The organism is Nocardiopsis sp. NPDC006938 (assembly GCF_042869555.1).
Taxonomy (GTDB): domain Bacteria; phylum Actinomycetota; class Actinomycetes; order Streptosporangiales; family Streptosporangiaceae; genus Nocardiopsis.
Window position 1 is genome coordinate 171162 of sequence record NZ_JBIAGA010000011.1, and the last position, 54865, is coordinate 226026.

Sequence of the window (54865 nt, forward strand, 5' to 3'; positions counted from 1 at the left end):
CCCGGCCTGGGAGAAGTGGACGGGTGAGTTCGCGCAGACCTTCGCCGAGGTGGTCTACCCGAGCCAGCTCGTGGAGGAGGCGACCCTGGAGCGCACCGACGCCTACATCGCGGAGCACTCCCCCGCTCCGGCGCTGTACCGCCTGCTGATCGAGGGGCGGGCCGGTGTGGAGCGCGCCCTGCGCGCCCGCGCCAGGGACGCCGCCGCCGGTGAGGAAGGCTGACCGGCACCACCGTGACGAGCGGGACGGCCCCGTGCGCGTGTGCGCCCGGGGGCCGTCCCGTGTGCGGACCCGGTCCGTCTGCGGCTACAGACCGTGTCCCCGGTGGCCCAGGGGCCCCAGCGCCCTGCGTACGCGGGCGACCATCCGGGGGTCGGCGAGCAGTTCGTCCACCAGGACCGGTTCGCCCTCGCCGCTGGTGAGCGGTATCCGCCAGTTCGGGTACTCGGTGCTGGTGCCCGGCTGGTTCTGCATGCGGCGCTCCCCCACCAGGTCGGTGAGCGCGACGCCCAGCATCCGCGACGGGGTGGCCGCCAGGTAGGCGTGCATCGCCGCGACCACGGACGCGGGGTCGCCGACCGGGTCGGCGTCCTCCTCCAACAACCCCAGGTACACCAGGAGCGCGCACCACTGGGCCACCCGCGCCTCGGAGGCCGCCCGCTCCTCGGCCACCGGCCGGTCCAGCAGTCCGAGGCGGGCGCGCAGCTCCACGTGCTCGGCGGACAGGTAGGAGGAGACCGGCGGCAGGTCGTGCGTGGCCACGGTGGCCAGGCAGTCCCGCCGCCACCCGTCGGGGGTGAGCGGCTCCCCGTCCCCGTCGTTCTCGAACCACAGGACGGAGGTGCCGAGCACACCGCGGTCGGCGAGGTGGTCGCGCACCCACGGTTCGACGGTGCCCAGATCCTCGCCGACGACCACCGCGTCGGCGCGGCGCGCCTCCAGGAGCAGCGCACCGACCATGCCCTCGTGGTCGTAGCGCAGGTAGGTGCCCTGGTCGGGAGAGGCCCCCTCGGGCACGCACCAGAGGCGGAACAGGCCCATGACGTGATCCATCCGCAGGCCGCCCGCGTGCCGCAGCGCCTGCGAGACGATCTGCCGGAACGGCCCGTAGCCCAGTTCGGCCAGGCGGTTCGGGTTCCAGGGCGGCTGTCCCCAGTCCTGGCCCCGCCGGTTGAACTCGTCCGGCGGGGCACCCGCGTGCAGCCCGGGCACGAGGGCGTCGCCGTACATCCAGGCGTCGGCGCCGCCCGCGCGCACGCCGATGGCGAGGTCGTGCACGATCCCCAGGGCCATGCCGCTGTCGAGGGCGCCGTCCTGGGCACGGGCGAGCTGTTCGTCCAGGACCCACTGGAGCCAGCGGTGGAACTCCACGCGCGGCCACAGGTCCAGGGCGCGCCGTCCGACCGCGAGCGAGCCCACGTCGCGCAGTTCCGGGGGCCAGGCACGGTGGTCGGGGCCGTGCTCCTCCGCCAGGGCCGACCACGTCGCGAACTCCACCAGGGGCTGGCCCTCGCGTTCGAGGTAGTGGCGCAGGGCCTCCTCCCGGCCCGGTGCGCGCGACACCTGGAAGAGGATCTCCAGGGCGGCGCGCTTGGCCTCCCAGACGGCGTCGCGGTCCAGGAGGTCGGCGGTGCGGCCGCGCTCGCGCAACGGCCGGGCCAGGCGCTGGATGCCCTCACGCTGGGAGGGGTCGAGCCGCGCGTACTCGGGGACGTCCTCCACTCGGATGTACAGGGGGCTGGAGTAGCGGCGGCTGACCGGCAGGTACGGGGAGGGTTCGAGCGGTGTCGCGGGCCCGCTCGCGTGCACCGGGTTGATCAGGGTGAAGTCGGCGCCCAGGTCCCGGGCGCTCCACTCGGCGAGCTCGGAGAGGTCGCGCAGGTCGCCGGTGCCCCAGGAGGCTCGCGAGCGCACGCTGTAGACCTGGGCCATGAGCCCCCACAGGCGGCGGTGCTCTCGCAGGGCGGTGGGGTCGATCCGGTCGGGGACGACCAGGATCGGGGCGTCGTGCTCGACCCCCTGGTCGGTCACCCTCAGGGTGTGCGCGCCCGGGGGCAGCCCGGGATCGAACGGCAGCAGTGCGCCGTCCGCCGTCTCCACCGAACAGCGTGCGCCCTCGGGCAGCGCCAGGTCGGGTGCCTTGCCCTCGCGCACCACCACGGCGGGCGGCAGGAGACCGCGCCCGGGGTCCGGGCCGGGGTCGGCCGGGTCCACCCCCAGGGCCGTCAGGACATGGCGGATCGTGTCCGGACCGACGGACACCCGTCGGCCCCGCCAGTCCTCGTACGCGGTCGCGATCCCGTGGCGCCCGGCCAGCCGGGTCAGCTCAACGTCCCTCACAGACACCGATCATGCCCCACGGGAGCGCGCGTACACGGGAGGACGCCACGGTGTGGGGTCAGAACGCGTACGCGGGTCGCCCGCGCGGCGCCCTTCCGGGTCCGCGCGGCGCCCCTCTCGGCCGCCCCCGCGCGTGCGTGGACCGGGCCGCAATCCCGTGGCGGAAGACCCGGTGGGAGCTGCATAATCGAACACGTGCTCGCCAACTACCGACGGCTGTTCGCCGTGCCCCACGTCCTGTCCCTGTTGTCCTGGTCCCTCGCGGCCAGGTTCTACACGCCGGGGCTGATGATCGGGGTGACGTTCCTGGTTCAGGGATGGACGGGCTCGTACACCCTGGCGGGGCTGGTGGCGGGCGCGTTCACCCTGGGCATGGCACTGGTGGGACCGTTGCGCGGGCGCATGGCCGACCGCGGCCACAGCGACCGTCTGGTGCTCGTGTGCGGGGTGGTGTTCACGGTCGGATTGACGACCCTGGCGCTGCTGCCCGCCTCGCTGTGGTGGGTCTCCCTGCCGCTGGCCCTGGGCACCGGGTTGTTCGGTACCCCGGCCAACCAGATCGTGCGCGCCCTGTGGCCGCGCCTGACGACGGGTCCCGAACGGCAGGCGATCTACGCGGCCGAGGCCACCACCCAGGAGTTGGTGTTCGTCTTCTCGCCCATCCTCACCGCCGGTGTCGTGGCGATGGCCGGCCCCCGCTGGGCCCTGCTGCTCCTGGGGGTTCTGGGGTTGCTTGGAGCGGTGGGGTTCGCACTCTCACTGCGCCGCGCGGGGGTCACCGGACCGGCCGAGCGCCCGGCGGAGGCCGACGGGGACGGTACGGGCGGCCGCCGCTCCGGCCGGGCCGACCGCAGCCTGCTCCTGCTCCCGGCCCTCTTCCTGCTGTTCGCCATGTGCGGGATGATCGTCTCCGGCGTGGTCGGCATGGACCTGGTGATCGTGGCCTGGGCCAACGAGCTGGGCGCTCCCCACTACGTCATGGTGCTGGCCTCGGTGTGGGCGCTGGGCTCCCTGGTGGGCGGCGCGGTGGCCGGGTCGCTGCGGGGCAGGCCGCGGCTGTCACTGCGCGCCTTCGCCGCCGCCCTGGGCATCGCGGTGCTGATCCCCTTCATGCCCCCGGTCAGCCACCTTCCGACCCCTCTGCTGCTCACCCCGCTGCTCTTCGTGTCGGGACTGGCGCTGGCCCCCACCCTGGCCGCCGTGATGGGCCGCCTGGGCGACACCGCCCCCGCCCACCGCAGAGCGGAGGCCTTCGGCTGGATGGCCACCGCCATGAGCGTCGGCGCCGCGTTGGCGGGACCGCTGACCGGTGCGCTGGTGGACTCCGTCGGCATCGCGGGCGGGGCGCTGGGCGCCACCGTCATGGTCCTGCTGTCCGCCGTGCTGAGCCTCTTCCTGGGACGGTTCTCCGGGGCCGCGGGAGCCTCGGCCCCGGCCCCGGGCAGCGCCGCCCGGGAGCAGGTCAGTCCGTCCATCCCGGGGGGACCCGGTGCGCCCACGGGCGTGCCCGCTCCAGCTGGGCCGACAGGGACAGCAGGGTCCCCTCTCCCCCCATCCGCCCCGTGAGCATGGAACCGATCGGCAGTCCCTCCGACGACCAGTGCAGCGGGACGCTCACCGAGGGCTGACCGGTCACGTTGTAGAGCGACGTGAACGGCGTGAACTCGGTCATGAGCCGGAACTCCTCCTCGGGCCCGCCCGAGGTGAAGTGCCCGATCGGCACCGCCGGCCGGGCCAGCGTGGGGCTCAGGACGGCGTCGAAGCCGGACGTGGCCGCGAGCAGGGCCCGTGTGCCGTGTTGGAGGCGGGCGGTGGCCGCCATGAGCTCGGGCACGGTGGTCCGGCGGGCGCGTTCGCGCAGCCAGCGGTTGATCGGAGTGAGCTCGCTCTCGCGTGCCGGGTCGACGGGCGAGGCCGAGGCGATCGCGGCCCACAGGTACTGGAAGTCCTCCAAGTAGGAGCCCCCGAAGACGGTCTCACCGGGGTTGTCGATCTCCTCGACCTCGTGCCCGAGTTCCAGGAGCAGCCGGGTGGTGTCCTCGTGCGCGGCGACCACGTCGGGGTGGACTCCGATACCGGTGGCCCCGGTGTCGCGGTAACGGGCGACGCGCAACCTGCCCGGTTCGCGCCGGGCGTGGTCCACGAAGGTCCCGCCGCCGGGCGGCGGAGGGGCGGTGTGGAGGTCCCCCGGCAGGTGGCACTCCATGGCGTCCAGCATCAGCGCGGCGTCCAGGACGGAACGGGTGATCGGCCCCGCCGTCGACAGCCCGTGGAAGTCGGCCCGGTCCGGGCCGAGGGAGATCCGGCCCCGGGTGGGCTTGAGCCCGAACAGGCCGCAGACGCTGGCGGGGATGCGGACGGAGCCGCCGCCGTCGCTGGCCTGGGCGACCGGCGCGAGCCCTGCGGCCACGGCGGCGGCCGCGCCCCCGCTGGAACCGCCCGGGGAGAGATCAGTGTCCCAGGGGTTGCGGCTGGGCGGGGCGACGCCGTTCTCGGTGTGGCAGGTGGACCCGAACTCAGGAGTGTTGGTCTTCCCGAGGAACACGGCGCCGGCGTCGCGCAGCCGGGAGACCATCGCCGAGTCCCGGGGGGCCACGTGGTCGGAGTACACGCGTGAGCCGAACGTGACACGTACCCCGGCGACGGTGTCGAGGTCCTTGATCGGCACGGGGACCCCGAGGAGCGGTGGAAGGTCGTCCGGCGTGTCGTTCACGACCCGTTTCTCCGCGTTTCGGGCCTGATCCAAAGCCAATTCTTCGGTAACCGTAACGTAGGCACCGTATCGGTCGTCCAACCTCCGAATACGATCCAGAAAGTGCTCAGCGATCTCAACAGGTGACAGTTCACGACTGCGGACCAACGCCGCGATCCGGTACGCGGGAAGTTCATGGATTCTGGTCATGCCACCCGAGGTTAACCGGGTAGGGCAACGGGCACCACGCCGGGGACGGCACTTCTCTAGAGAGATGGCGAAAGGGCAATCCTTCCCCGTTCAGCCGCCCCGGACACGCTTGGGCACCCGAACACCAGGGAAGAAAACTGTGAGAAGTCATGCACTAGGACTCGGATATGGATGGAACTAACCTGTCCGTCGTGGAATCGGCAACCAGAGTGAACGGTCGTAGCTCAACCTCCGGCGGGTCGGAGCCCGAACGGCCCGAAACCCTCTTCTTCCCCAACCAGCGCAAGGAAGGCGGCGCGGCCAGCACCAAGGCCCTCTACGGGGCCCTGAAGTCGAACGACGCCGTCCGTCGCTGGATCATACGGAGCGTCCCGGCCGGAGCGGTCGCGGGCGGCTTCGGCATGCTCACCGGGGACTGGAGGGTCGGCGTCACCATCGGCCTCGGCGTCCTGGTCTCCGTCATGGTGTGGAGCGCACGCCGTGAGTCGGAGATCCCCCGGTGGCGCAAGCCCTCCGCCGCCCAGCGCCGCACGGAGGTCCAGCTCAAACTCATGAAGCAGCTCGGCTACCGCGTCCTCCACGCACGCGCCGTACCCGGCGGCAACGGTCAGATCGACCACTTCATCGTGGGTCGGCGCGGAGCCTTCGCCATCGACTCGGAGTCCTGGGACAAGCGCCTCCCGCTGCGCAACAAGCTGGAGAAGCTCTACCACGGACGGTTCAGCAAGAACGAACGCATCGACGAGGCCCTGGAGGAGGCCAAGCGCGCGGAGGAGCTGATCAGCAAGGAGCTCGGCCGCGACATCTCGGTGCGCGCCTCCCTGGCCATCTACGGTCCGGGCATGCCCTGGGACAGCCACCGGCTGCGGGGCGTGGACATCATCACCGGCACCAAGGTCCGCAAGTGGCTGCGCAGTGGCCGGGACCGCCTGAGCGAGACCGAGATCGAGGAGATCTACCAGGCCGCGAAGAAGGCCCTGCCGCCACGTTACTGACCTCCTCCCCCTCGCCCGCTCCGAGGCCCGGAACCGGCCGCTCCGCCGCGCCCTCCGGGCCTCTCGCACGTCCGGCCGGGACTCCGACGCACCGCGCGCACGCCCGGCGCCCCGCCGCCCACCTCGGCTCATCTCACCATTCGGAACGCTCGTCTCCCCCGGCGAGACCGAAGCTACCCCCGGAGGGGACTACCATCGTGGGGAAACACCCGCGACGATGGGAGTCCACCCCATGCCAGCCCTACGCTCACGCACGGTCACCCACGGCAGGAACATGGCAGGTGCCCGCGCCCTCATGCGCGCCACCGGCGTGGAGCGCGAGGACTTCGGCAAGCCCATCGTGGCCGTGGCCAACAGTTTCACGGAGTTCGTGCCCGGACACGTGCACCTGCGCGAGGTCGCCGAGGTCGTCGCGAACGCCATCCGCCAGGCGGGCGGCGTGCCGCGCGAGTTCAACTCCATCGCCGTCGACGACGGCATCGCGATGGGACACGGCGGCATGCTCTACTCGCTGCCCAGCCGCGAACTGATCGCCGACTCCGTCGAGTACATGGTCAACGCCCACTGCGCCGACGCCCTGGTGTGCGTGTCCAACTGCGACAAGATCACCCCGGGCATGCTGCTCGCGGCGATGCGCCTGAACATCCCCACCGTGTTCGTCTCCGGCGGCCCCATGGAGGCCGGGAAGGTCACGGTGATCGACGGCACCGCCACCACCGTCCGCAAGCTCGACCTGATCAACCCCATGATCGCGGCGGCGGACGAGAGCGTCTCGCAGGCCGAGCTGGACGAGATGGAGGAGAACGCCTGCCCCACCTGCGGCTCCTGCTCCGGCATGTTCACCGCCAACTCCATGAACTGCCTCACCGAGGCCCTGGGGCTGGCCCTGCCCGGCAACGGCACCGTCCTGGCCACCCACACCGCCCGCAAGGCCCTCTACGAGGACGCCGGGCGCCTGGTCGTGGAGGCCGCACAGCGCTACTACCGCGACGACGACGCCTCGGTGCTGCCGCTGTCCATCGCCACCCCCGCCGCCTTCGGCAACGCCATGGCCCTGGACGTGGCCATGGGCGGGTCGACCAACACGATCCTGCACCTGCTCGCCACCGCCACCGAGGCGGGCGTCGACTTCGGGCTGCCCGAGATCGACGCCGTCTCCCGCCGCGTCCCGTGCCTGTGCAAGGTGGCTCCGAACACGGAGAAGTACCACATCGAGGACGTCCACCGGGCGGGCGGCATCCCCGCCATCCTGGGCGAACTGGCCCGGGGCGGCCTGCTCGACACCTCGCTGCCCACCGTGCACGGCAGGACCGTGGGCGAGCTGCTCGCCGACTGGGACATCGCCTCCGGCACGGCGCTGCCCGAGGCCGTCGAGCTCTTCCACGCGGCCCCGGGAGGCGTGCGCACGACGAAGGCCTACTCGCAGAGCGTCCGCTGGGACACCCTGGACACCGACCGCGAGAACGGCTGCGTCCGCTCCGTCGAGCACGCCTACACCAAGGACGGCGGCCTGGCCGTGCTGTTCGGCAACCTCGCCCCCGACGGCGCGATCGTCAAGACCGCCGGTGTGGAGGAGGAGCTGTGGACCTTCTCCGGGCCCGCCCGGGTCTTCGAGTCGCAGGACGACGCCGTGGACGGCATCCTCAACAAGCGGGTCGAACCCGGTGACGTGGTCGTCATCCGCTACGAGGGCCCCCGGGGCGGTCCCGGGATGCAGGAGATGCTCTACCCGACCAGCTTCCTCAAGGGCCGGGGCCTGGGCAAGGCCTGCGCGCTCATCACCGACGGCCGCTTCTCCGGCGGCACCTCGGGGCTGTCCATCGGCCACGCCTCGCCCGAGGCCGCGGCAGGCGGCGACATCGCCCTGGTCGAGGACGGCGACACCATCAGCATCGACATCCCCCGCCGGGGCCTGGTGCTGGAGGTCGCCGAAGAGGAGCTGAACGCCCGCCGGGAACGCCTGCTCAAGGAGCTGGGGCGGTTCCGGCCGCGCGACCGCGAACGCCCCGTGACCGCCGCGCTGCGCGCCTACGCCGCGATGGCCACCTCGGCCTCCACGGGCGCCGCGCGCGACGTCAGCCAGATCGAGGGGTAGGACCGGCGCCTCAGCCGCAGCAGCCGCCCCCGCAACAGCCTCCGCCACCGGAGGAGGCGGGGGCGGCGGCGCGTCCGCCCACGGCCACGGTGGACAGCAGGCGCACGGTGTCGCCGTGCCCCTCGGGGCAGTCGGCGGGGGTGTCGGACTCCGCCATGGGACGGGAGAGTTCGAAGGTGTCGCCGCACTCGCGGCAGCGGAAGTCGTATCGGGGCATGGGTCCAGGATAGGCCGCGACGGGGCTCCGGCTCCAGCCCCGGGCGGGCCCGCGCGCGGGGACGCCCCCGGGCGGGCCGCGGGTCACGGCTCCGTCCGGGGGCGCTGTCTGGGCCGGGTGGGACGCCCGGAACTTCCGACCCTGCTGCCGCCTAGGCGGCCAGGTGTGCCATGTACGGTTCCCACTGGGGATCACCGTGCAGGTCACCGTTGATCAACCGCCAGTGGGGGCCCTTCGGCACCTTCGGGGTGATGTGCAGCTCCCAGCCGATCTCGTCCAGGAACTTGTCCGCCTTCCGGTGGTTGCACGGCTTGCAGGCCGCCACCACGTTCTCCCACACGTGCGCGCCGCCACGGCTTCGGGGGATGACGTGGTCGATCGTCTCCGCCTTCTTCCCGCAGTAGCCGCAGATGTGCCGGTCCCGCCGCATCAACGCGACCCGGGTGAGGGGCACCCTGCGGCTGTAGGGGACGCTGATGTAGCGCCGAAGCCTGATCACCGACGGCACGTCGTAGGAGCGCGTCGCGGAGTGCAGCACCGCCCCCGCTCCGTCGTCGTGCACGACCTCCGCCTTCTCCCGCAGAACGAGCAGTATCGCTCTGCGCAGGGGCAGTGTCGTCAGTGGTTCGAAGCTGGCGTTGAGTAGCAGCACGTGGCGGCGGGCGGTGCCTGGACCACCCTCCCGGCTGCGTCGGGCGCTCATCGCGTCACCCCGACGGCCGCGAGCGACCGCCGTGTCTCTTCCCCGGCCAGCCGATCAGCCAGCCAGGTGACCTCCCTGTGCACCGACCCGAGGATCGGTGTCTCCGTACGCCTTGCCACACGGACCTCCCGGTGGTTCCCGCCGAGTTGCGTCCCGCATTCAGTTTGCTGGTTCGGACCGCTCCGGCGCCACCCCAATTTACGGCGGCCCGCCCAGAAAACGCGCGTTGTCGCTTTCCGGAACCCATTGTGCGTCCGGTCGCCCCCGTTCGATCCCCCCGCCGCGCCGAACACACACAGTGAGATACCGGTGGATAGGGTGCGAAGTATGCGCGAACTCCGCTATCCCCCGGCCACACGGCTGGACATCAACGAGACCCTCCACGGACACTCCGTCCGCGACCCCTACCGCTGGCTGGAGGACGCCGACTCCACGGACACCAAGGCGTGGTCCGACGCCCAGGACGAGCTGTACGAGAAGCTGTCGGCCGACTACGTGACCCACGACTGGTTCGCCCGCCAGGTGCGCTCCCTCATGGGCGCCGGCCACGTCGGAACCCCGGTATGGCGCGGCGACCGGCGCTTCGTCACCCGGCGCGAGCCCGGCCAGGAACACGCCGTTCTGCACGTCAGGGACGGTGACGGCCCCGAACGCGTCCTGATCGACCCCGGCGCCCTCGACCCCTCCGGGCTGACGACGCTCGACGCCTGGCGCCCCTCCCCCGACGGCCGCCTCCTCGCCTACCAGCTCTCCGAGGGCGGCAAGGAGGAGTCGTCGCTGCGCGTGATCGACATCGACTCCGGCGCGCTCGTCGACGGCCCCATCGACCGCACCCGGTACAGTCCGGTCGCCTGGCTCCCGGACGCCTCCGCCTTCTACTACGTGCGGCGTCTGCCCCCCGAAGAGGTACCCGAGGACGAGACCTCCTACCACCGTCGCGTCTACCTGCACCGGCTCGGCACCTCCGAGGAGCGGGACGCGCTCGTCTTCGGCGAGAACCGGGACAAGACCGAGTACTTCGGGGTCGACGTCAGCCGGGACGGCCGCTGGCTCGTGCTGACCTCCGTCAGGGGCACCTCGTCGGCCACCAACGCCTGGGTGGCCGACCTGACGGAGGGACCGCTGGAGAGCCCCCGCCTGGTCACCGTCCAGGAGGGCGTGGACTCCGACCTGCACCCGCAGGTGGGCCGGGACGGCCGCCTGTACCTGTTCACCGACCGCGAGGCCCCGCGCGGGCGCCTGTGCGTCGCCGACCCGGCGGCGCCCGGGTACGAGAACTGGACCACGCTGATCCCCGAGGACCCCGAGGCCGTCCTGGAGGGCCACTCCCTGGTGGGCTGGGACGGGCACGGGACCCCCGAGCTCCTGGCCGTGTGGAGCCGCCACGCCGTCAGCGAGGTCACCCGGCACGACCCCGCCACCGGGGAGCGGCTCGGCGCCCTGCCCATGCCGGGACTGGGCAGCCTCGCCGGGCTGAGCACCCGCCCCGAGGGCGGGCACGAGGCGTGGTTCGGCTACACCGACAACACGCGTCCCTCGTCCGTGTACCACTACGACGCCCGCAGCAAGGAGGTGACGCTCGCGGCCAGCCCTCCGGGCGAGATCGACCTGCCCGAGGTCCGCACCGAGCAGGTCGCCTTCACGTCCAAGGACGGCACCACGGTCCGCATGCTGGTGGTCTCCCCCGCCGGGGCCGCCGACGGTCCCAGGCCGACCATCCTCTACGGGTACGGCGGCTTCCAGATCTCCCTCACCCCGGGGTACTCCGCCGCGATCCTGGCGTGGGTGCGCGCCGGGGGCGTTTACGCCGTCGCCAACCTGCGCGGCGGCCTGGAGGAGGGCGAGGCGTGGCACCGGGGCGGCATGCTCGCCAACAAGCAGAACGTGTTCGACGACTGCGCCGCGGCCGCCGAACACCTGATCAGCACCGGGACCACCACTCCGGAGCGGCTCGCCGTCATGGGCGGCAGCAACGGCGGGCTGTTGGTGGGCACGATGGTCACCCAGCGCCCGGACCTGTTCTCGGCCGCCGTCTGTTCGGCCCCGCTCCTCGACATGGTGCGCTACGAGCGCTTCGGCCTCGGTCAGCTGTGGAACGTGGAGTACGGCAGCGCCGAGGACCCCGAACAGCTGGGCTGGCTGCTGGGCTACTCGCCCTACCACAACGTGCGTGAGGGCACCCGGTACCCGGCCACCCTGTTCACGGTGTTCGACAACGACACCCGGGTCGACCCGCTGCACGCCCGCAAGCTGTGCGCCCAGATGCAGTGGGCCACCTCGGCTCCGATCGGGGAGAAGCCGGTCCTGGTGCGCCGCGAGGCCGAGGTGGGGCACAGCTCCCGGTCGGTGAGCCGCAGCGCGGCCCTCACCGCCGACCAGCTCGCCTTCCTCGCCCACCACCTGGGGCTGTCGACCCCCTGACCACCGCCCGGGGGAGATCAACGACACAGGAGGACGGCCTCCCGCGCCGGTGTTCTCCCAGGTGGTGTTTGGGACAATCGTCGAAACCCGGGCGTGCCGCGCACCACACGGTGCGGGGCGCGCCCACCCCGCGGAGAGGACGCAGGACGTGACACAGACCGAGGCCGAGAGCACGGCGGCCACCGGGCCCCGGCGGTACGTTCACCTGGCACAGGTGCGCTACGCCGACCTCGACCCGCAGCAGCACGTGAACAACGTCCGCATGCTGACCTACCTGGAAGACGCCCGGGTCGGGTTCTTGCACTTCGGGGCGGGCGGGGACGACCCCGACGCGTTCGGCGCCACGGTGGTGGCCCGGCAGGAGGCCGACTACGTCGCTCCCCTGCTGCCCCGGGTCGAACCGGTGCGGGTGGAGCTGTGGGTGTCCGGGGTGCGCAACGCCAGCTTCACCATGGACTACGAGATCCGCGACGACGACCGCGTGTACCTGCGCGCGAAGACCGTCCTGGTCGGCTTCGACGTGGCGACGCAGAGCGCCCGGCGCCTCAACGACGCCGAGCGCGCGCTCCTGCACAGGTTCGCCTGAGCGGGGAGGTCACCGCTTCAGGGAGATGGTGACGGCCTCGCCGTCGTCATCGTCGCCCGACCCCTCGTCCCGCCGCACCCGGCCGTCGCCGCCCACGCGCAGCGAGGTCGGCTCGGCCACCGCCGGAGGCGTGGCCTCCTCGGCCACGTTCACCATGCTGTGCGCGGCCATCACCATGTACTCCCAGAGCTGGCGCTCCAGGACCTCGGGCAGGTCCAGGGAGTCCACGGCGTCACGCATGTGCCGGAGCCACAGGTCCCGCTCGGCCGCACCGATCCGGAACGGCACGTGGCGCATACGCAGGCGCGGATGGCCGCGCTGCTCGTTGTAGGTGCGGGGGCCTCCCCAGTACTGGACGAGGAACAGGCGCAGCCGCTCCTCGGCGGGTCCCAGGTCCTCCTCCGGGTACATGGGCCGCAGCACGGGGTCGTCGGCGACGCCCTCGTAGAAACGGCGGACCAGGCGGGTGAAGGTCTCCTCACCGCCCACGGCCTCGTAGAACGTCATTTGGGCGGGCTGTTCGCCCGCGCTCTGGTGGTCATCACGCGCGGAAGTCATCGCCCCCAGGGTATGCCACGCCCGGGCCCCCTCCCCTGGCCGATCCGGGAGGCGAGGGTCCGCGCCCCGCACCGGCGGACGGAGGGGCTCGCGCACGACCGGAGTCGGCGCCTCCGGGGCCGGGACACCGGTACGCGCGAGGGCCCCGCCGCCCGGAGGTCTCCGGTCGACGGGGCCCGACGTTCGTCCCGCGACTAGTCGCGGGTGAGCTTGCGGTGGGTGACCGCGTGCGGGCGCGCGGCCTCCGGGCCGAGGCGCTCGATCTTGTTCTTCTCGTAGGACTCGAAGTTGCCCTCGAACCAGAACCAGGAAGAGCCGCCCTCCCAGGCCAGGATGTGGGTCGCGACGCGGTCCAGGAACCAGCGGTCGTGGGAGGTGATCACGGCGCAGCCCGGGAAGTCCAGGATGGCGTTCTCCAGCGAACCGAGGGTCTCTACGTCCAGGTCGTTGGTGGGCTCGTCCAGGAGCAGCAGGTTGCCGCCCTGCTTGAGGGTGAGCGCCAGGTTGACCCGGTTGCGCTCGCCACCGGAGAGCACACCGGCGGACTTCTGCTGGTCGGAGCCCTTGAAACCGAAGGCGGCGACGTAGGCACGGCTGGGGATCTCGACCTTGCCGACCTCGATGAAGGTCTCACCGTCCGAGATGGTCTCCCAGACGTTCTTGGAGTCGTCGATCCGGCCCCGATACTGGTCGACGTAGGAGATGTCGACCGTGTCGCCCACGGTGATCTTGCCCTCGTCGGGGGCCTCCTCGCCGACGATCATCTTGAACAGGGTCGTCTTACCGACACCGTTGGGGCCGATGATGCCGACGATGCCGTTGGGCGGCAGCGAGAAGCTGAGGTCCTCGATGAGGACCCGGTCGTCGAAGCCCTTGGTGAGGTTCTTGACCTCGACCACCGTGTTGCCCAGACGCGGACCCGGCGGGATCTGGATCTCCTCGAAGTCCAGCTTGCGGGTCTTGTCCGCCTCGGCCGCCATCTCCTCGTAGCGGGCCAGGCGCGACTTGCTCTTGGTCTGGCGGGCCTTGGCGTTGGAGCGGACCCACTCCAACTCGTCCTTGAGGCGCTTGGCCTTCTTGGCGTCCTTTTGCCCCTCGACCTTGAGACGGGTCTGCTTGGTCTCCAGGTAGGTGCTGTAGTTGCCCTCGTAGGGGTAGAACTGGCCGCGGTCCAGCTCCAGAATCCACGTGGCCACGTGGTCGAGGAAGTACCTGTCGTGAGTGATCGCGATGATGGTGCCCGCGTACTTCGACAGGTGCTGCTCCAACCAGTTCACGCTCTCGGCGTCCAGGTGGTTGGTGGGCTCGTCCAACAGCAGGAGGTCGGGGGCCTCCAGCAGGAGCTTGCAGAGCGCGACACGGCGCTTCTCGCCACCGGACAGCTGGGTGACGGAGGCGTCACCGGGCGGGCAGCGCAGGGCGTCCATGGCCTGGGCCAACTGGCTGTCCAGGTCCCAGGCGTTGCGGTGGTCGAGCTGTTCCTGGAGCTTGCCCATCTCTTCGAGAAGGTCGTCGGAGTAGTCCGTCGCCATCTTCTCGGCGATCTCGTTGAAGCGGTTGAGCATCGACTTGGTCTCGGCGACGCCGTCCTCGACGTTCTCCAGGACCGTCTTGCTCTCGTCGAGCTTCGGTTCCTGGGCGAGCAGACCCACGGTGAACCCGGGCATGAGCCGCGCCTCACCGTTGGACGGCTGCTCGATGCCGGCCATGATCTTCAGCAGCGTCGACTTACCGGCACCGTTCGGGCCAACGACACCGATCTTGGCTCCGGGCAGGAACGACCCCGAAACGTTGTCAAGGACGACCTTGTCGCCGTGCGCCTTGCGCACGTTTTGCATGGTGTAGATGTGCTCCGCCATGCCTCCAAGCCTAGGGCGTCCCGGCCGGTGCCCCCGCCATCGCGGGCGTTCGGGGCCGGGGGCGTACCGCACGGGAGGGGCCTGTCCGCGGGACGGCGGCGGCCCGCGCGAGGCGGCCCCGGCACGGGCCGGGGCGGTTCTGTCGGGGTCGGCCGGTTCCTCCCCCTCCGTCCGGGAGGAGAGGAACCCCCGCCAGCGGTCGGCGGGCAGGCCCGCGCGCAGGGCGCGGTCCATGAGCACCGCCATGGCGTAACCGGGATCGGCCGCCAGGGCCACGTCCAGGGCCGCCCGGGCCAGGCCGAGGTCGTCGTGCTGCCAGGCGGCCACGGCCAGCAGGGAGGCCGGCGCGGGGAGGTGGCGCCCGGGAACGTGGCGGACCACGCGGGACCACAGCCGGACGTGGTGCCGGGCGGTCTCCGGTGTGATGCGGGTCCACACCGCGTCCCGTACCCGGACCCGGCTGAGGTGGACGCCCAACCGGGCGAGCGCCGCCGGGTCGGTGACCCGTCGCCGCACCTCTCGCGCCAGGTACTCCAGCACCTCGGCTCGGCGCCCGTCGTCCGTCAGGGAGCGGGAGCGCGAAGCCCCCTCCTCGGCCGCCGCCTCCCGTTCGACCTCGGCCCGAGCGGCCTCCCCCGCGCGCCCCACCAGGAACCGCACCCGTTCGGAGGGCCCCGATCGGGCGGGTACCAGTCCGCGCACCACCGCCTCGGCCGGAACGGGGGACGTGTGCGGGTCGAAGCGCGTTCCTTCGGCGGGGCAGCAGTCGGTGTCGCGACACAGGTAGGACCAGTAACGGTCGCCGGACGCACGGAGCGCCTCCAGGACGGGCAGACCCCGGGCACGGGACTCCCGCAGGAGCGCGCGCACGTGCGGGGTGACCCGCGCCGAGTGGCCGAAGGCCGCGACCAGGAGCGCCCCGCCGTCCTCGGCGAGCGCGGCGTCCACCGCCGCACGGCCGCCGCGCTCGGGGGACAGGACGCGGTCCAGGTGGTCGATCCCGCCGTACAGGACCCCGCGGACGCGCCCCTGTCGCAGCACCAGTGCCACCACCGCGTCGTCCAGTGGCTGGTTCACCAGGTAGGGCAGGGCCGCGAGCAGGTCGGTGGGGGTACGCAGGCTCAGGGGGGCTCGGGCGGGGTCGTCGTCGGGGCCTGGGGAGGGGGTGTGCTGTTCACCGGGCATGCTTCCACGTTCGGTCACCGCGGGCCCGGACGCAACCGGCCCGGCGGCGCCTGTGGACAACCGCGCCGCGCCGTGGTCCGGCCTCGCGGCCCTCCCCGTGTCGGCGGGTCAGGACGGGTCGCCCGGGCTGGTGGCCGGGTCGGTGACCTGTCCCTCCCGGGGGCCGGGGATCTGGCCGCTCACCTCGGCTCGTCCGGCGGGGAGGCACACGCGGTCGCGGCCGGTCTCCTTGGCCCGGTAGAGCGCGAGGTCGGCCGCTGTCAGCAGTTCGACGAGGTCGTTGCCGTGGTCCCCGGCGACGGCCACCCCGATGGAGATGGTGATGGAGACCTGGACGTCGTCCACGGCGATCTCCATCCGCCCCACCTGGGAGCGCAGCCGCTCCGCCGCCTGCCAGGCCTCGGCCGTGTCGGCGCCGGGGAGCAGGACCACGAACTCCTCGCCGCCGAAGCGCCCGAGCAGGTCGGACTGGCGCAGCTGCTGGGCGATGGTGGTCGCGACGCCGAGCAGGACCTGGTCGCCGAAGAGGTGCCCGTGGCTGTCGTTCACCCGCTTGAAGTGGTCGATGTCCACGATGAGGACCGCGGCCCGTCCGCGTGTGGCACGGGCCCGGTTGATCTCGGCCGCGGCCTCCTGCTCCCAGGTGGGCGCGTTGAGCAAACCGGTCTTGGGGTCGGTCCGCGCGGCGGTCTGCAACTGCTGGTAGACCAGGCTCCGTTGCAGCAGCAGGACCGGCGGCACCGCTATGACCAGGAGGAACATCGACAACTGGGCGAGGATGGCGACCGTGACGCCGACACATAATTCGGCGGAGTCCACCAGGAAGGCCTCCCGGTCCCACATGCCGCGCACGTGGTCCGAGCCGCCGCTGAGCCTGGTTCCCAGGAACACCAGGACCGTGTTCATGACGGTGAACCCGGCGCAGCAGGCCAGGGCCAGCATCACGCCGCCGAGGGAGAGCAGCGCCTTGTGCGCGTCGGGGGACCCACTGATCCCCGCGACCAGACCCTCCTGAGCCCCGTGCCAGGCCACCGAGGCGAGGAAGCCGGACACGCCGATGGCGGCGGCGTTGAACACGCGCCGGTGCGGTAGGGAGCGTCTGATCCGGCGCTGGAGCAGGAGGTAGACGGGGACGGGGACGAGGAGCGAGTACACCGGGGGCAGGAGGAGCATCGCGGGGAACCACCAGGCCCCCAGGAGGTCGCGGGTGATCCCGGCGGGAAGGTCGATACGGCGGATCGCCTCGACGCACACCACCGCGGAGACCACCAGGGCGAGCAGGAGCGAGAGGTCGGCGACGGTGGGGACCGTCTGCGCGGCGGCCACCCCGAACAGGAACAACGCGAGGAAGACCAGGAAGAACAGGTATACGACCAGCCCCAGGGGCTGTTGGAAGACCGGCCAGGTCCGACGCTCCCCGAGGGGGGTGCCCCCGGTCGCCGCCGGTTTCTCCGAGATGCTCACCGCTCCCTCCTCCCTCCCTGTGCCACCTTCGCCCTCCGGACCCCGACACCCGGCTCTGATGCGCTCACCGCCCCTCACGGTTCTCCCTTCGACGAACCGGACTCGCCCCGAGTTCCCTGACGATGCCACTCGGTCACCGGGAAAGCCACACGTTCTCCCTGGTCGACGACGAGAAGATGCGCCTCCCTCACTTTACATTACTTTGGGTAATAACTTAATCGCCGATTGTATGCGACTCGCAGAGTGAGGCTACCTTAGTTGTCACGCTGCGTTCTCGGGTGATTGGCTAGCGTCACCACCTGGGGCGTGCCGCCAGCGGAGGCCTCCGGCTGCGACCAGAAGCCGATCGGCCCGTCTGTCGCCGCCCGCCACGCCGGCCGCCCGAGGATTCGGCCGCACCCGGCACCCGATACCAACCGAAGGAGCACCGCATGTCCAAGAAGGTCGTTCACTGGATCTAGGTCCCTCCGGGACACACGAAGGGGGCGGCCGGTCCATACCGTCCGCCCCCGTTACGCGCGGGTGCCGGGCCTCAGCCCCTGATCCCGCACACGTCGTCCGCCCGGCCACCCGGGCGGGCCGAACTCACTCCTGTACCCGCGCCACCTCGTAGGCGGCCCGGAAGGCCCGGTAGCGGGCCAGCTCCTCCTCCATCGGTGCCACGACCCGCGTCCCGGCGATCTCCCGCACCCGTGTCTGGGCCGCGCGCTCCACCTCCTCGCGGCGCTGGACGGCGGCGACCTCCACGAGGTTGCCGCAGCCCACACCGGTGAGCCAACCCACCAGGAGCCCCGCGACCACCACACTGCCCGCGTAGAGGATGAAGACGGGGTCGTCGAACACCCGCAACCCCGTGATCCCGCCACCGAGCCAGCTCGACAGGGCCACCACCGCCCAGGCGGCTCCCGCTCCGGCCAGCGCGAGCAGCGCGTACTGCGCCGCCCTGGCCATGCGCCACCACGACGGACTGCGGTCGGGGTCGCCCACGGCCCCGGCGACCGCCTCACCGAGCTCGGCGGGCAGTTCGGACACACCGCTCCGGGCCGCGGCGCGCATCCGGCGCCGCCACGGGCCGGGCATCCCCTCGGACACCCGGTCGGCCGCCTCGCCCAGGGCGGTCTCCAGTTCGGCCTCCTGCGCGTCGACCGGGCCGCCCACACCCGGTTCGTCCCGGCGCAGGAAGTCCAGCTGCACCACGGCGAGCGGGTCCTTGCGCAGCCGGGCCGCGCGCCGGGCCACCGGCCAGCCGACCCGGCGCTTGCCGCGCCGGACGTCGTTGGTCTCCACGACGTCGGCGACGGCCGCGACCCCCGCGGCCCCGCTCAGGCCCTCCTGGACCTGGGCCCGCACCTCGGCGGAGACCGTCGCGGACACCTCGCCCTCACCGTAGAACTCCTCGAAGGGCACGATGACCTGGTCCAGGTCCGCGACCAGACGGTCGACCAGTGCCCGGCGCTCGGCGACCGCCTCGCCCAGGTACTCGCGCACGTCGCGGATGCCCTGCCCGGTGACGGTGGAGGTCGTGATCACCCTCGGGTGGACCCCGGACTCCGTCTCCAGGAGGTTGCGCAGGTCGGTGAGCAGCTCCTCCAGCTCGTCCGGGGCGACCCGGTCGACCTGGTTGAGGACCGCGACGGTGACCGCGCCGTGCCCGGCCATCTTGGCGAGGTAGCGGTGGTGGACGGCCGCGTCCGCGTACTTCTGCGGGTCGAGCACCCACACCAGCAGATCGACCGAGCCGATGAGGCGGTCGGCCTCGGCCGTGTGCATGCTGCGGACCGAGTCGTGGTCGGGCAGGTCGAGCAGGACCAGCCCGGTGAGTTCGGAGTTGCTGGTGTCCAGGACCCCGGTCCGCGAGTGGCGGTAGCGGGTGGGCACGCCCAGCCAGCTCAAGAGCGCGTCGGCCCCCTCGTGGCCCCACACACAGGCGTGTGCCTTGGAGGTGGTGGGGCGGGTGACGCCGGTCTGGGAGAGTTCGAGCCCGCACAGGGCGTTGAACAGCGAGGACTTGCCGCTTCCGGTGCCTCCGGCCAGCGCCACGACGGTGTGTTCACCGGACAGGCGCAGGCGCGCCCCGGCGTGGTCGAGCAGCTGCCCGGCCTGGCCGAGAACCGTCTCGGGAAGGTCGTCCCGGCCGAGCTCGGTGAGGGTGCTCAGGGCGTCCAGCCGTTCGATGAGTTCGGCGCGGCTGGTGGTACTGGCGGGCTGCCAGTGGTCGCTGCTGGTCGGCCGGTACTCCTCGTCCTCCTCGGGGGCGGCGCCCGACGTCGCGGGCGCGAGGGTGTCGGCGCCGATCGCCCGGAAGGCGCCCGAGACCGCCGAGGGGCCGGGAACCCGGCGCGGCAGGGGCTCGGGGTCGTCGTCGGCCACCGCCTGCCCGCCCGTCCCCTCCTGCTCGTCCGGGTCCGTGGAGACCTCCGCGAGGGGCTCCGGGGCCGCCTCCGAACCGACGACGGCACCGGCGGCGCGGGCGGCACCCTCGTCACCGAGCAGGTCGAACCCGGGGTCCACGTCATCGGCGGGCACGGTCCGGGGCCCGCTCTCCGACGCGGACCACTCGGCGTCCTCGCCCGGTTCCGCGTCCTGCGGTCCGGGGACCCATGTGGCGGTCGCGGTTCCCGCCGCGCCCGGAACCGGGAGCGACGTGCGACGTGACGCCGTCTCGTCCTCACCGGGCGGCGCGGAGTCCTCACGTTCGGGCACGTCGTCCGACCGGGCGTCGTCGCGTCCGTGCGCGCCGTCGTCGGAGCCCCGGTCGCGGGCGCCTCGGGCCCCGCGCTCGTCCCGCTCCGCGCCCTCGTCACGTCCGTGCGCGCCGTGCTCACGGTCACCGCGCGCACGCCCGCGACCGCCACGGGTGCGCGCACCCCGGTCCTCGGAGCGCTCGGTCTCCGCGGTGACCACCGGGAAGGCACCGGTGTGCCGTCCGGCGATACGGGTGTCGTCCGCGGCCTCGGTCAGGCTCCCCACCCAGCCGGCCAGGCCGTCGGGGTCGTCGTGGTCGGCACCGTCCTGGCGGCGTCGGGGCTCGGAGACCTCCGTCCCCGCCTCCCCCTCGGCCGGGGCCGCCGGGGCGCCCGTGCGCGAATGGCGGCCGAACCTGCGCTGGCGGGTCGCCGTGGACTCCTCCCCGCCGCCGGACGACCCCGCCGTCTGGGCGGCACCGGGCGCCGCGCCCGCTCCGGACGGGTCCGGGTATCCGGTGATTCCGTCGTAGGCGGGCGGGTCGTAGGCGGAGGTCTCCTCGGCCGCCCGCGCGCGCTCCTGCGCGTGCTCGGGGTGCTCGGGTACCGGCATCGTGTATCCGCGCCAGGGTCCGCCCTGCTGGCGGGCGGGCTCCTCGTCGCGCGCCGACCGCTCTCGCGCCGGAGCGGAGCCGTCGTTCCAGGGCCCGCCGACGGCGGAACCCCGGGGTGCGGACCCGTGCTCGTCCGTGCCCTGTGTGGCGGGCGCGCTCACACGCTCCTCACCCTCGGCTCGGTTCTGGTCCGTGCCGGTGTCCCCCGAGTGTGCGGGGTCCCACTGAGTTGTCATCGTGCGATCTCAAGGTTGTACGTGGCCTGATAGAGCTGGACGGCGCTGTCCTCGGACGGAACGCCCGCCTTGGACAGGGCGTGGTCGAAGGGCGCGCGCTCGTGGGAGAGCAGCCCGAGGACCCGCTGGCGCAGGTCCTCCCGGGCCGACCCGCCGATGCTGCGCAACGACTGGGCGCCGAACAGCCCCTTGAGCAGGCGCTGCGGGGACGGCCCGGAGGCGTCGGCCACGTGGGCGCCGCCACCGGAGTGGGATCGTTCGTAGCCGAGCAGGTCGACGATCAGGACGAGGGCGACGATGTCGTGGTCGAAGGTGACGAAACGGGCCACCGACCGCTTGGTGGCGCCGTTGGCGGCGGTCATCTCCGCGATACCGCGCTGCCACTCCGTGATCTCGTGTCGGACCTGCTTGGCGAGCAGGCCCCGACCCGGCTGGTCCAGGGCGCGGTCCGCCAGGGCTCCGCCGCCGGGGACCTCGCGCCACTGCTCCTCGATGCGCTCCCAGGCCCGGTCGTTGACGGAGACCACGAGGGCTTCCAGGGAGTCGCGGACGGCACGTTCCAGGGCGCCGACCCGCTGACCGCGCTCGGACTGCTCGAGGCGGCCCTTGCGCGCCTTCTTTCCGCGCAGGCGCAGGCTCTTGGCGAGCTCTCCGCTGGCCGCGACCTCCTGCCACCGGGCCAGGAGCGAACCGCGCAGCAGGGACCCGTCGCCCAGAGCCGTGTCGATCCGGTCGGCCGCGCCCGCGTAGGCGTCGTCGACGGCGGAGCCCAACGACCGGCCGGTCTCGATCTGCGCCTCCACCTGGCGGGCCAGCTCGGGCACGCGGGTACGGAAGCTGTCGATGACCCCGATGAAGGTGCGCCGCGACACCCGGTCGCGCTGCTCGGCCTCACCGGCCACGTCCGCCAGGTACTCGCGGATGTGGTCGGCGACGTTGGAGGTGAAGCGTTCCCCCTCGATCTGGTCGGTCTCGGGGATCGCGAAGCGCGCGGCGGCGCCCAGTCCGTTGGCCTCCAGCATCGCGCCGAAGTGGTCCAGGAGCTGGCGGCGCCCCTTGCGGGGCACACGGGAGAGCACGACCGCCAGCGAGGTGTCGCGGTCCCGGGCCACCTGGAGGAACTCCCACACGCGCGCGTCCGCGTACCGACCGGACGTGGTGACGAACACCCACAGGTCGGCGGCGTCCAGGAACTTGGCGGCGAACTCGTGGTGGGCGGCGACGGCGGAGTCGACGTCGGGGGTGTCGAGCAGGGCCACGCCCGGGGGCATGGCCTCGGTGGCGGCAAGCACCAGCATGCCGTCCTTGCCGGGCATGGCCAGGCCCTGCTGGCGCACCCGGGGCAGGGTCGGGATGAACGACGCCTCGCTGAACCAGTCCACGTCGGCGGGGTTGCAGGCCAGCACCGGGCTGTTGGTGGTGGGCCTGCGCACTCCGGTGGTGGTGACCTGCTCGCCGACGAGACTGTTGACCAGGGTCGACTTGCCCGCACCGGTCGAACCGGCGACGGCGATGAGCAGGGGGATGTCGGGGCGGCGCACTCGGGGCAGGACGTAGTCGGAGAGCTGGGCCAGGACGTCGGCCTGGAGCACGCGCCCCTCCTCGGCTCCGGCGAGGCCGTCGGCGAACTCCAGGTCACGGATCTGCGTGCGCAGGGTCTCCAGGACCTGTTCGAAGCGGTCGTCCTCGTGGGTGGGGGCGCGGTGCTTGGCGGGCCGCACGGGCACGGGCACGGTCGGTCCCCGGCGTTCGCCGTCGGGGCCCTCCGCTCGCGGCACGGAGGCGGGGCCCGGTGCGGCGGGCGGGGCGGAGGTTGGGTCCGGTCCGGTTCCGAACCGGTCCGAGGCACCGTCGCCCGGGGCGTTCGGTGCGGCCGACGGCCGGGTCATGATCGGTATGCCCTCCTCATCGGTAGCTGGGATTCTCCCCGTCGGCGCGGCTCTCGCGCGTCGCCACCGGGGGTCTCACTGGAGATCGCGCCCGGTTGCCAGTCGATCGGTCTCGAACTGGGCACCGGTGTGCAGTATGTCAAGATCCCGCGCAGTTTTGACCACTTCTCCGATGATCACCACGGCGGGGGGCCGCACTTGAGCCGATCGGACCGAGGCGGCGATGTCCGCCAGCGTACCCGTCACCGTTCGCTGACCCGGCAGAGTGGCCTCCTGGACCACCGCCACCGGCGTGTCCGGCGAGCGCCCGTGCCCGACGAGCGCGGCGGCGACGGCCTCGATGCGCTGGACGCCCATGAGGACGACCACGGTCCCGCCCGCCCGGGCCAGCCCGGCCCAGTCCACCGTGGAGCGTTCGTCGTCCGGTGCCACGTGCGCCGACACCACGTGCACGTCCTGTGCCACCCCCCGGTGGGTGGCGGGGATGCCGGCGCTGGCGGGAGCGGCCAGGGCGCTGGTCACCCCGGGGACGGCGATCACGGGAACCCCGGCGGCGGCGCAGGCCGCGGCCTCCTCGCCGCCCCGCCCGAAGAGGAAGGGGTCGCCGCCCTTGAGCCGGACCACGAACCTGCCCGCCCGGGCGCGCTCGACGAGGACGGAATTGATGTCGTCCTGTGTCATGGAGCGGCCGTAGGGGATCTTCGACGCGTCCACGATCTCGACGTCGGCGGGGAGGCGGTCCAGCAGCGGGGTGGGAGCCAGCCGGTCCACCACCACGACGTCGGCCTGGGAGAGGAGCTGCTGTCCGCGCACCGTGATGAGGCCGGGGTCGCCGGGGCCACCACCGACGAGGGCGACGCCGCGCAGGCGTTCGCGTCCGCGCCGGGCGTCCAGGGTGCCGTCCGCGAGCCCGTCGACGACGGCGTCGCGCAGCCCGGCGGAGCGACGGGGGTCCCCCGAGGCGACGACGCCCACGGTGACGCCGTTCGCGGAGCCGCTGGCCGGGGTCCAGGCCGAGGACGTGTGGCGGTCGTCGGCGCGCACGCACCAGATTCGAGCCGCCTCGGCCTCCTCGGCGACCGCCGCGTTGGTCCGCGGTGCGTTGGTGGCGGCGTGCACCAGCCAGTAGGCGGGGGCGTCCGGTCCGGTGACGTCGCCCGGCTCCCACGGGCGTCGGAGCCAGGTGAGGCGCCCCGCGTCGGCGAGGTCCTCCAGCGCGGCGGACGCCTCGGGCGAGACGAGGGTGACGCGGGCCCCCGCTTCCAGCAGGACGGGCACCCGTCGCTGGGCCACCCTCCCGCCCCCGACGACGAGGACGTCGCGGCCCCTCATGCGCAGGCCCAGGAGATAGGTCACGGATCGCACCCCTTCGGTCGTCCGCACCGGCCCCCGACTCCCTCGGCGGGGTGCGCGCGCGGGCGGGCCCGGCGCGCCGCCAGCGATGTTCGGTGTTGGCTTCGTCGTAGCTTGTCAACGCCGCATCACACGGAGGTAAAGGGGTGGGTTCCGCTCGGGGTGACGCGTGCCGCATCGCCCTCGCGGAGGGACGGCCCCGACACGGGAGGGCCCCGCCACCCGGACCGGGGGCGGGACCTCTTCCGTCCGCGGGTCGACCGGAGGCCCTCCCCCGGTCGGCGGTTCACCGGTCGGCGGTGACCCCCGCGCTGTCGAAGGTGGCGACGTCGCGCAGAGCCCGTACCGCGCCCTGGAGCAACGGCAGCGCCAAAAGGGCGCCGGAGCCCTCACCCAGGCGCATGTCCAGGTCGACCAGCGGGGTCAGGCCCAGGTGCTCCAGCGCGATGGTGTGCCCCGGCTCGGCGGACCGGTGCCCGGCGAAGCAGGCGCTCAGGGAGTCGGGGGAGATGGCGGCGGCGGCGAGCGCGGCCGAACCCGCGATCACTCCGTCCAACAGCACCGGCACCCGCAGCGCCGCGCCGCCGAGGACGAACCCGGCGAGCGCGGCGTGCTCCAGGCCGCCGAGGGCGGCCAGGGTCCCGATCGGGTCGTTCTCGTCCACCGGGTTGGCCTTGAGGGCCCGGCGGACCGCCTCCACCTTGCGTTCGTAGGTGGCGTCGTCCACACCGGTGCCCCGACCGGTCGCGGCGGCCGGGTCGGCTCCGGTGTAGGCGCAGACCAGGGCGGCGGCCGGGGTCGTGTTCCCGATCCCCATGTCCCCGGTGACCAGGCAGCGGTTGCCCGCGGACACGAGGTCCCGGGCGATCTCGATCCCGCCCTCCAGGGCCTGGAGCGCCTGGTCGCGGGTCATCGCCGGACCCCGGGTGAAGTCGGCGGTCCCGCGCGCCACCTTGCGCGGCAGCACGCCGGTCCCGCTCGGGAGGTCTCCGGCCACTCCCACGTCGACCACGGTCACCTCAGCGCCCACCTGCTGGGCGAAGGCGTTGACCACGGCCCCGCCGTCGAGGAAGTTGCGCACCATCTGCGTCGTGACCTCCTGCGGCCAGGAGGTCACCCCCTGCGCGTAGACGCCGTGGTCTCCGGCGAACACCGCCACGGCGGCGGGTTCGGGCACCGGTGGGGGGCACTCCCCCGCCAGACCGGCGAGCTGGACCGACACGTCCTCCAGGATGCCGAGGGAACCCCTCGGCTTGGTCATCCGGTCCTGCCGGTCCCGGGCCTCCTCCACGGCACGGGCGTTGAGCGCTCCGACGGCGGTGATGGTCTCCTCCAGCAGAGTGGTCGGCTCCTGGCCGGGCAGGCCCCGGCGGCCGTAGCGGTCGCGGTGCACGGCCCAGGTCAGGGGGCGCCCGCCGGCCCAGCCCACGGGAGCGGGCTCGGGCTCGCCGGGGTGGTCCTCGACGTAGCCGACGCAGAGGTAGGCGACGAGTTCGAGATGGGAGGGGAGTTCGAGGACGCGGGCCACGTCGCGCTCGTCGGTGAAGGCGACCCAGCCGACGCCGAGCCCCTCCGCGCCGGCGGCCAGCCACAGGTTCTCCACCGCGAGCGCCGCCGAGTAGGAGGCGGGCTTGGAGTGGCGGCCGGGGCTGTGCGGGCCGCGGCTGGGGTCGACGGTGACCGCGACGTTGATCGGGCTCTCCAGTACCGCCTCGACCTTGAGCCCGGAGAAGGCCCGGTCGCGGGTTCCGGGGCGGGTGACGCCCTGGGCGTCGCGCTGGGCCAGTGCCAGGTCGCGCACCCGCGCGCGGATGTCCGGGTCGTCGATGACCAGGAAGTCCCAGGGCTGCGTGTGCCCCACGCTCGGCGCCTGGTGGGCCGCCTCCAGGACGCGGGTGAGGACGTCGGCGGGGACCGGTGCGGAGAGGAAGCCCGCGCCGACGTCCCTGCGTTCGCGGATGGCGCGGTAGACGGCGTCGCGTTCGCCGTCGTCGAAGGCGTGGCGGGCGTCGTCGCGGGCGTCACCGCCCGGGGACGCCGGGGACGCCGTGTCCCCGGAGGCGGGGTCCAGGTGGGATGCGCCCTGGGCCTGGGCGTCCAGGGCCGCTCGGGCGGCCTGGATGGCGGGGACCAGGGCCGGGGCCGACATCCCCCGGGGTTCCTCCGGTTCGGTCCGCTGGTGCGGACCCGTGTGCGGCGGTACCTCCAGGGGCGCCGCTGCTTCGTGTGCGTGCACGGTGTCGCTCTGCTTCGGTTCGGTGGCCGCGTGGTTCTCGTCCGCGCGGCCGGGGTTCGTGGTGGGTTCGGTCTCGCCGGGAGCGGGCTCCGGCGTCGCGGGCGCCTCGGGGTCGGGCGGGGCCGGTGCGGCGGAGCCGCCTGCGGTGCGCGCGGATGCGGCCGGGGTGACCGGGCCCTGGTGGGCGGGGCCCGAGTGGCGACTGCCCGACCGGAAGGGGATGACGTTGAACCGGGGGTCCCGATCGGCGTCGGCCGCCGGTTCCCGCGTCTCCGCGGGCCCCGAGGGCCGGGGCGGCGAGGGTTCGCTTCGCGCCTCATGTCGGGTCCGGGGCTCCGGGGGAGCGGGTCTCCCGGACTGCTGGGGGCGCGTGGTGAAGGCCGTGGGGGCCGGAGCCGGGGGCGCGGGCTCTGTGGCGGGGCGGGCACCGGTCGGGGTCCGCGGCGCGTCCGGGCCCGGGAGGGTGCTCCGGAAGGGGTTGTACGGCGCCGTGGGCCCGGGGTCACGCACCTGGGCGCCGCGGCCGCTCTCGGGCAGTCCGTCCAGGAGGCCGCCCAGGCCGGCGACCGGCCCGGTACCCCGCTGCCACGCACCCTCCTGGTCACCGCGACGGGAGTCCTCGCGGTCGTCGTTGGTCATGGTCGCTCCCCGTAGAAGAGGTCAGTGAGCTGCCCGGTTCCACCTGGTCCGTCATGGATTCGGACCAGCGTAGTCCGCGGCGGTCAAGCCGCTCGCACGGGTCCCCCCGACCCGGCGCGGCGTGTCCCCGGCCGTCCGCCGGGGTCCTCAAGTCACCATCAACTGTGCCAGAGTCCGCGTCGGCGCGGGCTGTGTACGGGAGTGACGGCTGGGTAGGACGGGGCCTCCGGGCACCCGGCCCCCGCCGGTTCACGGCCTTCCGGGCGCCGCGAACGGTCGGTCAGCGATCATCGGAGCCGCCCCAGCGCATCGGTACTGACCAGCGCGAATGGTCTTCCCACCCCCACACCTCCCCCAACACCGGAGCAACGTGCGACCACGCGAACACCCTCCGTGAAATTTCTGGTTCTCCGACCCAGGTATCGGACCGACGACGGACTTTCGGCCCCCACCACACCTCCGTTGCGGCCAGGACGGGACTCCGGCACCGCCCGGCCCTCCCGGCCGAGCCCCACCGGACGGACACGGGCCGCGCCCCCGCCGCCTGTGGCAGGCTTTCCCGGTACTCGCGCACCCCTGCCCCCGGTGTCCCACCCGAACGGAACGGACCTTCCATGCGACGGCGTACCTTCCTCACCGGAGCCACCACCGTGACCGGCCTGGCCGCGTTCACCCCCGCGCTCCTGGCCTCCGCCACGGCCACCGCCCGGACCACGGCGGAGCCCGCCGCCGCCCTGACCGCGCCCCGCGTCCTCAGCGAACGCGCCACCGCCGCGGGAGTCCTCGTCCGCCCCGAGCGCCGCTTCGACGTCGTCTCCGTCTCCCTCGACCCCGGGTCCTCCGCCGAGGGCGCCGCCCTACGCTTCGAGACCGCCGACGGAGCCCTGGGCGACTGGCAGGACCTGCACTTCCACACCGCCGGCCCCGAGCACCTGGAACCCTCGGCGTCCGCCATGGCCCGGGCCCCGCAGGGCGCCACCGGGTACGAGGTGCGCGGTGCCGACGGCGCCGACCTGACCGCGCTGAACCTCCACGACGGCGAGGAGCTGAGGCTCGGCGGCCGGGAGCGGGTGGCCCTCTCCGCCGCAGAGGAGGGGGTCACCACCCTCAGCGGCACCTCCGAGGTACGGCTCCTCACCCGCGCCGGGTGGGGCGCCGACGAGTCGTTGCGCTTCGACGAGGACGGCAACGACCTCTGGCCCGCCCAGTTCCACCCGGTGCAGGCGCTGACCGTGCACCACACCGCCATGGCGACCACCGACGACCACGCGGCGGACATGCGCGCCGTCTACCACCTGCACGCAGCCCAGCAGGCGTGGGGCGACGTCGGCTACCACCTGCTGATCGACCCCGAGGGCGTGGTCTACGAGGGGCGCCACTCCGGCGGCGGCGTCCCCGTCTTCCGCGCCGAGCCCGTCGCGGGCGAGGCGGAGTCGGTGACCGCCGGGCACGCCTTCGGGTTCAACCACGGCAACATCGGCGTGTGCCTGCTCGGTGACTTCACCGATGAGCTGCCGACCCGGGCCGCCCAGGACGCGCTCGTGGACGTCCTGCGCGTCCTGGCGGCGGTGACCGGCGTCGACCCGGCCGAGCGCATCGTCTACGTCCACCCGGACACCGGCGCCGAGACCGGGCAGGAGGCCCTGGCGCGACACCGGGACTGGCTCCAGACCGAGTGCCCTGGCAACGCCTTCTCCGAGGCGTTCGACACGGCGATCCGTCAGCGGGTCGTCGACGGCCTGCGGTGAACCCCCGCGGTGGCGGGGGTCGCGGCCCCCGCCACGGCGCCCCCGGGTGCGGCGGACCGGCGGAACCCCGTACCGCACGCCCGTGGAGACGCGTATCTTGAGCGGAGCCCGGGGCCGCCGGGCGTTTGCGCAAAGACGAGGGGACACCCGCGCATGACCACGCTCCGGAGCGCTCCGATGATGCCCGCCGTCATCCTGGAGACCGAGCGCCTGCGCCTGCGGGCCCTGCTCGAACGGGACGTCGACGACCTGTACGCCTCGTGCGTGGACCCCGAGCTCCAGCGGTGGATTCCGCAGCCCGGGCCCGGGCTCCCCTACACCCGCGCGACGGCCGAGCACTTCTGCCTGCGCGAGGCCCCGGCCATCCGTACCGGCGGCGACGGCCAGCACTGGGCCGTGGTGGACCGGGCGAGCGGCCGGTTCAGCGGGTCGGTGGCGCTGCTGCGCACGCAGTGGACGTCCGGGGTGACCGAGATCGGCTACTGGATCTCCCCCTGGGGGCGGGGGCGCGGACTGGCGACGGAGGCGGTCGTGGCCGTCTCCCGCTGGGCGCTGGGCCAGGGGTTCCAGCGGGTGGAGCTCAAGGCCGCCGTCGACAACACCGGCTCGTGCCGGGTGGCCGAGGCGGCCGGGTTCGTCCGCGAGGGCACCGACCGCAACGCGATGCCGCTGCACGAGGGGCGGACCGACCTCGCGTCGTTCGGACTGGTCCCCGACGACCTGCGCTGACCTCACGGGCCGTCTGGGTCCGCCCGGGTCCGCGCCGGAGCGACTGGCCCGGCCGCCGGGCTCACCCCCAGACCCGGCTCAGCGTCCACTCGCCGGTGGCGGAGTCGTGCCGGAGTTCGTACACGCCCTGCGCGTAGGCCGACCCCGCCTCGACCCGCCAGTGTCGGCGTTCGGGCACCTGCGAACCGGCGCCGGGGGTCCAGTCCCGTCGCAGGGTCACCCAGTGGTCGATGATCCTGCGTATCCCGTACACGCGGCCGTCCCAGGTGAACCGGGTGGGCCGGTCCCCGTCCTCGACCACCGTGACCCTCGCCCCGAAGTACCGCCCCACGACCGTCCTCCCCAGCATCGACCGACCCTGCCTCTCCTCCGACCGCGCGCGGGCACGCCGCCGGCAGAGCCCGCCCGCGGGGAAGTACGGCCAGGCTTTCGAACAAGCATTCGAATACTAGCGAAATCGGGGGTTCCTTGGAACTGTTTCCGCGTTCCGGGCGTCACTTCCCGTAGCGCCCCCGGACGCGCGACCCGCCCGCCAGACCCGGCTCCGTTCCGTGACCGGCGACGGGGTTCCGCGACCGGAACGACCGGAGGAACCGGAAGGCGCCAGCGTGTCGGTGTCGGTACGCTGTTAGGCGCGAATCACACGATCCATACAAGGGACCCCCAACTGTGACGTCCAACGGACACGAGAGCGGCAGACCCCTGCGCGTCGGTGACCCGCGCGAGCTCGACGGATACCGCATCATCGGGCGTCTGGGGCGCGGCGGCATGGGCACCGTGTACCTCGCCAAGGACGCCGCCGACCGCACCGTGGCCGTCAAACTGATCCACCCCGACCTCGCCGACGACGAGTCCTTCCGGCTGCGTTTCGCCCGCGAGGTCGCCTCGGCCCGCCGGGTCGCCCGCTTCTCCACCGCGGGGGTCATCGACGCCCGTCTGGAGGGCGAGCCGCTCTTCATCGTCTCGGAGTACGTACCCGGCCCCAACCTGGACGAGGCGGTCCGCCACGGCGCCCCGATGCGCGGCGGGACCCTAGACGGGCTCGCGATGGGCGTGGCGGCGGCGCTCACCGCGATCCACGGTTCGGGGATCGTGCACCGCGACCTCAAGCCCGCCAACGTGCTGCTCTCCCCGGTCGGACCGAAGGTCATCGACTTCGGGATCGCCCGCGCCCTGGACGACGCCAGCGGCGCGGTCACCCGCTCCAGCCAGCTGATGGGCACACCCTCCTACATGGCCCCGGAGCTGATCCTGGGCGAGCAGGCCACGGCCGCCGCCGACGTGTTCGCCTGGGGCTGCCTGGTGGCCTTCGCGGGCATCGGCCGCGCCCCCTTCGACGCGGGTACGGTCCCGGCGGTCCTGCACAACATCTCCACGGCGCCGCCCCGGCTCGACGGCCTCGATCCGAGCCTGCTCGACCTGGTCACGGCCGCGTTGGACAAACAACCCGAGAACCGCCCCACCTCGCAGCAGCTCCTGGCCAGGCTGACCGGCCAGGAGGACCCGGAGGAGGCCGAGGTGCGGCGCACGATCACCACCTCGTGGGCGCCGCCGAGCAGCACCCCCGTACCGGGCCTGCCCCCCGAGCCCACGGCGCCCGACGTCCGGGACGCCGTCCCGGACGCGGGCGCCGCCGCCCCGCCGGACGGTCAGGCTCCGCCCTCCTCGACGGACGCCTCACCGGACTCCCCTCCCCCGCAGGGCGACCCGTCCGCGCCGGTCTCGCCGGTCTCGCCGGGGCCGGTCGACCGGGAACCGGCGGCGCCGACCCAGCAGGTCCCGCCGACCCTGCGAGCGCACCCCCAGCAGACGCCGTTCCAGCAGGCGGCCGTCCCGGGAGAGCACACCGCCCACCACCCGCGCCCCCTTCAGCAGCAGTCCGGCCCCCAACAGGGCGGATACGCCCACGTCCCGCCCCACCCGGGCGGGCACGCCGGAGCGGGCGCCTCGCAACGGCCGCCCACGGGCCCCCAGCAGCCCCCGTCGCACCAGCCCGCCGGGTACACGCCCATGGCGGCCGGAGAATACGGTCACGCCCGGACACACCAGGGTTCCGTGAACTCCCCCGCGCACGGCGTTCCCTCCCACGTCGGCCACAACGGACCCGGTGGTCCCACCGGCCCCCATGGCCCCCACGGTCCCGGAACGCCCCCGCCGCCCAGCGGAGGCGGGCCGCGACGCCGCCGCACGCCGGTGCTCGTTACGGGAGCGGCCCTGGCCGTCGTCCTCGCCGCGGGGGTGGGCGCCACCGTCCTGTTCTCCGGCTCCGACGACCCGCCGGAGAACCTCACCAGCATCTACGTCACCGACTTCGCCACCGACCCCGGCTGGTCCGACACCCGCACCTTCGACCCGGCGGACCCCGACTACTCGGACGGCTACTGGGCCGAGCAGCAGGCGGTGGTCTTCCAGCTCGACCCCACCCTCAGCCCGTCACGCGGCACGGTGGCCCCCTACGACGGGGAGACCCCGGACCGCGTCCTCGTCAGCACCGACCTGGTCCCCCTGGAGGGCCCCGCCGAGACCAACTTCGGGGTGCGCTGCTGGGACCAGTCCGGCGAGGACGAGCGCACCATGTACGAGGCCCTGCTGCGCTTCGACGGCGCCCAGGCGCAGATCCGCCGGGTGACGGAGGAGGCCGGAGACACCGCCATCGCCGAGACGACCGAGGTCACGGGGTTCCGGCCCTTCGACCTCCTCGACGAGGAGTCGGAGGTGGAGGGCCTGCCCTACGGCGCGCGCGTCGACGACCTGGTCTCCAACAACCTCAAGTTCGCCTGCGAGTACGTGGCCGAGGAGGGCGAGGACCCGCGCATGGACCTGCGCCTGTGGGTCAACGACGAGCTGGTGCTGTCCACCACCGACCAGCAGCCGCTCCCCGACGACGACACCCTCGACCACGACGAACGGCGTAGGGTCGGCGTGGTCATGCGGCCCGGCCCCGGCACCGAACCGATCGCCGCGCTGTACAAGGGCTACGCTCTCCACAGGATCAACGTCGACGACTGAGTCGGCCCCGACGCGTGCTCCGCCAAGGGGTGCGTCCGGGGTCCGGCACGGCACCCCCTGAGGAGAACCATGCGCGCGATCGTCATCGAGGAGTACGGCGGCCCCGAGGTCCTGCGGCCGACCGAGACCCCGGCCCCCGTACCCGGCCCAGGCGAGGTCCTCGTGGACGTCGAGGCCCGGGGCGTCAACTTCATCGACGTCTACCAGCGCTCGGGCGCCTACCAGGTACCGCTCCCCTACGTCCCGGGCATGGAGGCGGCCGGTACGGTCGCCGCCCTGGGCGAGGGCGTCACCGACCTCCGGGTCGGGCAGCGGGTCGCCTGGGCCATGGCCCCGGGCGGGTACGCCGAACAGGCCGTGGTCCGGGCCGCACTGGTCGTGCCGGTGCCGGACGCCGTGAGCACCGAACAGGCCGCCGCACTCATGCTCCAGGGCATGACCGCCCACTACCTCACCCACTCCGTGCACCCGGTGGCCGAGGGCGAGACCGTCCTGGTGCACGCGGCCGCGGGCGGCACCGGTCTGCTCATCACCCAACTGGCCAAGGCCCGCGGCGCGCGGGTGATCGGCACCGTCTCCACGGACGAGAAGGAGCGGATCGCCAGGGAGGCGGGAGCGGACGAGGTCGTCCGGTACACGCGCACCCCGGTGGCCCCGGCCGTACGCGAGCTCACCGGCGGGGAGGGTGTGGCCGCGGTGTACGACGGGGTCGGCCGCGACACCTTCGACGCCAGTCTGGAGTCGCTGCGCCCGCGCGGCGTCCTCGCCCTGTTCGGGCAGTCCAGCGGGGCGGTCGAACCCGTGGACCCGCAGCGGTTGAACAGCGCGGGCTCGGTGTACCTGACCCGGCCGTCCCTGGCCTACTTCGTGGCCGACCGCCAGGAGCTGCTGGGCCGGGCGGGCGACCTCTTCGGCCTGGTGGAGCGGGCAGAACTGGCGGTACGGATCGGCGGCCGCTACGAGCTGGCCGAGGCGGGCCGCGCCCAGGCCGACCTCGCCTCGCGGGCCACCGCCGGCAAGCTGCTGCTCGTCTGACCGGCTCCGGCGGCACGCGGCCCCGCCCTGAGGAACCACCGGGCGGCGGGCCGCGGCCCGCCGCCGCTCACGGCACCGACCCGCGCCCGCCGCGTTAGCTCAGCCCGCGTCGCGGGACTCCGGTGCCGTCCCCAGGTTCGCCCCGGCCCTGCGCACGTCGTCGCGCGCGTCGGCCACCGCCCGCTCCGCGGCCTGCGCCGCCTCCTCGGCCGCCTGCGCGGCGTCGGAGGCCTTGGCCGGGTCCGGTCCGGTGATCTGCGCGGGGCCCTCCGACGACCCCTCGCCCACCGGTTCCTTCGTCGTGGAGGGCGCGGTTCGCGCGGCGTCCCCGGCGAACGCGTGGCTCACGTTCTTGACCGCCTCGGTCAGCTCGCCCGGGATCACCCAGAAGGTGTTGCCGTCACCGTTGGCCAGGCTCGGCAGCGTCTCCAGGTACTTGTAGGCCAGCACCTTGGCGTCGGCGTCGTTGGTGTGCACAGCCTGGAAGACGCGTTCGATCGCCTTCGCCTCACCGTCGGCCCGCAGGATCGCGGCCTGCTGGTCGCCCTGGGCCTCCAGGATGGCCTGCTGCCGGGCCCCCTCAGCCTTCAGGATGCGGGACTGCCGTTCACCCTCGGCGTGCAGGATGGCCGCGCGCTTGTCGCGGTCGGCCCGCATCTGCTTCTCCATCGCCTCCTTGATGGTGGGCGGCGGGTCGATCGCCTTGATCTCCACCCGGTTGATGCGGATGCCCCACTTGCCGGTGGTCTCGTCCAGGACCCCGCGCAACCGGGTGTTGATCTCCTCGCGCGAGGTGAGCGTCTTCTCCAGGTCCATGGAGCCGATCACGTTGCGCAGCGTGGTGACGGTGAGCTGGTCTATGGCCTGTATGTAGTTGGCCACCTCGTAGGCAGCGGCCTTGGGCTGGGTCACCTGGTAGTAGAGGACGGTGTCGATGTTGACCACGAGGTTGTCCTCGGTGATCACCGGTTGCGGACGCGAACTGAAGACCTGCTCACGCAGGTCGAACTTGGTGTTGACCCGGTCCACGCCCGGGATGATGAAGTTCAGCCCGGGGTCGAGGGTGCGGATGTAGCGCCCGAAGCGCTCGATGTTGTAGGCGCGTGCCTGCGGGACGATCCGGATCGCCGACAGGGCGATGGCGACCAGCAGGACGGCGAGGATGATGAGCGGTATCGCAGATTCCATGTTCCGCACCTCGGTCCGGGAATGTGGCTGTGGTGGTGGTTCGGTCTTCGGTTCTCTTCCGAGCCCGCGCGGCGCGCCCGGTCGGCGTCCCGAGGGGGCGCTCTCGCCGCCCTACTCCTGGTCAGGACGGTTTCGCCCGGGCGGGCCCGTCGCGTCCGGGTCGAACGGCTCGGGGAGTTCGGTCAGCCGCTCCCTCGGGTAGACCACGGCGGTCGCCCCGTCGATCTCCATGACGTCGACGTGCGCCCCCACCGGAATCACGAGGTCCTCGTCGAGGCAGCGCGCCGACCACTCCTCACCCTGGAGCTTGACCCTGCCGCCGTCTGCGTCCACCCGGCGCAGCACGACACCGGAGCGGCCCACCAGGGCCGCGGTACCCGACCGCACGACCGGCCCGTGCCGGAGCTGGCGGTCCATGATCGGTTTGACCAGGACGAGCCCGGCCGCGGCCGCGGCCGCGAAACCGATGATCTGCACGACCACCGGGAGACCGATCGCGCCGAGGAGGCCGGCGACCAGCGCGGCGGCCGCCAGGAGTCCCAGCACGAAGGTCAGGGTGAGGAACTCGGCGACCCCGAGACCGGCCGCGAGAATGATCCAGATCAGCCAGACAGGCATCGTCCTGCTCGCCCTCCCCCTGTGGTTTCGGGTAGTCCTAACGCTACCCACACAGACCCTGCGCACCACAAGATCCCCGTAACGGTTGGAGTGACGGCGGCCCGCGACACTCCCTGTCGCCAGGGGGTCGCGGGCCGCGTCGGTCACCGCCGGGGGCCTCGCCCGGTCACCTCCCGCCGGAGAACTGGAAGACCAGTTGGTAGGTGGGCCGGTTCTGCCAGGCGATCGGCCACATGTTGATACCTCCCACCGCCTGGTGGATCACGGTGTCCGCGCAGAGCTGGTCTCCGGCGGAGCAGTGGCCGTCGCCGGGGTAGACGTCGCCCGCAGGGGTCGCGGCGGCCTCCGCCAGGCTGTCGAGCAGCACCGTGCGGCAGGAGTCGGCGTCGCCGTCACCGCAGTAGACCCGGTCACCGAGGGTGCCGTCCACCTCCTGACCCAGGACCGTGCGCAGGTCCTTGTCCACGTACGACCACCAGCCGTACTGGAAGGCGGAGCCCCGGTGGGCCTGGCTCTGGTTGACGCTGCCGGGGGCGCCGCCGCCGATCGCCCCCGAAGGGGACTCGTCGGGTTGGGCGGCACGGGTCAGTTGCGTGTACAGGTCCTCGCCCAGGCCTGGCTCGAACTGCGCCCGGACCAGCAGGGGCCACCAGGCGTCCAGCACCCGGATGGCGTCCGCGTGGTCGTAGTACCCGGCGTCGCGCCGGGGCTCGCGCCGCAGGGAACCGGAGTCGACCCAGGCCCGCAGCGACTCCACCGTCCCGGCCAGTTCCGGGTCGTCCACGGTCCCGGTGTCGATGACCTCCAGGAGCAGCGGGAGGACCTGCTCGGCGCGCAGGTCGGCCACCCCGGCCTCCATCATCGTGGCCGTGAGCGAGGCGGGCGTGAACCGGTGCCCGTCCCCGATCAGCCCGGCCACCCGGGAGTCCAGCAGGTCGTTGCGGTGCACCGACCCGGTGGACCAGCCCGAGGTGTACCCGCTCGCGGGCTTGTTGTTCCAGTTGACGATGTAGTCCGGGTTGATCTGCTGGGGGTGGTCGGACTGCGGGTGGTACTCGGCCTCGTTCGTCGCCGGGTCCCAGCCGGACCAGCCGGAACCGGAGTAGGCGTCGATGGGCAGGGTCGGGTTGGTGCCCGCCAGTCGGACCGGGTTGGAGCCGGAGTTGACGAACGCGATGTCGGTGTCGTCCACGTAGTGCCAGTTGAAGGCGTAGCCGATGTCCTCCGCCGCCCGGGTGAACGTCTCGGCGGAGGTGACCTCGTCGGGGTCGTTGAACCTCTGGAATCCGAGGATGGAGTCGACCTCGCGCATGTAGGTGGACCTCAGCTCGGTGAAGGCCACCGGCGCGCCGTCCACTGTGGCGAACGACCTGACCAGACCGAACTCGGACCGCAGCGAGGTCAACGTGTAGCCGCCGGCCGGGGTTCCGTCGGCGACGGTGGGCGTCCAGTCGTTGCTGACGCTCAGCTCCTCGAACTCCGCGCACGCGCCGGAGGAGTCGACGTAGGCACGCGAGGAGGTCGACGGGTCGGAGCCGTCGGTCTCGCACAGTTCGACCGCGAACGTGTCGGTGATGTCCTGGCCCGCCGAGGTGGCGCTCCAGGCGTAGTCGACCCCGCGGCCCATCTGGACGTAGAAGCTCACGCCCGCGAACGACGCGCCCCGGGCGCTGATACCCGGTCCCTGGAGTTCCTGGAGCATCAGGAGCTGCGGCGAGAAGTAGCCGGTCTGCGGGCCCATGACCGCGACGGGGTTGCCGCTCTCGGTGTGCTCACCCGAGACCAGCAGGGCGTTGGACATGCCTCGAGGGTCGAGGAAGCCCTCGGGCAGGACGCCGTCGTCGAAGATGCCCTCGGCGGCGGACAGGTCGCCCTCCTCGACCATCTGCTCCAGTTCGGCCTGCTGCTCCTCGGTGAGCTCCTCGACGGTGGGGGCGTCCGAACCGGGGACGTCCTCACTCGGGGCGCCGGGCGCGCTCTGGGTCGTGGCGGCGGCCGCGGACCCGTACTCGTCGTGGACGATGCTGTAGGGCTCCACCGAACCGTCGTCGGGAACGACCTCGCCGACCGGGTCGTCCGGGGTCTGGGCGTACGGGAAGTCCCCGTCCACGCTGACCACGGCCTCGGGGTCGTTCTCCATGCGCCAGGCGTGCCACAGCTCCAGGCCCTCCTCGGCGCCGTAGCGGTCCTGGAAGTTGGCCAGCACGACGGCGGCCTGGACCTCGCCGCCCCCGCCCCCGCCGAAGATCCCGCCGACCATCGCGGCGATACCGACGACGTCGGTGGGGGTGAAGGGTTCGATCTCCCCCTTGTTGGTGATGGCGTCCTTGTGCCCGGTGAGGACGTACTCGCCGGGGAAGTACCGGCCGCTGTCGGCCTCGTCGATGTAGGCGTTGACGCCCTCCAGGTAGGAGTCGACGTCGGCGAGGGCCTGCGCCCCGCGCTCGCCGCTGGCGGCGACCCGGTCGATCTGGGCCTGCTTGTCCTCCTCGGTGTAGGGCGCGGTGCCCCACAGGTCCTGTTCGAGGCCGCGGTTGCCCTCGGCTCCGCCCGCGAAGGACGTGAGCTCGCCCCGGCCGACCCGGCGCAGGACGTCCATGAGGAAGAGGCGGTCCTCTCCGGCGGCGTAGCCGGCACCGAACATCGTGCCCTCGCGGGTGGTGCCCTCGACGTGCGGGATGCCGTGCTGGCGGTCCCGGGTGATCGTGACGTCGTCGCGCGGTTGGTACCGGCGGTCGACGTCGCCCTCGGCGACTCCGAAGGTGCCGTCGACGAAGAAGTCGTCCAGGCCCTCGTCGGTGAGCCCGTCGTAGTGGTGCACGAGGTTGTCGTACATGTCGAGCTGGCTCGAGGAGTGCTTGGGCCGGGTGCCGAAGACCTGGTGGCCGAGGATTTCCACCAGGGTGGCGCTGCCGTTCTGGCCCGGCGGCAGGATGTCGAGGCACGCTCCGGGGGCGCAGTAGTCCTCGGGCGCGGCGAGCGCGGGGGCGGCGGGCAGGGCGGCGACCATCGAGGCGGAGATCGCCAGGGCCGCTCCCGCGGCTCCGGTGCGGAGCCGTCTCGTGAAGGAGGGAGGGTCGAGCTGGGGTCGGAGGTTCGGGGGCATGTGGGGTCACCACCTGGGGGTGCGGGCGATGGATCAGGCGCATCGTACGTAGCCGGGCGCAAATCGCGAAAGACTTTCACGTTTCCCGGCTCACCTTGGGCCTCGGTACCCGAAAACGCTGGTTTGCCGTGACCCAGGCCACACCTGCGGGAACTCTCGACAGCAGCCTGCACGGACACCAGCACGCTCCGTGGGCGCTGGCCACATCCGGCCACAACCTGGATCGTTGTCCGGTCGAGGATCGGACACTCCGACGACCTTTGACACAATCGCCACATGAACCAGTACCCCGACCCGGCTCAGGGTGAGCCCTGGCAGCAGCCCAGCGGCGGCACCCCCGGCTGGGGCCCACCCCCCGAACAGCACACCGGCGGACAGCTGGAGCCCTACGGCGCCCCCACCGGCGGCTACCAGCCCCTCGGCGGCGGCGTACCGAACGAACCCACCCTCGACACCATCGGGGACATCGCGATCACCCAGAACACGGTGATCACCCCCTCCGGCCGCTTCCCCATCCAGGGGACGGTGTGGACCGTCAGCGACATGAGCCGCACCGAGAGGACCACGCCCGTCTGGGCGATCATCGTCGCCATCCTCATCTTCTGGTGGACCTGCCTCCTCGGCCTGCTCATCCTCCTCGTCAAAGAGGAGAAGACGACCGGACACGTCCAGGTCACCGTCCAGGGCGGCGGGCACTACCACGCCACCCAGATCATGGTGGGCAACCCGTCCTACGTGCAGCACATCCACCAGCAGGTGAACTACGCGCGCGGCCTCGCGTCCTGACCCGACGACCGGGATCGGCCCGCGGCGGCCGATCCCGGAATCCACGGTCCCCGGCGTTCGAGACGAACCACCCTCCGCCGGTCAACAGCACCCCTGGCCACCGCCAAACCCCTGCAAACCCGCGTTTGCCACGCAATGTATTCGCCCATACACCTAGAGCAGCCTAGAGTCGACCCAGGAGAGGAAACACATGCTGTTCACGGTGGCGACACTGGCGATCCTGGCAGGTCAATGGTGGGTCTTCTGACCCCCGCGGCCGCCCCGCACAGGGGCGGCCCACCCCGGAGTTCGCGAAACGCCCGCCACACAGCAGCGCACCAGGGGTTAATCACCGGTAACGTGGGGCGCGAGGCCATAGCGACCGATTTGGTGGAACACACGTGGTAACGAGACGCAACTACGAATCACCGTAGTTGGTCAGACTTTGCCCTCCCTTGGGCGACATCCTCCGAATGCCCTAGGATGTCTCCCCGAGGGCACCGGACCGCACACCCTCCACCCCCAGGTCACGGGCCGGACACACGGCGCGACCAGGCCTCACAATTGGATCAGGCACCCATAGCTCAGTGGATAGAGCATCGGACTTCTAATCCGACGGTCGCAGGTTCGAATCCTGCTGGGTGCGCCACAAACCCCCAGGTCATACGGGGTGTACGGGGACCTCGAATGAGGTCCTCGTGGCGTTTGGGGGCCATGTGTGCTCCTCGCGTGCTCCCCAGTCGGAGCACAGCCGCAGCAGCACCCGCGAGAACCCCATCGGACTTGGCCACCTCGCAGCCACGCCACCCCTCGGATTCTCGGCTGAGTCCTCCACACCGAACCTCCTAAGACAGCCCCACCCGCCTCATGACTGCCTACTGGAAGGCCTTCTGACAGGATCTGCGGCGCCTTGAGAGCGCCTCGTTCCCTCCAGCGCCTTCCCCTCACCCCTCCACTGACCCAACGACGAGCGCGTGTTGAGGCAGTGCTGACGGAGTAAGCGCAAGAACCTATCGGACCCTAAATCCGACGCAGCACTTCCCCTGGACGAAGCCGACATTTAGGACTTGACTACCACGACCAGCCGACCTCGTTGGCCACCCGCTCAAGAGCGCGGAACAGCATCTCGGCAGCCCATCACCAGTCGACCAGCTGTGCCTCGAGAGCGCACGGAGCCTCTCGGGCCTCGCGGAGTCAGAGCTTCGAGACAGCCACTTCCAGGAGGAGCATTCACTGCTCATCGGGGACCTCCAGGTGGCCCGACCCCCGGTTCTGCGAATCCCGAACGAGAACGGGAACCCGCGTCCCTCCGCGCTTCCACGCAGTGGCCCTGGTTGCCGCTGTAGCTCGACCTTCGCCAGGTCGCGTCCACGGTTGTTCTCCTCACAGTGCTGCGATGAAGAGCAGGCTTTCCTCAGGGGAGAGCGCGAGGCTCCTGAGGTGCCCGTACTGCTGCTGGCAGTTTCCCACGATCACCCCTGACCCGATCCGGGCGTCTCCGCGTACACGAGTGACTCCGCATGGTCCTTGTCGAGGATGACCAGGGGACCGTTCATCGCGCTGTGCGCACCACGACCGAACGGGAGTACCTGAATCTGCACAGTGGGATTCAATGCCCGCCGCAGCAACGCCTGGAACCGCCACCTGCGCCGCTGACCCCGCAAGCGCGGCACTGTCCACCGCCTGGCCCGTAAGGGTGGGGAGTCGTCGCAGCAGTTGAGTGGGCACCGATGGCAGGTCGAGCGCACCATGGCCTGGCTGGCCGGCTGCCGCCGCCTGCACCGACACTACGAACGCAAGGCCGACCACTTCCTGACCTTCGCCAGCATTGCCTGCACACTGATTTGCTACCGCAGACTCACCAAAAGAGATGAGCTCGAACTACTATTCGCCAAGAGCACCCAAATTTCCCCATTCTTGAATACTCACAACACGTTCACCAAGAAACCACACACGACGACAGAAGTTGAAATTGAGTGAATTGCAGCATATGAATTTCTTCTGAGTGCGAAGATAACATGACGACTCCCCTTAACGGCGCCAACCAAAACAGCCCTTGCCGACTCAACAGCCATGACGCAGGTCACGCCAACGGCAGGGGCGGAAAAAAGGAAGCACCAAGCGTAATAGTAATCTCTTTCGAAGTTTGAAACAAAAGCCACTTGAGAAAGCTGGTAAATAGCTTCCGTAGCTAGCGCCAATGGCAGCACATAGAGCGATGTAAGCACCATGTCCAGGAAGAAAATTTCCTTCGCCTCGCGAACAGAAACCCCCTCCCCCCGGGCACGTCTACGCAATCTTACTACGAGAGCCCCCAGACCTCCGAGGCCAGGGAACAGCCTCACGTAGAAAATTTCCGAAAGACGCCAGATTCCATACTCAACGAAAATCTTTCTCAATATTTCATTTCCCATATCGTCACATCAGTTCAGCACCAAGGCTACTAGTGGGTTGGCCACCGTCCGGACTCCCCACCAAACTTCCTTCTCGCTGAGTACCGCGGCACTCTCGTGCCGTTGCCAGGCGGGTGCGGCAAGGTCGCGGGCATTGGCATTGCACCACCCAAGGCAAGCATGCCGCACCCGTATTCGGACCATTGGCGCTGGTGAACTGGCGCAGTGTCCCGAAGCACGCCTCGATCAGGACGGCCCACGAGGCATAGGCAGGAGTGAGACACAACTCGACCTTGTGTCGACGCGCCCAGGAACAGAAGCGTAGGGTCTAGTCGGTGGACATCTCGTCCCTGATCACGCAGGCCAGAGCTCCCTCGGGCTGTGCGACCTGGATCAATATTGAACGCTGCCACACGCTTCCGGTCCACCCACTAGGCAGCCCAGCTCCACCCTGGATCCTCGACAGCCCTCGCGCCTGTGACAAAATCATGCGCACCTCCAATCATTCCTGCAGTGCCCTGCACCACACTGTCGTAGTACCTACTCGATGATATATCTCCCCTGAGAGAATTATATCGACTTCTCACCGCCTGGCTATTCTGCTTCCTTTTTGACGATTTATAGGAGAAGAAATCTGCAGCATTACTCCTAACGGAGGACCTGGCCAAGAATCTTGAACCCTTGCCAATTCCAAACGGCAAGGCCCCTGCTATATCCCAAATACCATCCACATTTTTTTGGCCAGAACTAAACAACTTCGAAATCCCAACACCGGCACCTAGGGCAAATCCGACCCACTGCAATCCTGGAATAAAGCTCATCGCAAACGCTGCATCACCAGCAATATTCCACCAGTTCAGACCATCGTCGGTCATGTATCTGCTTGAAACCCAACCGCCGACCGCGCTTCGAGTCTCGTTCATCCAGCTCGCGTCGTTCTTGGCCTGGGTCTGAGGGTCGACCGTCGCGCTTGCACCCGTAAAAGGATTATCGGAGCGGCGGTTTCCGCTGTACAGGAGACGCCACACCTTCTCTGACCGCGTCAAGCTCGGGTGAACTCCGGAGCAGAGGACCCGTATTTCCCCACGAAGCCCGAGGCGTCCAAAGAGGTTCATCCGTCTTTGATGAGCCAGACTTCCCCTGGAACATCTGGCCGGTGAACCACTGGGCCCCTGCATCCTGCCGGGACGGACAGCGGTGGGCGACCTGGGCGGCGGCCCGGCTTGGCCGAAGTGCACACGTGATCGTCCAGATGGGCGTAGAGTGCTGTCAGAAGGGCGTCAAGGTCTTTGGTCACACTCTGATCCTCGACGCCCTTCGTCATGCCCGCAGGCGTTCCAGGGTTTTCCCATCAACGATCCAGGAGCCATCCATCGTACTGACTTCGGCGATGATCGACTCGATCCGGGGATCATTGGTGAAGGCTCGCGCCCTGACCCGCAGGTTCCGCTCCTTCAGCAGCGCGATGGAGCGGGCCACGAGCAACGAGTCACCACCGCTCTCGAAGAAGTCGTCCTCCTCCCGGAGATCGGGGTTCTCGAGCACGTCCCTCAGAACGTCGAGGGTCTCCTTGCGGATACGCTCCGAGATCACGTCGTCCATGCTTCCTCCCTTGGTCCTGCTGGAAACCGGTAGCTGATGCCCGCACGCGAGTCCACGGTGACGAAGTCCCCGTACGGCAGCAGCCAGGCCGGCTCGTAGTGGCCGCAGTCGCCCCCGACGAACACCGGCCCCTGCGCCAGTTCGGGCGATCTCCGGAGTACCGTCCCCACGTCCTCGCACCAGTCCTCGAAATCTCGCCAGGGCGCGTCGGCCACCACCAGGGCTCAGGGCGGCCCGTCCAGGGCGTCCGCGATCCGCCTGACGGCGGAGTCGAAGTAGCCGGGTTCGTCATCGCCGACGTCCAGCCAGAGCACCCGTTCCCGCGCGGTGAGGCTGCTCCCTGTCTCCAGGAGGTCCGCGACGATCCTGATCTCCCCGCCGACCAGACGGCCGCGGGCCGTCCCCGGTTTGATCCAGGCGTCCTGGGCCCGGCGTGATCTCTGGTGGGGGTCCCTGTCGTGTCGTGCGTACTGCTGCCAGGGGCGGGCTCCCGCGGTTCGGGTGGGTGAAGTGAGGAAGTCGACCGGATCGGCGCCACCCAGTACCGCCTTGGTGGAGGCCAGGGTCTCGGGAACCGGCACGGGCTCTCCGAACTGTGACAGGAAGGCCACACCGTTGTAGGAGACCAGCCCGCATTCCTGGAGCAGGAACGCGTTGATGTACGTGTTGTCGCTGCGGCCGACGAACGGTTTGGGATGGGACCGGATCAGGTCCGCGTCCAGCAGGGGGAGGAGCTCGGCGGAGGTGCTGCCGCCGATCGCGGACATCACGGCGGCGACCCGGTCGTCCCGGAAGGCGGCGTTCAGGTCGTCGGCGCGTTGCTCCGGTGTGCCCGCGGAGAGTCCGTCGTCGCTGATCTCGTCGGCGTTCCGGGCGAAGTCGCAGCGCCAGCCCAGAGCCGCGAGCACGTCCGCGGCCAGATCGACCGCCCGCGTGGCGCAGCCCATCGATGGCAGCGATGGGCTGACCACCCTGATCAGAGCGCCCTCGCCCAGCGGCGCGGGCCTGATGATGCCGTCCGTGTCCATCAGTCCCCCGATCCGTGGCCCGGGCTCTCCTGCGCTGTCTCCTCCAGGAGTCGCTGCTCGTGTTCCCACGCGTCGAACACCGGCAGTCGGCTCAGGCACATGAGCGCGACCACGACGAAGAGCGCTCCGGCGACCAGGAACGGGAAGGACAGATCCACGAGTGAGGCCAACACCCCGCCGATCAGCGCGCCGAGTGCCAGACCGGACAGTCCCAGGAGTCGGCTGACGGCGCCGACCCGGCCCATGAGCTGGTTGGGGGTGATCTTCTGGCGCATGGACGCCGCCAGCACGTTCCACACCACCGAGTGCCAGATGTAGACGGCCAGAGCCACGGCCACCGCCACCAGGTGGTCCACGAAGAAGATCGTCACGAACGACGCCGCCCCCGTGGCCAGGGCGGTCACGACGGACCGGCCGTACCCCAGCACCGCCCGCATCCGGGTGGCCGACCACGCCCCCAGCAGACCGCCGAGCGCGGAGAAGGCCAGGAGTAGGCCGTACCCCGTGGAATCCAGGCCGAGCACCTGTTCGGAGTAGAGCACCAGGTAGGAGAAGGGGATCATGTACGCGACGCTCGTGATGGCGCCGACCGACACGAGCGTGCGCACGATGCGGTTCCGCCAGAGCCACACCGCCCCCTCCCGGACCTCCTGGATCATGCTCGGGCCGGGCTCGTAGTCCTGCCGGTAGTCGCCCCGGAGTGACTGGTACCCCGCCCCCGCGGCGAAGAAGGAGATCGCGTTCGCGATGATCGGCGCGATGGGCGCCAGCCCGAAGAGGAAACCGCCCACGGGCGGGCCGGTGAACTCGTCCACCACGATCTGGGTGGCCGCGATCTGGGAGTTGGCCCGGTCCAGTCCACTGGCGGGTACGGCCTGGGGCAGCACGGCGAGGGCCGAGCTGTCCGAAACGGTCTCGATGACACCGACCAGGGCGAACACCAGGTAGAGGGCGGGCAGGGTGACCAGGTCGAACACGATCAACGCGGCGAGCAGAGTGAACACCAGGGCCAGCGAGTAGTTCGAGAGGTAGAGCAGCCGCCGGCGGTCGCCGCGGTCGATCATGACTCCGGCGAACAGGACGGCGATGATCCTGGGCACGGCGTAGGCGGCGCTGAGCCCCGAGATCAGCAGCGGGTCCCGGGTGAGGGTCGCGGCCAGCAACGGCATGGCGACGAACGTGATGCCGTCCGCCAGGTTCGAGGAGGCGTTGCCGAACCAGATGCGCCTGAACTCGGGTCCCAACTTCATGTGCGTGTCCTGTTCACGGTGGCTTGGGTCGCACCCGTCAGTCACGGGAGAGAGCTTCGGCGACAGCTCGGCCGTCCACCTTGCCGTTGGGCAGACGGGGCAGCGCGGTCACCGGAAGGACGGCGGCGGGCACGAGCTACGAGGGCTGGTCTTCGCGCAGGGCGGAACGGATCTCCGTGACCGAGGCTCCGGGCCGGAGCACCGCGGTCAGACGAAGGAGAACGGTGTCGAGGCGAGCACCGAGGCGAGGGCCTCCTCCCCGAAGATCTGCCGGGAGTCCTCGACCATCGCCAGGACGGCGCTGTGGGGTACGGCGACGCCCTTCGGGGAACCGGTCGATCCCGAGGTGTGCAGGACGTAGGCGCACGCGGACCCGGCCGTCGGTTCCGGGTACCCGGGCGCGGCCGCGGACGGTCGGGCCGGGGCAGGGGGACCGAGGCGGGACCAGGCCTTCCACCCATGCCCGGTCCGCACACGGGCCCGCAGGCGCTGTCGCCAGCCCGTGGCGCCGGCCCGGATCGACGTACTCCCCCGCTAGCCTGCCCTGGCACCGCACCAACTCCTGTGAGGCACCCTCATGCACGTCACCGCCCCGTCGACACATCGCGACCGGCTCCTCGCCGCCTTCCCCGAACTCCACGAACACGGCACGCCCGCTCTCCTGCTCCACCCCCACCTCGCAAGCCCGGGGCCGCAGGACAGCTCCGTCGGCGGCCCGTTCCTGTGGCCCGCCGACGAGCCCTGGCCCACCTGCCCCCATGGCCACTACGTCTTCGGAGCTCCTCCCGAGGACGGCGACGTCTTCTACGACGAACCGCTGTTCCTCCAGGGCGTCGTCCAACTGTTCGCGCGTGACCTCCCTCCCGGCCACACCCTGCCGGGCGGAGCGGAACTCCTCCAGGTCCTGTGGTGTCCCAACGACCACCCCCGCCCGCCGGACGCCGACGGCCACGAACTCACTCCGTGGTTCACCCTGCGCTGGCGGCACGACCTCACCGGGCTCGCACCGGTGTCCGACCAACCCCGCCCCCACACCAGCGTCAAGTCGTACGGCCTCCCACCCTGCGCCCTCGCCATCGAGGAGATCACCGACTACCCGTCCGAGGCCTTGTTGCCCGAAGCACTGGCCGAGCGCGTCGACGAGTGGGAGTCCACCGCACCCGAGTCCGGACACGTGGACCCTGGAACCGTCTACGTCGACGAACTCGCCCACCGGAGGGGGATGAAGTTCGGCGGCCACCAACCGTGGGGCCTGACCGACCCCTTCCCCGTCGAGTGCGAGTGCGGCGCCATCATGCAACTACTGCTCCAGATCGACAGCATGGAGCCGGGCGGCCTGGAGGGCTTCGTCATCAGTCGCGGCTACTCCCTCGGCATCCACTGCTGCCCGGACTTCCCCGACCACCCCCACCACACCGTCATGCAGTAGCTCCGAGCGTGTCGAGGCGCGAGAGAGTCGCTGCGAAGGTTCCCGTCGGGCCCCCTTCCAGCTAGGCCTCCGGAGCCGTCCTGGCTCCACCTCGCGCGGCGCGGGCGCACCGCCCGCACCGGCCAAGGCCTCACCCGCGTCCATCTGCACCACCCACGGGACGGCCGAGCCACACGTTCCACGGCTCGGTTCCCGTGCGCGTGTCACCCCGCTGTGGGCGGGTGTCCCCTTCATTCTCACCAGAATCCCTCCCCCGTTCGCGAGACGTCCGTCCCGGAGGTACGCGACCTTCGTCCCGCTGTCGGCCCCGTTGGACGTCCGGATACCGGGTCCGGCCCCGGCCCCCTCCCCGGCTGGCGGCCGCGCGGCCGCGCCGTGCTCGGCGCTCCCGCCCCCTCACGGGTTGGAGCACTCCCCGGACTGTGTACAGTATGAAAACGGTTTTCATTTTCAACACGAGAGCGACGTCCAGGAGAGGAGCACCCGATGCGCATCGCACTGGTCACCGGCCTACACGCGCAGGCGCGCACCGAGGCCGTGAACGAGCTGTTGGAGGCCGTCCCCCGGTCGATCGCGGTCCACCACGACATGAAGGACATCGGCGACGGCGTCGTGCGCCGTGTGGTGCGCGAGAGCTCGGGCACCAGCCGCAGCGAACAGGTGGACCTCGACCACGCCTGCGCCTCCTGCACGGTGCGTGAGGACCTCGTCCCCTTCCTCCTGCGAACGGCGGCCGTCGGACGACACGACCTGTGCGTCGTGGACTCCTGGGAGGGCCTGGAACCCCGGTCGACCGCCGAGAGCATCGCCGCGCGGCCGGAACTGTTCCTGGCCACGGTCGCCACGGTGGTGGACACCGGGCTGTTCACCTCCGACCTGAGCAGCCCGGACGAACTGGGCGACCGCGCGATGGACATCGCCCAGGACGACGTCCGCACGGTCGCCGAGGTCCTCACCCGGCAGGTCGAGTACCCCCACGTCCTGGTCCTCCCCGCACGGGCACACCACGCCCACGCCCGGGCGCTCGCGCACCAGCTCAACCCCGCCGCCGCCGTCCTCACGTCCGGAGCCGACCTCACCGGATTCCTGGACCAGAGGTTCGACCCCGAGGCCGCGCACCGGCGGCTCAACCCGGCCTGGGCCCAGTACATGGACCACGAGGAGTCCCAGGGGGTGAGCACCGTGACCTGGACACGGACGCGTCCCCTGCACCCGGGGCGGCTCTCCGACGCGCTGGAGCGGATCGTCGCGACGTCGCTGCGCGGCCGGGGCAGGTTCTGGCTCGCCAGCCAGCCGGACACCCTCATGGTGTGGGACTCCCACCAGGACCTGCTCCTGGTCGAGAGCGGCGGACCGTGGCTGGGCGCGCTGCCCGAGGCGGCGATGGAGCTGGTCTCCGCGCACCGGCGATCCCGCGCGCTCCTCGACTGGGACCCGACCGTGGGCGACCGCCGCCAGCACCTGTCCTTCACCGGTGTCGGCATGGACACCGCGTCCCTCCTCTCGCTCCTGGACTCGTGCCTGGTCACCGAGACCGAAGCCGGTCAGGAGTTCCGCAACGACCCGTTCGCCGAGTTCTCAGAAGGGCGACCATGACCCCGATCAGAAGCCGTACCGAGAAGGCGCCGCGCAGGCGCTCCTTCGCCAGCCCGCTGGGCGACGCGGCCAGCGTCGACTACAAGGACACCCGTCTCCTGCGCACGTTCGTCTCGGAGCGGGGCAAGATCCGCAGCCGTCGCGTCACCCGTGTCACCGCGCGACAGCAGCGCCTGATCGCCGCGGCCGTCAAGAACGCGCGCGAGATGGCCCTGCTCCCCTACCCGTCCCCGGCCCGACGGAACTGAACGCACGCCCGTGACCGGCGTCGTCGCCCTTCCCGAACGGGGCGCCCGGCGTCGGAGCACCGAACGGGCCCCGACCGCGCGGAGAACGCGACCCCACAGCGGAGAAGCAGGAGAAGAACGTGTCCCGTATCTGTCAGGTGACCGGAAGGTCGCCGGGCTTCGGCAATGCCGTCTCCCACTCGCACCGACGCACCAGGCGCCGGTTCGACCCCAACATCCAGAACCGGCGCTACTGGCTGCCCAGCGAGGGGCGGTACGTGAGACTGCGCCTGAGCACCAAGGGCATGCGGGTGATCGACGCGCGCGGTATCGAACGCGTGGTCGCCGACCTCCGCGCCCGGGGGGTGCGGATCTGATGGCCAAGAAGAGCAAGATCGCCCGCAACGAACAGCGCAGGGCGGTCGTGGCGCGCTATGCCGAACGCCGAGCCGAGCTCCGGCGCCTGGTCAAGAGCCCGCACACGAGTGAGACCGAACGGGCGGCGGCCGCCGCCGAGCTGCGCCGCCAACCACGGGACGCCAGCGCGACACGGGTCCGCAACCGCGACGCGATCGACGGACGCCCCCGCGCGTACCTGAGGAAGTTCGGGGTGTCGCGGATCAGGTTCCGGGAGATGGCCCACCGCGGCGAACTCCCCGGAGTCACCACGTCCAGCTGGTAGACACCGGCGTTGACCGGGGCCGTCCGAACGCGATCCGGACGGCCCCAGGGTGCCCGGAGCGGCCCTCCCCCGTCGGCCGTTCCTCCCTCCGGGCACCCGCCACCCGCTTTCCGGTGGGGCGCGCGGCGCCGCACGGGGCGCACCGCACACCACGACGTCCGTCCGCTCTCGCGGACCACGACCCTGAGAGGGAACCCATGGCACGCGACGACATCCGACCCGTCATCAAGCTCCGGTCGACGGCGGGCACCGGCACGACCTACGTGACCCGCAAGAACCGCCGCAACACCCCGGACCGCCTGGTCCTGCGCAAGTACGACCCCAAGCTCCGCCGTCACGTCGAGTTCCGCGAGGAACGCTGACCGACCCCGCGTCCAACGGAGGACCCATGCAGAAGGACATCCACCCCCGGTACGAGCCCGTCGTCTTCCGCGACAGGGCGGCCGGTTTCGCCATCCTCACCCGTTCCACCCGTGGCAGCGACACGACCGTCGACTGGGAGGACGGCAACACCTACCCGGTCATCGACGTCGAGATCTCCAGCGCCAGCCACCCCTTCTACACGGGCACGGCCCGTGTGGTGGACACGGCGGGCCGGGTGGAACGCTTCCAACGCCGCTACCGGCGCGGATAGACGCGGGGGCCGGGGCGGAGCAGCGGTCGACGCGGACCGCCCCGCCCCGACCCGCCCCTCCCAGCGACCCGGACCCCGAACCCGAGCCCGGACACCGAACCCAACCGAGAGAGGCCCTCCCATGGCGGTCCCCAAGCGCAGGAAGTCACGGTCCAACACCCGAACGCGCCGATCCCAGTGGAAGGCCGCGCCCCCCGAACTCGTGACCCTCCACCTCCGGGGCCGCGAGTACCGCGTCCCCCGAGGACTCGTCGCCGCCTACCGGCGCGGGCTCGTTCCGCCTCCCGACTGAGTCCGCCTCCATCAGGGCCACGGGTCCGCCCACCCCCGGGCCCGAGGCGGGTGGGGCTGCCCGAGTCGGAGCCCCACCCGCGCGCCACTTACGAGCCTCCCGGATACGAGCCCCCCGGTCCCCCGGCTCCCCGGTCCGGCGAAACGCTGGATCTCCCGGCCCCCACAGCGGGACGTCGCGCCGTCCGGCACCGCACGCCGATGGTCGTAACCACCGGATAGCTTGACGGGACATCGATTCCCAACGTGAGGCCCTCCATGCACATCAACGTCCCCGGACACCCCGAGGACCTGCCCCCGTTCCCTGTCCTCTGGGCCCGAGCCGCCACCTTGGCCGCACTCGAGGCCGGTGGCTGCAAGAACCAGCACGCTTACGCCGACTCGGTCGTGCACCACGACGACGCGGGCGGCAACGAGTGGAGACTGACGCGCGTCCAGGGCGGTCGCGGTGTACTCGTGGGCGTCGACCACGAGTGCGGACCACCCTTTGACGAGAGCACCAACCTCTACGACGGCCCCGACTGGTTGCCCTGGACATGGCTCGCCGAGCTCGAAGACCGGCGAGAGCAGGGACTCGTCTACTGGTGGGACGGGGAGTCCTGGGACCGTGTCGACTACCCCGACGACGCCGAGAACGACGGACTGGACCTCCTCTTGACCCATGTGTCCACGGCGCGGGAGACCGTCACCAGGGTTCTGGACTTCCTCGACCTGGACCCCTCGTTGGACGAGGGCGAGGAGGAGTCGGTCCTGATCCACCGAGTGCTGGAACTGGCGGTGAAGGGCACGGGCCGCGAGGAGGAGTGGCACCGGGCGCTCGACGCGGTCCTGGTCGCCGCACGCCGGACCTCGCGCTACGAGGACTCTCCGGAGTCCGATTTCGACGTGGCCGCCGCTCTGGCCGTGGCACGGTCGACCGGTCTGGTCGGGGGCTCCCGCCCCGAGACCAAGGAAGCGGGGAACGGCCGCCCGAAGGACTGGGACCGACTCGCGGGCTAGCCCCGCGCGCCACGGACGGACGACCACGAAGAGCCCTGCCCCTGGGGCCACCCCGGGGAGCGGGGCTCGATCCGTCTGAGGTGGGGCGACCGACCCGTGTGAACCGTCCCCGCCTCGGCCGCCCCCTCCCTCCCCGCACCCGCACTCCTGACCCGCGAACCCACGCCCCGAGAACTGCCGGGAACCCCGCGCCTCCCCTGGACGACTCCCCTTGCAGAAGCTCGTCGCGTCGCACGTCCAGGAGGTTCCATGCGGGGCATCCCGCCCGCGCTCTGCGCGACCGCCGCCGTCCTGCTGCTCACACCAGCACCGGCGCTCGCCCACGACACCCTGATCGCCACGACCCCCGAAGCCGACCAGCGTCTGAGAGCAGCGCCGCGTGAGGTCGTCCTGACCTTCAGCGGAGAGGTCATGGACGTCTCCACCGCCGTGGTCGTCCTCGACTCGCGGGCCGAACCGGTGGACACCACCGCGCCCCTGGTCGAGGGAGCCGACGTCAGTGTCGAACCGCTCGACGAACTGGCGGACGGCGGGTACGCGGTGCGTTGGCGTGTCGTCTCGGGCGACGGCCACCCCGTCAGCGGAGCCTTCGACTTCCACGTGGGGGAGGGCGGCCCCCCGCCGCCGCCCCTGGACGCGGTACCGGCGCAGGCCTCCGGTGAGGAGAGCGCGCCCGGTGACGCGGGGGTTTCGACACCCGCCGGCCGGCCTCCACGCGGTGCGGTCCTCGCGCTGGTCGGAGCCCTGGCCGGACTCGCCCTGTACGCGATCGCTCTGCGAGTGCGACGCGCCGGTACCCGCCAGCGTCGATCGGCGACGCGGACCACCCCTGTCGAAACGGAGACACGATGACCATCCCGACCCGCCGCCCCCTCCCGCTCACGACCGCGATCGGAGCCGCGCTGCTCCTCGGCGCGTGTTCCTCACCCGCCCCGTCGGAGGAGTCGACCACCGCCCGGGCGGAGTCCGCGCACCAGGCCCGGGCGGTCACCGTCACCGACCCCTGGGTCAAGGCCGCGAGCACCGACGACGGCATGACCGCCGCGTTCGGCGTCCTGACCAACGACGGCGACCGGGACGCGGTCGTCGTCGCCGCCCGCGCCGATGAGGTCTCCGGAGCGGTCGAGCTCCACGAGGTCGTCAGCGGGGACGACGGCAACACGCTCATGCGGGAGAAGGACGGCGGCTTCTCGGTGGGCGCCGGAGCCGACCACGAGCTCTCCCCCGGCGCTGATCACATCATGATCATGGGTCTGACCGAGGATCTGGCACCCGGGACCGAGGTCACGGTCGTCCTGGAGTTCGAGGACGGCTCCACCCACGAGTTCACCGCGCCGGTGAAGGACTTCGAGGGCGCCAACGAGAACTACGACGGCGGCCACGAGGGACACGGCGACGACGACGGGGGCGAGGAGCACTGATGACCCAGCCCACCGGGGACGCTCCCCGTCCCTCACGCAGACGCGTCCTGCTGGGCGGTGCGGCGGCCGCCGGTGCCGGGGCGGTGGCCCTGAGCGGCGGCGACGCACTGGTCCGCTCCCTGCGCTCCACCGGCGAGCCCCCCACCGGGGCCGAACCGCACGGTGAGCGCGTCCACCCCTTCCACGGCGGGCACCAGGCGGGGGTGGCGACCCCGCCCCAGGCCCACGCCCGGTTCGTGGGCGTCGACCTGCGCGAGGACGTCGACGCCGACGGTGTGCGTCGGCTGCTCACCCTGTTGTCCGACGACGCGTCCCGGCTCACCCAGGGCAGGCACGCGCTGGCCGACACCGAACCCGAACTCGCGGGCGCCCCCGCCGCGTTGACCGTCACCCTGGGGTTCGGCCCGGGGCTGGTCGAGCGGGTCGATCCGCGGTCGGTCCCCTCGTGGCTCGGGCCGTTGCCGCACTTCGCGACCGACCGTTTGGAGGATCGCTGGTCCCACGGCGACCTCCTGCTCCAGGTGTGCTGCGACGACCCGATCACCCTGTCCCACGCGGTGCGGATGCTCCTCAAGGACACCCGCGCGTTCGGCACGGTGCGTTGGTCGCAGGAGGGTTTCCGGCGCTCCTACGGAGCGGAGCCGGAGGGCACGACCATGCGCAACCTCATGGGTCAGGTCGACGGCACCGTCAACCCCGCGCCCCCTGACGACGACTTCGGCCCGCTGGTCTGGTGCGGGGACGAGGCTCCCGGGTGGCTCCGCGGCGGTACCGCCCTGGTTCTGCGCCGGATCTCCATGGACCTGGACGAGTGGGACCGCCTGGACCGGCCCGGACGCGAGGACTCCGTGGGCCGGCGTCTCGGTGACGGGGCGCCGCTCACCGGCGGGAACGAGCACGACGAGCCGGACCTGGACGCCGTGACACCGCTGGGGTTCCCGGTGATCGCCGAGTACGCCCACGTCCGTCGCGCCCGCTCGGAGGACCCCGACGAGAGGATCTTCCGCCGCGCCTACAACTACGAGTCGGACGCCGAAGGAGACGCCGGGCTGCTGTTCGCCTGCTACCAGCGCGATCCGGAGCGGCAGTTCGTCCCGATCCAGCGCCGTCTGGACGAGCTCGACCTGCTCAACGAGTGGATCACCCACGTCGGCTCGGCGGTGTTCGCGGTACCGCCGGGCTGCGGGGAGGGCGGGTTCGTCGGTCAGTCCCTGTTCGAGGACCGCTCCTAGGGGGCCGTTCGCCGGTTCTCCGGGCGGAGCGCGGGGGGGGGCACCGGGGCCGTGCGCCCGCCCGGAGGCCGCCCCGGTGCGGTCGCCGCCCGAGCCCGGTACCACTGAGCTCCGGGGCACGGCCCGGGCGGCCTCGTCCGTGTGGGGGCGGGCCGACCGGGCGACCGGAATCCGGCCGGGTACGCTGCTGGTCGGGGAGGCGAGCGGTCCGTACCGCACGGACCCCGAATCCGACACCATCTCGCGGCGTGCGCCCGCGATCCCGGCGATCAGTGAGGCGAACGGCCATGGACAAGCCGCAGGGGAAGGACTCGTTCTCGTTGCTGTACAGGACGGGCTTCCGTATCAACTACGCGCTCCTCCAGGTCATGGGTCCGGCGGCCCTGAGCCCGGAGTCCGACCCCCGTCTCCGTGCGAAGAGGGAGTACGAGCGTCGGCGCGCGCTCCACCGTGAGTGGAAGGCACGGCGCCGCTCCGCCTAGGGCCTGGTTTCCGGGTCATTCCGCCCGCGCGTCGGCCGAGGACGGCCGCAAGGGGCAGAACCCCCATGGCGGCTCCGCGACGCCAGAGTTCGGTGACCGAGGGTCCACACACGGCTCACCCGGGCGCCACTGTCCAGGCGTCTCCGGCTTACATAGCGTTCTCTACAATCTCCGGAACCGCTGGGGAACCGGAGTCGAGCGAAAGGAAGCACCCCATGAGGAGAGCCGCCTACCGCATCGCCGCCAAGCTGGGCATCATCGACGGTGCCCGCCTGACCCGGCCCTACCTCTACTACTAAGAGATCATCTCAAAAGCCCTGCGAGATGCTCCTGAGCCTGGCATGATCACGTCCTGTGAGCGATGTGTTGCCCGATGGGCTCTGGGAGATCGTCCAGCCGCTCCTGCCTCCCGCGCCGCGGACCG

Annotated in this window: 48 protein-coding genes, 1 tRNA gene and 2 pseudogenes (1 of these 51 running past the window's edge); 27 read left to right on the plus strand and 24 right to left on the minus strand. The window is 71.6% G+C overall.

The genetic code is table 11. The features are described from left to right. On the plus strand, positions 1-223 hold the 3' portion of the coding sequence (gene pepN / locus ACFYL4_RS17990; RefSeq protein ID WP_387519366.1) for an aminopeptidase N. Its footprint begins 2321 nt before the window's first position; only the last 223 of its 2544 coding nucleotides appear in the window; its start codon lies beyond the left edge, outside the window; it ends in the stop codon at positions 221-223. An 84-nt stretch (positions 224-307) separates the two neighbouring features. On the opposite strand, the gene malQ is transcribed toward pepN, so the two are convergent. Continuing rightward, positions 308-2341, minus strand: a complete 2034-nt coding sequence (gene malQ / locus ACFYL4_RS17995; protein WP_387519368.1) for a 4-alpha-glucanotransferase — start codon at positions 2339-2341, stop codon at positions 308-310. A 195-nt stretch (positions 2342-2536) separates the two neighbouring features. Here malQ and ACFYL4_RS18000 point away from each other — a divergent pair, with 195 nt between their 5' ends. Then, the gene (locus tag ACFYL4_RS18000) at positions 2537-3907 is read left to right on the plus strand and encodes an MFS transporter (RefSeq protein ID WP_357765716.1); all 1371 of its coding nucleotides are present in this window, start codon (positions 2537-2539) and stop codon (positions 3905-3907) included. Here the strand turns inward: ACFYL4_RS18000 and ACFYL4_RS18005 are convergent. Further along, entirely contained in the window at positions 3804-5243 is a 1440-nt protein-coding gene (locus tag ACFYL4_RS18005; protein WP_387519370.1) for an amidase, read from the minus strand. The two genes, ACFYL4_RS18000 and ACFYL4_RS18005, sit on opposite strands and share 104 nt — an antisense overlap. Before the next feature lie 209 nt (positions 5244-5452). Between ACFYL4_RS18005 and ACFYL4_RS18010 the strand changes: the two genes are divergently transcribed. Together ACFYL4_RS18010 and ilvD are read left to right on the plus strand one after the other, a co-directional pair. After that, positions 5453-6238: a nuclease-related domain-containing protein gene (locus ACFYL4_RS18010; protein WP_357765769.1), complete on the plus strand. Its 786-nt coding sequence runs from the start codon at positions 5453-5455 to the stop codon at positions 6236-6238. 232 nt (positions 6239-6470) lie between these two features. Next, positions 6471-8333, plus strand: coding sequence for a dihydroxy-acid dehydratase (gene ilvD, locus ACFYL4_RS18015; RefSeq protein ID WP_387519372.1), 1863 nt, complete (start codon positions 6471-6473; stop codon positions 8331-8333). Between the two features lie 10 nt (positions 8334-8343). Here the strand turns inward: ilvD and ACFYL4_RS18020 are convergent, their stop codons facing one another. Both ACFYL4_RS18020 and ACFYL4_RS18025 read right to left on the minus strand, forming a co-directional pair. Beyond that, entirely contained in the window at positions 8344-8550 is a 207-nt protein-coding gene (locus tag ACFYL4_RS18020; protein ID WP_357765724.1) for a zinc ribbon domain-containing protein, read from the minus strand. A 151-nt stretch (positions 8551-8701) separates the two neighbouring features. Beyond that, on the minus strand, positions 8702-9202 hold the full coding sequence (locus ACFYL4_RS18025) for an HNH endonuclease (protein WP_017545170.1): 501 nt from the start codon (positions 9200-9202) through the stop codon (positions 8702-8704). Positions 9203-9580: 378 nt separating this feature from the next. Here ACFYL4_RS18025 and ACFYL4_RS18030 point away from each other — a divergent pair, with 378 nt between their 5' ends. Both ACFYL4_RS18030 and ACFYL4_RS18035 read left to right on the plus strand, forming a co-directional pair. After that, the gene (locus ACFYL4_RS18030) at positions 9581-11674 is read left to right on the plus strand and encodes a prolyl oligopeptidase family protein (RefSeq protein ID WP_387519374.1); all 2094 of its coding nucleotides are present in this window, start codon (positions 9581-9583) and stop codon (positions 11672-11674) included. Positions 11675-11822: 148 nt separating this feature from the next. Next, the gene (locus tag ACFYL4_RS18035; protein WP_357765729.1) at positions 11823-12260 is read left to right on the plus strand and encodes a thioesterase family protein; all 438 of its coding nucleotides are present in this window, start codon (positions 11823-11825) and stop codon (positions 12258-12260) included. Between the two features lie 9 nt (positions 12261-12269). Here ACFYL4_RS18035 and ACFYL4_RS18040 read toward each other — a convergent pair whose 3' ends face one another. The 8 genes and pseudogenes from ACFYL4_RS18040 to cobT form a co-directional block, all read right to left on the minus strand. After that, complete coding sequence (locus tag ACFYL4_RS18040) at positions 12270-12818, minus strand: globin (protein WP_387519376.1); 549 nt, start codon at positions 12816-12818, stop codon at positions 12270-12272. A gap of 194 nt (positions 12819-13012) precedes the next feature. Beyond that, entirely contained in the window at positions 13013-14677 is a 1665-nt protein-coding gene (gene ettA / locus ACFYL4_RS18045; RefSeq protein WP_387519429.1) for an energy-dependent translational throttle protein EttA, read from the minus strand. Between the two features lie 264 nt (positions 14678-14941). Continuing rightward, positions 14942-15862, minus strand: a pseudogene (locus ACFYL4_RS18050) (DUF4192 domain-containing protein); the annotation flags it as partial. 108 nt (positions 15863-15970) lie between these two features. Further along, on the minus strand, positions 15971-17326 hold the full coding sequence (locus tag ACFYL4_RS18055; protein ID WP_357765736.1) for a diguanylate cyclase: 1356 nt from the start codon (positions 17324-17326) through the stop codon (positions 15971-15973). A gap of 585 nt (positions 17327-17911) precedes the next feature. Beyond that, positions 17912-20860 carry a GTPase gene (locus tag ACFYL4_RS18060; RefSeq protein ID WP_387519378.1) on the minus strand — a complete coding sequence of 983 codons (2949 nt, stop codon included), beginning with the start codon at positions 20858-20860 and terminating at the stop codon, positions 17912-17914. Next, positions 20857-22749, minus strand: a complete 1893-nt coding sequence (locus ACFYL4_RS18065; protein WP_357765741.1) for a dynamin family protein — start codon at positions 22747-22749, stop codon at positions 20857-20859. Before ACFYL4_RS18065 ends, ACFYL4_RS18060 begins: the two co-directional genes overlap by 4 nt. Before the next feature lie 75 nt (positions 22750-22824). Then, positions 22825-24105, minus strand: coding sequence for a uroporphyrinogen-III C-methyltransferase (gene cobA, locus ACFYL4_RS18070; protein ID WP_357765744.1), 1281 nt, complete (start codon positions 24103-24105; stop codon positions 22825-22827). Positions 24106-24388: 283 nt separating this feature from the next. Further along, positions 24389-26977 carry a nicotinate-nucleotide--dimethylbenzimidazole phosphoribosyltransferase gene (gene cobT / locus ACFYL4_RS18075; protein WP_387519381.1) on the minus strand — a complete coding sequence of 863 codons (2589 nt, stop codon included), beginning with the start codon at positions 26975-26977 and terminating at the stop codon, positions 24389-24391. Positions 26978-27591: 614 nt separating this feature from the next. Between cobT and ACFYL4_RS18080 the strand changes: the two genes are divergently transcribed. Continuing rightward, complete coding sequence (locus ACFYL4_RS18080; protein ID WP_387519383.1) at positions 27592-28725, plus strand: peptidoglycan recognition family protein; 1134 nt, start codon at positions 27592-27594, stop codon at positions 28723-28725. A gap of 153 nt (positions 28726-28878) precedes the next feature. Beyond that, positions 28879-29454, plus strand: a complete 576-nt coding sequence (locus tag ACFYL4_RS18085) for a GNAT family N-acetyltransferase (RefSeq protein WP_387519385.1) — start codon at positions 28879-28881, stop codon at positions 29452-29454. A gap of 61 nt (positions 29455-29515) precedes the next feature. Here ACFYL4_RS18085 and ACFYL4_RS18090 read toward each other — a convergent pair whose 3' ends face one another. Beyond that, the gene (locus tag ACFYL4_RS18090) at positions 29516-29803 is read right to left on the minus strand and encodes a DUF6504 family protein (RefSeq protein ID WP_357765753.1); all 288 of its coding nucleotides are present in this window, start codon (positions 29801-29803) and stop codon (positions 29516-29518) included. Positions 29804-30123: 320 nt separating this feature from the next. On the opposite strand from ACFYL4_RS18090, the gene ACFYL4_RS18095 reads away from it, so the two are divergent. Continuing rightward, positions 30124-32463, plus strand: a complete 2340-nt coding sequence (locus tag ACFYL4_RS18095; RefSeq protein ID WP_387519387.1) for a protein kinase — start codon at positions 30124-30126, stop codon at positions 32461-32463. Positions 32464-32532: 69 nt separating this feature from the next. Next, the gene (locus ACFYL4_RS18100) at positions 32533-33498 is read left to right on the plus strand and encodes a quinone oxidoreductase (protein ID WP_357765758.1); all 966 of its coding nucleotides are present in this window, start codon (positions 32533-32535) and stop codon (positions 33496-33498) included. A gap of 99 nt (positions 33499-33597) precedes the next feature. Here ACFYL4_RS18100 and ACFYL4_RS18105 read toward each other — a convergent pair whose 3' ends face one another. From ACFYL4_RS18105 to ACFYL4_RS18115, 3 genes are all read right to left on the minus strand, one after another. After that, on the minus strand, positions 33598-34686 hold the full coding sequence (locus ACFYL4_RS18105) for an SPFH domain-containing protein (RefSeq protein WP_357765761.1): 1089 nt from the start codon (positions 34684-34686) through the stop codon (positions 33598-33600). Positions 34687-34797: 111 nt separating this feature from the next. Beyond that, positions 34798-35304, minus strand: coding sequence for an NfeD family protein (locus ACFYL4_RS18110; protein WP_357765764.1), 507 nt, complete (start codon positions 35302-35304; stop codon positions 34798-34800). A gap of 166 nt (positions 35305-35470) precedes the next feature. Continuing rightward, positions 35471-38314 (minus strand): penicillin acylase family protein, encoded by a 2844-nt coding sequence (locus ACFYL4_RS18115; RefSeq protein WP_387519431.1) that lies wholly within the window; start codon positions 38312-38314, stop codon positions 35471-35473. Positions 38315-38686: 372 nt separating this feature from the next. Between ACFYL4_RS18115 and ACFYL4_RS18120 the strand changes: the two genes are divergently transcribed. Both ACFYL4_RS18120 and ACFYL4_RS18125 read left to right on the plus strand, forming a co-directional pair. Further along, complete coding sequence (locus ACFYL4_RS18120) at positions 38687-39196, plus strand: hypothetical protein (RefSeq protein ID WP_357765767.1); 510 nt, start codon at positions 38687-38689, stop codon at positions 39194-39196. Positions 39197-39748: 552 nt separating this feature from the next. Further along, positions 39749-39824 (plus strand) — tRNA-Arg (locus ACFYL4_RS18125). 588 nt (positions 39825-40412) lie between these two features. Here ACFYL4_RS18125 and ACFYL4_RS18130 read toward each other — a convergent pair. Together ACFYL4_RS18130 and ACFYL4_RS18135 are read right to left on the minus strand one after the other, a co-directional pair. Continuing rightward, positions 40413-40562 (minus strand): DUF397 domain-containing protein, encoded by a 150-nt coding sequence (locus ACFYL4_RS18130; RefSeq protein ID WP_387519390.1) that lies wholly within the window; start codon positions 40560-40562, stop codon positions 40413-40415. A gap of 85 nt (positions 40563-40647) precedes the next feature. After that, positions 40648-40776 (minus strand): Scr1 family TA system antitoxin-like transcriptional regulator, encoded by a 129-nt coding sequence (locus ACFYL4_RS18135; protein WP_357761095.1) that lies wholly within the window; start codon positions 40774-40776, stop codon positions 40648-40650. A gap of 58 nt (positions 40777-40834) precedes the next feature. On the opposite strand from ACFYL4_RS18135, the pseudogene ACFYL4_RS18140 reads away from it, so the two are divergent. Continuing rightward, a pseudogene (locus ACFYL4_RS18140) lies at positions 40835-41041 on the plus strand (transposase); the annotation flags it as partial. Positions 41042-41999: 958 nt separating this feature from the next. On the opposite strand, the gene ACFYL4_RS18145 reads toward ACFYL4_RS18140, so the two are convergent. The 6 genes from ACFYL4_RS18145 to ACFYL4_RS18170 all read right to left on the minus strand — a co-directional run bounded on the left by ACFYL4_RS18145 (position 42000) and on the right by ACFYL4_RS18170 (position 45922). Continuing rightward, positions 42000-42443: a hypothetical protein gene (locus tag ACFYL4_RS18145; RefSeq protein ID WP_387519392.1), complete on the minus strand. Its 444-nt coding sequence runs from the start codon at positions 42441-42443 to the stop codon at positions 42000-42002. A gap of 445 nt (positions 42444-42888) precedes the next feature. After that, positions 42889-43170: a phosphopantetheine-binding protein gene (locus tag ACFYL4_RS18150; protein WP_387519394.1), complete on the minus strand. Its 282-nt coding sequence runs from the start codon at positions 43168-43170 to the stop codon at positions 42889-42891. After that, positions 43158-43385 (minus strand): hypothetical protein, encoded by a 228-nt coding sequence (locus tag ACFYL4_RS18155; protein WP_357761087.1) that lies wholly within the window; start codon positions 43383-43385, stop codon positions 43158-43160. Before ACFYL4_RS18155 ends, ACFYL4_RS18150 begins: the two co-directional genes overlap by 13 nt. Before the next feature lie 9 nt (positions 43386-43394). Beyond that, the gene (locus ACFYL4_RS18160) at positions 43395-44198 is read right to left on the minus strand and encodes an LD-carboxypeptidase (protein ID WP_357761084.1); all 804 of its coding nucleotides are present in this window, start codon (positions 44196-44198) and stop codon (positions 43395-43397) included. Then, on the minus strand, positions 44198-45448 hold the full coding sequence (locus ACFYL4_RS18165) for an MFS transporter (protein ID WP_357761081.1): 1251 nt from the start codon (positions 45446-45448) through the stop codon (positions 44198-44200). Before ACFYL4_RS18165 ends, ACFYL4_RS18160 begins: the two co-directional genes overlap by 1 nt. 207 nt (positions 45449-45655) lie before the next feature. Continuing rightward, positions 45656-45922, minus strand: coding sequence for an AMP-binding protein (locus tag ACFYL4_RS18170; protein WP_387519396.1), 267 nt, complete (start codon positions 45920-45922; stop codon positions 45656-45658). A 103-nt stretch (positions 45923-46025) separates the two neighbouring features. On the opposite strand from ACFYL4_RS18170, the gene ACFYL4_RS18175 reads away from it, so the two are divergent. The 14 genes from ACFYL4_RS18175 to ACFYL4_RS18240 all read left to right on the plus strand — a co-directional run bounded on the left by ACFYL4_RS18175 (position 46026) and on the right by ACFYL4_RS18240 (position 54740). Beyond that, complete coding sequence (locus tag ACFYL4_RS18175; RefSeq protein ID WP_387519398.1) at positions 46026-46877, plus strand: hypothetical protein; 852 nt, start codon at positions 46026-46028, stop codon at positions 46875-46877. Between the two features lie 486 nt (positions 46878-47363). Continuing rightward, entirely contained in the window at positions 47364-48473 is a 1110-nt protein-coding gene (locus ACFYL4_RS18180; protein ID WP_387519400.1) for a GTP-binding protein, read from the plus strand. Next, a complete protein-coding gene (gene rpsR / locus ACFYL4_RS18185; RefSeq protein ID WP_387519402.1) occupies positions 48470-48721 on the plus strand; it encodes a 30S ribosomal protein S18 in 252 nt (83 codons plus the stop codon). Before ACFYL4_RS18180 ends, rpsR begins: the two co-directional genes overlap by 4 nt. A gap of 119 nt (positions 48722-48840) precedes the next feature. After that, on the plus strand, positions 48841-49077 hold the full coding sequence (rpmB, locus tag ACFYL4_RS18190) for a 50S ribosomal protein L28 (protein WP_357761066.1): 237 nt from the start codon (positions 48841-48843) through the stop codon (positions 49075-49077). Next, positions 49077-49382: a 30S ribosomal protein S14 gene (gene rpsN, locus ACFYL4_RS18195; protein ID WP_387519404.1), complete on the plus strand. Its 306-nt coding sequence runs from the start codon at positions 49077-49079 to the stop codon at positions 49380-49382. Before rpmB ends, rpsN begins: the two co-directional genes overlap by 1 nt. A 197-nt stretch (positions 49383-49579) precedes the next feature. Next, positions 49580-49744 carry a 50S ribosomal protein L33 gene (gene rpmG / locus ACFYL4_RS18200; protein ID WP_357761061.1) on the plus strand — a complete coding sequence of 55 codons (165 nt, stop codon included), beginning with the start codon at positions 49580-49582 and terminating at the stop codon, positions 49742-49744. A gap of 26 nt (positions 49745-49770) precedes the next feature. Beyond that, positions 49771-50016: a type B 50S ribosomal protein L31 gene (locus ACFYL4_RS18205; RefSeq protein WP_387519406.1), complete on the plus strand. Its 246-nt coding sequence runs from the start codon at positions 49771-49773 to the stop codon at positions 50014-50016. Positions 50017-50137: 121 nt separating this feature from the next. Continuing rightward, positions 50138-50308 (plus strand): 50S ribosomal protein L32, encoded by a 171-nt coding sequence (gene rpmF / locus ACFYL4_RS18210; RefSeq protein ID WP_357761055.1) that lies wholly within the window; start codon positions 50138-50140, stop codon positions 50306-50308. Positions 50309-50565: 257 nt separating this feature from the next. After that, the gene (locus ACFYL4_RS18215; RefSeq protein ID WP_387519409.1) at positions 50566-51306 is read left to right on the plus strand and encodes a hypothetical protein; all 741 of its coding nucleotides are present in this window, start codon (positions 50566-50568) and stop codon (positions 51304-51306) included. Positions 51307-51555: 249 nt separating this feature from the next. Continuing rightward, positions 51556-52158 carry a copper resistance protein CopC gene (locus ACFYL4_RS18220; RefSeq protein WP_387519410.1) on the plus strand — a complete coding sequence of 201 codons (603 nt, stop codon included), beginning with the start codon at positions 51556-51558 and terminating at the stop codon, positions 52156-52158. After that, entirely contained in the window at positions 52155-52727 is a 573-nt protein-coding gene (locus tag ACFYL4_RS18225) for a copper chaperone PCu(A)C (protein ID WP_387519412.1), read from the plus strand. The genes ACFYL4_RS18220 and ACFYL4_RS18225 overlap by 4 nt, the downstream gene beginning before the upstream one ends. Next, positions 52727-53959, plus strand: coding sequence for a Dyp-type peroxidase (locus ACFYL4_RS18230; RefSeq protein ID WP_387519414.1), 1233 nt, complete (start codon positions 52727-52729; stop codon positions 53957-53959). The genes ACFYL4_RS18225 and ACFYL4_RS18230 overlap by 1 nt, the downstream gene beginning before the upstream one ends. A 287-nt stretch (positions 53960-54246) precedes the next feature. Further along, positions 54247-54441: a hypothetical protein gene (locus ACFYL4_RS18235; RefSeq protein ID WP_357761041.1), complete on the plus strand. Its 195-nt coding sequence runs from the start codon at positions 54247-54249 to the stop codon at positions 54439-54441. Between the two features lie 215 nt (positions 54442-54656). Continuing rightward, positions 54657-54740 (plus strand): cittilin family RiPP precursor, encoded by an 84-nt coding sequence (locus ACFYL4_RS18240; protein ID WP_387519433.1) that lies wholly within the window; start codon positions 54657-54659, stop codon positions 54738-54740. Positions 54741-54865 lie beyond the last annotated feature (125 nt).

What these genes read in the sequence shown, in the direction of transcription:
- ACFYL4_RS18005 (WP_387519370.1), bottom strand. Translation starts at nt 5,243, where the DNA reads ATGACCAGAATCCATGAACTTCCCGCGTACCGGATCGCGGCGTTGGTC.
- ilvD (WP_387519372.1), top strand. Translation starts at nt 6,471, where the DNA reads ATGCCAGCCCTACGCTCACGCACGGTCACCCACGGCAGGAACATGGCA.
- ACFYL4_RS18020 (WP_357765724.1), bottom strand. Translation starts at nt 8,550, where the DNA reads ATGCCCCGATACGACTTCCGCTGCCGCGAGTGCGGCGACACCTTCGAA.
- ACFYL4_RS18030 (WP_387519374.1), top strand. Translation starts at nt 9,581, where the DNA reads ATGCGCGAACTCCGCTATCCCCCGGCCACACGGCTGGACATCAACGAG.
- ACFYL4_RS18040 (WP_387519376.1), bottom strand. Translation starts at nt 12,818, where the DNA reads ATGACTTCCGCGCGTGATGACCACCAGAGCGCGGGCGAACAGCCCGCC.
- ettA (WP_387519429.1), bottom strand. Translation starts at nt 14,677, where the DNA reads ATGGCGGAGCACATCTACACCATGCAAAACGTGCGCAAGGCGCACGGC.
- ACFYL4_RS18060 (WP_387519378.1), bottom strand. Translation starts at nt 20,860, where the DNA reads ATGACAACTCAGTGGGACCCCGCACACTCGGGGGACACCGGCACGGAC.
- ACFYL4_RS18065 (WP_357765741.1), bottom strand. Translation starts at nt 22,749, where the DNA reads ATGACCCGGCCGTCGGCCGCACCGAACGCCCCGGGCGACGGTGCCTCG.
- cobT (WP_387519381.1), bottom strand. Translation starts at nt 26,977, where the DNA reads ATGACCAACGACGACCGCGAGGACTCCCGTCGCGGTGACCAGGAGGGT.
- ACFYL4_RS18080 (WP_387519383.1), top strand. Translation starts at nt 27,592, where the DNA reads ATGCGACGGCGTACCTTCCTCACCGGAGCCACCACCGTGACCGGCCTG.
- ACFYL4_RS18085 (WP_387519385.1), top strand. Translation starts at nt 28,879, where the DNA reads ATGACCACGCTCCGGAGCGCTCCGATGATGCCCGCCGTCATCCTGGAG.
- ACFYL4_RS18090 (WP_357765753.1), bottom strand. Translation starts at nt 29,803, where the DNA reads ATGCTGGGGAGGACGGTCGTGGGGCGGTACTTCGGGGCGAGGGTCACG.
- ACFYL4_RS18100 (WP_357765758.1), top strand. Translation starts at nt 32,533, where the DNA reads ATGCGCGCGATCGTCATCGAGGAGTACGGCGGCCCCGAGGTCCTGCGG.
- ACFYL4_RS18105 (WP_357765761.1), bottom strand. Translation starts at nt 34,686, where the DNA reads ATGGAATCTGCGATACCGCTCATCATCCTCGCCGTCCTGCTGGTCGCC.
- ACFYL4_RS18110 (WP_357765764.1), bottom strand. Translation starts at nt 35,304, where the DNA reads ATGCCTGTCTGGCTGATCTGGATCATTCTCGCGGCCGGTCTCGGGGTC.
- ACFYL4_RS18115 (WP_387519431.1), bottom strand. Translation starts at nt 38,314, where the DNA reads ATGGTCGCCGCCCTGCCCGCCGCCCCCGCGCTCGCCGCGCCCGAGGAC.
- ACFYL4_RS18120 (WP_357765767.1), top strand. Translation starts at nt 38,687, where the DNA reads ATGAACCAGTACCCCGACCCGGCTCAGGGTGAGCCCTGGCAGCAGCCC.
- ACFYL4_RS18145 (WP_387519392.1), bottom strand. Translation starts at nt 42,443, where the DNA reads ATGACCGACGATGGTCTGAACTGGTGGAATATTGCTGGTGATGCAGCG.
- ACFYL4_RS18150 (WP_387519394.1), bottom strand. Translation starts at nt 43,170, where the DNA reads ATGGACGACGTGATCTCGGAGCGTATCCGCAAGGAGACCCTCGACGTT.
- ACFYL4_RS18160 (WP_357761084.1), bottom strand. Translation starts at nt 44,198, where the DNA reads ATGGACACGGACGGCATCATCAGGCCCGCGCCGCTGGGCGAGGGCGCT.
- ACFYL4_RS18165 (WP_357761081.1), bottom strand. Translation starts at nt 45,448, where the DNA reads ATGAAGTTGGGACCCGAGTTCAGGCGCATCTGGTTCGGCAACGCCTCC.
- ACFYL4_RS18175 (WP_387519398.1), top strand. Translation starts at nt 46,026, where the DNA reads ATGCACGTCACCGCCCCGTCGACACATCGCGACCGGCTCCTCGCCGCC.
- ACFYL4_RS18180 (WP_387519400.1), top strand. Translation starts at nt 47,364, where the DNA reads ATGCGCATCGCACTGGTCACCGGCCTACACGCGCAGGCGCGCACCGAG.
- rpsR (WP_387519402.1), top strand. Translation starts at nt 48,470, where the DNA reads ATGACCCCGATCAGAAGCCGTACCGAGAAGGCGCCGCGCAGGCGCTCC.
- rpsN (WP_387519404.1), top strand. Translation starts at nt 49,077, where the DNA reads ATGGCCAAGAAGAGCAAGATCGCCCGCAACGAACAGCGCAGGGCGGTC.
- rpmG (WP_357761061.1), top strand. Translation starts at nt 49,580, where the DNA reads ATGGCACGCGACGACATCCGACCCGTCATCAAGCTCCGGTCGACGGCG.
- ACFYL4_RS18205 (WP_387519406.1), top strand. Translation starts at nt 49,771, where the DNA reads ATGCAGAAGGACATCCACCCCCGGTACGAGCCCGTCGTCTTCCGCGAC.
- rpmF (WP_357761055.1), top strand. Translation starts at nt 50,138, where the DNA reads ATGGCGGTCCCCAAGCGCAGGAAGTCACGGTCCAACACCCGAACGCGC.
- ACFYL4_RS18215 (WP_387519409.1), top strand. Translation starts at nt 50,566, where the DNA reads ATGCACATCAACGTCCCCGGACACCCCGAGGACCTGCCCCCGTTCCCT.
- ACFYL4_RS18220 (WP_387519410.1), top strand. Translation starts at nt 51,556, where the DNA reads ATGCGGGGCATCCCGCCCGCGCTCTGCGCGACCGCCGCCGTCCTGCTG.
- ACFYL4_RS18225 (WP_387519412.1), top strand. Translation starts at nt 52,155, where the DNA reads ATGACCATCCCGACCCGCCGCCCCCTCCCGCTCACGACCGCGATCGGA.
- ACFYL4_RS18230 (WP_387519414.1), top strand. Translation starts at nt 52,727, where the DNA reads ATGACCCAGCCCACCGGGGACGCTCCCCGTCCCTCACGCAGACGCGTC.
- ACFYL4_RS18235 (WP_357761041.1), top strand. Translation starts at nt 54,247, where the DNA reads ATGGACAAGCCGCAGGGGAAGGACTCGTTCTCGTTGCTGTACAGGACG.
- ACFYL4_RS18240 (WP_387519433.1), top strand. Translation starts at nt 54,657, where the DNA reads ATGAGGAGAGCCGCCTACCGCATCGCCGCCAAGCTGGGCATCATCGAC.